This is a genomic window from Priestia sp. Y58, from assembly GCF_029522095.1.
GTDB lineage: Bacteria > Bacillota > Bacilli > Bacillales > Bacillaceae_H > Priestia > Priestia megaterium_E.
This window is the reverse complement of record NZ_JAKWFL010000007.1, coordinates 171,539-228,081: the sequence shown is the minus strand read 5'-3', so window position 1 is coordinate 228,081 and position 56,543 is coordinate 171,539. Positions and strand designations below refer to the sequence as shown.

At 37.4% G+C, this 56,543-nt stretch carries 59 protein-coding genes, 1 tRNA gene and 2 riboswitches (1 of these 62 cut by a window edge); of the genes, 20 read left to right on the top strand and 40 right to left on the bottom strand.

Going from position 1 to position 56,543, the window contains the following annotated elements; all coding sequences use genetic code 11:
- Positions 1-206 precede the first annotated feature (206 nt).
- Both MMB68_RS21095 and MMB68_RS21090 read right to left on the bottom strand, forming a co-directional pair.
- Positions 207-872 carry a hypothetical protein gene (locus MMB68_RS21095; RefSeq protein WP_277549306.1) on the bottom strand — a complete coding sequence of 222 codons (666 nt, stop codon included), beginning with the start codon at positions 870-872 and terminating at the stop codon, positions 207-209.
- Between the two features lie 244 nt (positions 873-1,116).
- A complete protein-coding gene (locus MMB68_RS21090) occupies positions 1,117-1,851 on the bottom strand; it encodes an alpha/beta hydrolase (protein WP_221785094.1) in 735 nt (244 codons plus the stop codon).
- A 278-nt stretch (positions 1,852-2,129) separates the two neighbouring features.
- Between MMB68_RS21090 and MMB68_RS27495 the strand changes: the two genes are divergently transcribed.
- A complete protein-coding gene (locus tag MMB68_RS27495) occupies positions 2,130-2,306 on the top strand; it encodes a DUF8096 family protein (RefSeq protein ID WP_481861870.1) in 177 nt (58 codons plus the stop codon).
- 433 nt (positions 2,307-2,739) lie between these two features.
- On the opposite strand, the gene MMB68_RS21085 is transcribed toward MMB68_RS27495, so the two are convergent.
- On the bottom strand, positions 2,740-3,567 hold the full coding sequence (locus tag MMB68_RS21085) for a MerR family transcriptional regulator (RefSeq protein ID WP_221785093.1): 828 nt from the start codon (positions 3,565-3,567) through the stop codon (positions 2,740-2,742).
- Positions 3,568-3,703: 136 nt separating this feature from the next.
- On the opposite strand from MMB68_RS21085, the gene norA reads away from it, so the two are divergent.
- Entirely contained in the window at positions 3,704-4,900 is a 1,197-nt protein-coding gene (norA, locus tag MMB68_RS21080; protein ID WP_221785092.1) for a multidrug efflux MFS transporter NorA, read from the top strand.
- A 1-nt stretch (position 4,901) separates the two neighbouring features.
- Positions 4,902-5,081, top strand: coding sequence for a hypothetical protein (locus MMB68_RS21075; RefSeq protein ID WP_260506828.1), 180 nt, complete (start codon positions 4,902-4,904; stop codon positions 5,079-5,081).
- A gap of 575 nt (positions 5,082-5,656) precedes the next feature.
- Here MMB68_RS21075 and MMB68_RS21070 read toward each other — a convergent pair.
- Both MMB68_RS21070 and MMB68_RS21065 read right to left on the bottom strand, forming a co-directional pair.
- Positions 5,657-6,115 carry a GNAT family N-acetyltransferase gene (locus MMB68_RS21070; RefSeq protein ID WP_221813280.1) on the bottom strand — a complete coding sequence of 153 codons (459 nt, stop codon included), beginning with the start codon at positions 6,113-6,115 and terminating at the stop codon, positions 5,657-5,659.
- Entirely contained in the window at positions 6,102-7,535 is a 1,434-nt protein-coding gene (locus MMB68_RS21065; RefSeq protein WP_221785090.1) for a class I adenylate-forming enzyme family protein, read from the bottom strand. The genes MMB68_RS21070 and MMB68_RS21065 overlap by 14 nt, the downstream gene beginning before the upstream one ends.
- Before the next feature lie 154 nt (positions 7,536-7,689).
- On the opposite strand from MMB68_RS21065, the gene MMB68_RS21060 reads away from it, so the two are divergent.
- Both MMB68_RS21060 and MMB68_RS21055 read left to right on the top strand, forming a co-directional pair.
- Positions 7,690-8,247 (top strand): biotin transporter BioY, encoded by a 558-nt coding sequence (locus MMB68_RS21060; protein ID WP_045294461.1) that lies wholly within the window; start codon positions 7,690-7,692, stop codon positions 8,245-8,247.
- Positions 8,248-8,260: 13 nt separating this feature from the next.
- Positions 8,261-9,355 (top strand): acetyl-CoA C-acyltransferase, encoded by a 1,095-nt coding sequence (locus MMB68_RS21055; protein WP_277549311.1) that lies wholly within the window; start codon positions 8,261-8,263, stop codon positions 9,353-9,355.
- Positions 9,356-9,366: 11 nt separating this feature from the next.
- Here MMB68_RS21055 and MMB68_RS21050 read toward each other — a convergent pair whose 3' ends face one another.
- The 6 genes from MMB68_RS21050 to MMB68_RS21025 all read right to left on the bottom strand — a co-directional run bounded on the left by MMB68_RS21050 (position 9,367) and on the right by MMB68_RS21025 (position 17,048).
- On the bottom strand, positions 9,367-10,023 hold the full coding sequence (locus MMB68_RS21050; RefSeq protein WP_221785088.1) for an MtnX-like HAD-IB family phosphatase: 657 nt from the start codon (positions 10,021-10,023) through the stop codon (positions 9,367-9,369).
- A gap of 17 nt (positions 10,024-10,040) precedes the next feature.
- A complete protein-coding gene (locus MMB68_RS21045) occupies positions 10,041-13,247 on the bottom strand; it encodes a DEAD/DEAH box helicase (protein ID WP_221785087.1) in 3,207 nt (1,068 codons plus the stop codon).
- A 132-nt stretch (positions 13,248-13,379) separates the two neighbouring features.
- Positions 13,380-14,597, bottom strand: a complete 1,218-nt coding sequence (locus MMB68_RS21040; protein WP_277549305.1) for an MFS transporter — start codon at positions 14,595-14,597, stop codon at positions 13,380-13,382.
- Positions 14,597-15,136 carry an NADPH-dependent FMN reductase gene (locus MMB68_RS21035; protein ID WP_277549304.1) on the bottom strand — a complete coding sequence of 180 codons (540 nt, stop codon included), beginning with the start codon at positions 15,134-15,136 and terminating at the stop codon, positions 14,597-14,599. Before MMB68_RS21035 ends, MMB68_RS21040 begins: the two co-directional genes overlap by 1 nt.
- A 139-nt stretch (positions 15,137-15,275) precedes the next feature.
- Complete coding sequence (locus MMB68_RS21030) at positions 15,276-15,914, bottom strand: response regulator (RefSeq protein ID WP_050691149.1); 639 nt, start codon at positions 15,912-15,914, stop codon at positions 15,276-15,278.
- A 15-nt stretch (positions 15,915-15,929) separates the two neighbouring features.
- On the bottom strand, positions 15,930-17,048 hold the full coding sequence (locus MMB68_RS21025) for a GAF domain-containing sensor histidine kinase (RefSeq protein WP_277447778.1): 1,119 nt from the start codon (positions 17,046-17,048) through the stop codon (positions 15,930-15,932).
- A 335-nt stretch (positions 17,049-17,383) separates the two neighbouring features.
- Between MMB68_RS21025 and MMB68_RS21020 the strand changes: the two genes are divergently transcribed.
- Both MMB68_RS21020 and MMB68_RS21015 read left to right on the top strand, forming a co-directional pair.
- On the top strand, positions 17,384-17,722 hold the full coding sequence (locus MMB68_RS21020; protein WP_050691151.1) for a hypothetical protein: 339 nt from the start codon (positions 17,384-17,386) through the stop codon (positions 17,720-17,722).
- 95 nt (positions 17,723-17,817) lie between these two features.
- Positions 17,818-18,102, top strand: a complete 285-nt coding sequence (locus MMB68_RS21015) for a hypothetical protein (RefSeq protein ID WP_028408390.1) — start codon at positions 17,818-17,820, stop codon at positions 18,100-18,102.
- Positions 18,103-18,146: 44 nt separating this feature from the next.
- On the opposite strand, the gene MMB68_RS21010 is transcribed toward MMB68_RS21015, so the two are convergent.
- Complete coding sequence (locus MMB68_RS21010; RefSeq protein WP_277447777.1) at positions 18,147-18,704, bottom strand: helix-turn-helix domain-containing protein; 558 nt, start codon at positions 18,702-18,704, stop codon at positions 18,147-18,149.
- A gap of 85 nt (positions 18,705-18,789) precedes the next feature.
- On the opposite strand from MMB68_RS21010, the gene MMB68_RS21005 reads away from it, so the two are divergent.
- Positions 18,790-19,767: a DMT family transporter gene (locus MMB68_RS21005; RefSeq protein WP_277549303.1), complete on the top strand. Its 978-nt coding sequence runs from the start codon at positions 18,790-18,792 to the stop codon at positions 19,765-19,767.
- A gap of 46 nt (positions 19,768-19,813) precedes the next feature.
- On the opposite strand, the gene MMB68_RS21000 is transcribed toward MMB68_RS21005, so the two are convergent.
- Complete coding sequence (locus MMB68_RS21000) at positions 19,814-20,602, bottom strand: DUF4240 domain-containing protein (RefSeq protein WP_221785083.1); 789 nt, start codon at positions 20,600-20,602, stop codon at positions 19,814-19,816.
- A 296-nt stretch (positions 20,603-20,898) separates the two neighbouring features.
- Here MMB68_RS21000 and MMB68_RS20995 point away from each other — a divergent pair, with 296 nt between their 5' ends.
- Complete coding sequence (locus MMB68_RS20995; protein WP_277549302.1) at positions 20,899-21,327, top strand: GNAT family N-acetyltransferase; 429 nt, start codon at positions 20,899-20,901, stop codon at positions 21,325-21,327.
- A 67-nt stretch (positions 21,328-21,394) separates the two neighbouring features.
- On the opposite strand, the gene ilvD is transcribed toward MMB68_RS20995, so the two are convergent.
- On the bottom strand, positions 21,395-23,071 hold the full coding sequence (ilvD, locus tag MMB68_RS20990) for a dihydroxy-acid dehydratase (protein ID WP_028408385.1): 1,677 nt from the start codon (positions 23,069-23,071) through the stop codon (positions 21,395-21,397).
- Positions 23,072-23,296: 225 nt separating this feature from the next.
- Between ilvD and MMB68_RS20985 the strand changes: the two genes are divergently transcribed.
- Positions 23,297-24,241, top strand: coding sequence for an alpha/beta hydrolase (locus tag MMB68_RS20985; protein WP_277447773.1), 945 nt, complete (start codon positions 23,297-23,299; stop codon positions 24,239-24,241).
- 18 nt (positions 24,242-24,259) lie between these two features.
- On the opposite strand, the gene MMB68_RS20980 is transcribed toward MMB68_RS20985, so the two are convergent.
- The 6 genes from MMB68_RS20980 to MMB68_RS20955 form a co-directional block, all read right to left on the bottom strand.
- The gene (locus MMB68_RS20980) at positions 24,260-25,186 is read right to left on the bottom strand and encodes a manganese-dependent inorganic pyrophosphatase (RefSeq protein ID WP_014459925.1); all 927 of its coding nucleotides are present in this window, start codon (positions 25,184-25,186) and stop codon (positions 24,260-24,262) included.
- 255 nt (positions 25,187-25,441) lie between these two features.
- On the bottom strand, positions 25,442-25,900 hold the full coding sequence (locus tag MMB68_RS20975) for a hypothetical protein (protein WP_014459924.1): 459 nt from the start codon (positions 25,898-25,900) through the stop codon (positions 25,442-25,444).
- A 512-nt stretch (positions 25,901-26,412) separates the two neighbouring features.
- Entirely contained in the window at positions 26,413-26,640 is a 228-nt protein-coding gene (locus MMB68_RS20970) for a hypothetical protein (RefSeq protein ID WP_014459922.1), read from the bottom strand.
- 224 nt (positions 26,641-26,864) lie between these two features.
- Positions 26,865-27,938, bottom strand: a complete 1,074-nt coding sequence (locus MMB68_RS20965; RefSeq protein ID WP_221785078.1) for a branched-chain amino acid aminotransferase — start codon at positions 27,936-27,938, stop codon at positions 26,865-26,867.
- Between the two features lie 220 nt (positions 27,939-28,158).
- The gene (locus MMB68_RS20960; RefSeq protein ID WP_221785077.1) at positions 28,159-28,644 is read right to left on the bottom strand and encodes a hypothetical protein; all 486 of its coding nucleotides are present in this window, start codon (positions 28,642-28,644) and stop codon (positions 28,159-28,161) included.
- A gap of 20 nt (positions 28,645-28,664) precedes the next feature.
- A complete protein-coding gene (locus tag MMB68_RS20955; protein WP_153252885.1) occupies positions 28,665-29,252 on the bottom strand; it encodes a lysophospholipid acyltransferase family protein in 588 nt (195 codons plus the stop codon).
- 269 nt (positions 29,253-29,521) lie between these two features.
- Between MMB68_RS20955 and MMB68_RS20950 the strand changes: the two genes are divergently transcribed.
- From MMB68_RS20950 to uraH, 3 genes are read left to right on the top strand one after another with little or no spacing between them, the layout of a single operon-like run.
- Complete coding sequence (locus tag MMB68_RS20950; protein ID WP_221785075.1) at positions 29,522-30,844, top strand: nucleobase:cation symporter-2 family protein; 1,323 nt, start codon at positions 29,522-29,524, stop codon at positions 30,842-30,844.
- An 11-nt stretch (positions 30,845-30,855) separates the two neighbouring features.
- Positions 30,856-31,383: a 2-oxo-4-hydroxy-4-carboxy-5-ureidoimidazoline decarboxylase gene (gene uraD / locus MMB68_RS20945; RefSeq protein ID WP_221780065.1), complete on the top strand. Its 528-nt coding sequence runs from the start codon at positions 30,856-30,858 to the stop codon at positions 31,381-31,383.
- A complete protein-coding gene (uraH, locus tag MMB68_RS20940; protein WP_277549301.1) occupies positions 31,380-31,736 on the top strand; it encodes a hydroxyisourate hydrolase in 357 nt (118 codons plus the stop codon). The genes uraD and uraH overlap by 4 nt, the downstream gene beginning before the upstream one ends.
- 35 nt (positions 31,737-31,771) lie before the next feature.
- Here the strand turns inward: uraH and MMB68_RS20935 are convergent, their stop codons facing one another.
- Positions 31,772-32,272, bottom strand: a complete 501-nt coding sequence (locus MMB68_RS20935) for a GNAT family N-acetyltransferase (protein ID WP_221785073.1) — start codon at positions 32,270-32,272, stop codon at positions 31,772-31,774.
- 416 nt (positions 32,273-32,688) lie between these two features.
- Between MMB68_RS20935 and MMB68_RS20930 the strand changes: the two genes are divergently transcribed.
- From MMB68_RS20930 to MMB68_RS20920, 3 genes are all read left to right on the top strand, one after another.
- Positions 32,689-33,183: a hypothetical protein gene (locus tag MMB68_RS20930; protein ID WP_221785072.1), complete on the top strand. Its 495-nt coding sequence runs from the start codon at positions 32,689-32,691 to the stop codon at positions 33,181-33,183.
- A 506-nt stretch (positions 33,184-33,689) separates the two neighbouring features.
- Positions 33,690-34,619: a PD-(D/E)XK nuclease family protein gene (locus MMB68_RS20925; RefSeq protein WP_221785071.1), complete on the top strand. Its 930-nt coding sequence runs from the start codon at positions 33,690-33,692 to the stop codon at positions 34,617-34,619.
- 156 nt (positions 34,620-34,775) lie between these two features.
- Entirely contained in the window at positions 34,776-36,056 is a 1,281-nt protein-coding gene (locus MMB68_RS20920) for an Nramp family divalent metal transporter (protein ID WP_029714919.1), read from the top strand.
- A gap of 88 nt (positions 36,057-36,144) precedes the next feature.
- On the opposite strand, the gene MMB68_RS20915 is transcribed toward MMB68_RS20920, so the two are convergent.
- From MMB68_RS20915 to MMB68_RS20905, 3 genes are all read right to left on the bottom strand, one after another.
- Complete coding sequence (locus MMB68_RS20915) at positions 36,145-36,654, bottom strand: hypothetical protein (protein ID WP_221785070.1); 510 nt, start codon at positions 36,652-36,654, stop codon at positions 36,145-36,147.
- Positions 36,655-36,961: 307 nt separating this feature from the next.
- Positions 36,962-37,585 carry a hypothetical protein gene (locus MMB68_RS20910; RefSeq protein WP_277447772.1) on the bottom strand — a complete coding sequence of 208 codons (624 nt, stop codon included), beginning with the start codon at positions 37,583-37,585 and terminating at the stop codon, positions 36,962-36,964.
- Positions 37,586-37,773: 188 nt separating this feature from the next.
- Positions 37,774-38,562, bottom strand: coding sequence for an HAD family hydrolase (locus tag MMB68_RS20905; RefSeq protein ID WP_277549300.1), 789 nt, complete (start codon positions 38,560-38,562; stop codon positions 37,774-37,776).
- 198 nt (positions 38,563-38,760) lie between these two features.
- Here MMB68_RS20905 and MMB68_RS20900 point away from each other — a divergent pair, with 198 nt between their 5' ends.
- Positions 38,761-39,213 carry a MarR family winged helix-turn-helix transcriptional regulator gene (locus MMB68_RS20900; protein WP_221785068.1) on the top strand — a complete coding sequence of 151 codons (453 nt, stop codon included), beginning with the start codon at positions 38,761-38,763 and terminating at the stop codon, positions 39,211-39,213.
- Positions 39,214-39,249: 36 nt separating this feature from the next.
- Here MMB68_RS20900 and MMB68_RS20895 read toward each other — a convergent pair whose 3' ends face one another.
- Complete coding sequence (locus MMB68_RS20895; RefSeq protein ID WP_277549299.1) at positions 39,250-39,684, bottom strand: hypothetical protein; 435 nt, start codon at positions 39,682-39,684, stop codon at positions 39,250-39,252.
- A gap of 141 nt (positions 39,685-39,825) precedes the next feature.
- Complete coding sequence (locus tag MMB68_RS20890; RefSeq protein ID WP_264409218.1) at positions 39,826-40,908, bottom strand: tyrosine-type recombinase/integrase; 1,083 nt, start codon at positions 40,906-40,908, stop codon at positions 39,826-39,828.
- A gap of 394 nt (positions 40,909-41,302) precedes the next feature.
- Between MMB68_RS20890 and MMB68_RS20885 the strand changes: the two genes are divergently transcribed.
- A tRNA-OTHER gene (locus MMB68_RS20885) sits at positions 41,303-41,386 on the top strand.
- Between the two features lie 53 nt (positions 41,387-41,439).
- Here MMB68_RS20885 and MMB68_RS20880 read toward each other — a convergent pair.
- The 7 genes from MMB68_RS20880 to thiT all read right to left on the bottom strand — a co-directional run bounded on the left by MMB68_RS20880 (position 41,440) and on the right by thiT (position 49,430).
- The gene (locus MMB68_RS20880) at positions 41,440-42,630 is read right to left on the bottom strand and encodes a TcaA NTF2-like domain-containing protein (protein WP_269870765.1); all 1,191 of its coding nucleotides are present in this window, start codon (positions 42,628-42,630) and stop codon (positions 41,440-41,442) included.
- 47 nt (positions 42,631-42,677) lie between these two features.
- A complete protein-coding gene (locus MMB68_RS20875; RefSeq protein ID WP_277549298.1) occupies positions 42,678-43,610 on the bottom strand; it encodes a TcaA NTF2-like domain-containing protein in 933 nt (310 codons plus the stop codon).
- A 140-nt stretch (positions 43,611-43,750) separates the two neighbouring features.
- Positions 43,751-45,100, bottom strand: a complete 1,350-nt coding sequence (gene eat, locus MMB68_RS20870) for an ethanolamine permease (RefSeq protein WP_221785064.1) — start codon at positions 45,098-45,100, stop codon at positions 43,751-43,753.
- 21 nt (positions 45,101-45,121) lie between these two features.
- On the bottom strand, positions 45,122-45,835 hold the full coding sequence (eutC, locus tag MMB68_RS20865) for an ethanolamine ammonia-lyase subunit EutC (RefSeq protein WP_221785063.1): 714 nt from the start codon (positions 45,833-45,835) through the stop codon (positions 45,122-45,124).
- A gap of 14 nt (positions 45,836-45,849) precedes the next feature.
- On the bottom strand, positions 45,850-47,220 hold the full coding sequence (locus tag MMB68_RS20860) for an ethanolamine ammonia-lyase subunit EutB (RefSeq protein WP_277549297.1): 1,371 nt from the start codon (positions 47,218-47,220) through the stop codon (positions 45,850-45,852).
- A gap of 26 nt (positions 47,221-47,246) precedes the next feature.
- Positions 47,247-48,665: an ethanolamine ammonia-lyase reactivating factor EutA gene (locus MMB68_RS20855; RefSeq protein WP_277549296.1), complete on the bottom strand. Its 1,419-nt coding sequence runs from the start codon at positions 48,663-48,665 to the stop codon at positions 47,247-47,249.
- Positions 48,666-48,821: 156 nt separating this feature from the next.
- Entirely contained in the window at positions 48,822-49,430 is a 609-nt protein-coding gene (gene thiT, locus MMB68_RS20850) for an energy-coupled thiamine transporter ThiT (RefSeq protein ID WP_047751853.1), read from the bottom strand.
- Positions 49,431-49,462: 32 nt separating this feature from the next.
- Positions 49,463-49,563, bottom strand: a riboswitch (TPP riboswitch).
- Positions 49,564-49,737: 174 nt separating this feature from the next.
- Positions 49,738-49,922: riboswitch (Lysine riboswitch) on the top strand.
- A 102-nt stretch (positions 49,923-50,024) separates the two neighbouring features.
- Between thiT and MMB68_RS20845 the strand changes: the two genes are divergently transcribed.
- A complete protein-coding gene (locus MMB68_RS20845) occupies positions 50,025-51,464 on the top strand; it encodes an amino acid permease (RefSeq protein WP_013057233.1) in 1,440 nt (479 codons plus the stop codon).
- Between the two features lie 36 nt (positions 51,465-51,500).
- On the opposite strand, the gene MMB68_RS20840 is transcribed toward MMB68_RS20845, so the two are convergent.
- The 5 genes from MMB68_RS20840 to MMB68_RS20820 form a co-directional block, all read right to left on the bottom strand.
- Positions 51,501-51,869, bottom strand: coding sequence for a hypothetical protein (locus tag MMB68_RS20840; protein WP_264407574.1), 369 nt, complete (start codon positions 51,867-51,869; stop codon positions 51,501-51,503).
- A 103-nt stretch (positions 51,870-51,972) separates the two neighbouring features.
- Positions 51,973-52,464, bottom strand: a complete 492-nt coding sequence (locus MMB68_RS20835) for a GNAT family N-acetyltransferase (protein ID WP_221785058.1) — start codon at positions 52,462-52,464, stop codon at positions 51,973-51,975.
- 91 nt (positions 52,465-52,555) lie between these two features.
- A complete protein-coding gene (locus MMB68_RS20830; RefSeq protein ID WP_221785057.1) occupies positions 52,556-53,143 on the bottom strand; it encodes a cysteine hydrolase family protein in 588 nt (195 codons plus the stop codon).
- A 21-nt stretch (positions 53,144-53,164) separates the two neighbouring features.
- Positions 53,165-53,473, bottom strand: a complete 309-nt coding sequence (locus tag MMB68_RS20825; protein WP_013057236.1) for a cupin domain-containing protein — start codon at positions 53,471-53,473, stop codon at positions 53,165-53,167.
- Entirely contained in the window at positions 53,448-54,215 is a 768-nt protein-coding gene (locus MMB68_RS20820; protein ID WP_264407575.1) for a YqcI/YcgG family protein, read from the bottom strand. Before MMB68_RS20820 ends, MMB68_RS20825 begins: the two co-directional genes overlap by 26 nt.
- Positions 54,216-54,367: 152 nt before the next feature.
- On the opposite strand from MMB68_RS20820, the gene MMB68_RS20815 reads away from it, so the two are divergent.
- Positions 54,368-55,009 carry a LysE family transporter gene (locus MMB68_RS20815; protein WP_221785055.1) on the top strand — a complete coding sequence of 214 codons (642 nt, stop codon included), beginning with the start codon at positions 54,368-54,370 and terminating at the stop codon, positions 55,007-55,009.
- Here the strand turns inward: MMB68_RS20815 and MMB68_RS20810 are convergent.
- Positions 54,995-55,816, bottom strand: coding sequence for an alpha/beta fold hydrolase (locus MMB68_RS20810; RefSeq protein ID WP_221785054.1), 822 nt, complete (start codon positions 55,814-55,816; stop codon positions 54,995-54,997). The genes MMB68_RS20815 and MMB68_RS20810 overlap by 15 nt on opposite strands.
- Before the next feature lie 212 nt (positions 55,817-56,028).
- Positions 56,029-56,543, bottom strand: the end of a protein-coding gene (parC, locus tag MMB68_RS20805) for a DNA topoisomerase IV subunit A (protein ID WP_221785053.1). It continues 1,912 nt past the right edge of the window; 515 of the gene's 2,427 nt are visible here — the last part of the coding sequence; its start codon lies beyond the right edge, outside the window — the gene reads right to left on this strand; the stop codon is at positions 56,029-56,031.

The window sequence follows — 56,543 nt, the reverse complement described above, 5'->3', positions numbered from 1 at the left end:
GAAAATAACGATGTAACACTGATATGAATATATTGTATTATCATTCACCCATTTTCTAATGCAGTAGGATTTCTTTTTTATTTTTCGATTGGACAGGTAAGCTCCCAACAGTACCTACACAGTATCTAAAGAATTGTTACTCTGTTACCTAAGCAGTATAAAGATTTTGTTACGTGGAGTATCTTATAAGAATAAAAGGCATTGGTTTAATCTTTATCATGTATTGAAAAAGTAACATAACGCTGAGTTAAAAATAAAGAACAAATAAAGAATAGCTCAAAGATGTTTATTATAGCTGTACTTGGAAGGTTAATGGGTATAGCACTTCCTACAACCATAAGAGCTACTCCAATCATCATTATACTCCATCGTGTTTTGCGGTAGAGAGAAACTCCAACAACAAGTAAAATGAATGCCATGATAATAACCATCAAAGGTGCGCCAGAGGCTCCTACAAAAGTATATCGAATAATGCCATACTCGCGTAGTATCTCCGGATTTTTATTAATCGTTTGTATAATCTCATAACTAATAAGAGCAAGTGTACTCATTAGGAAGATAATTTTGAATATAAATTTGTTAGCCCATTGAAGGCTAGATTGTTTAGCTACTCCATAAGCAAAAAGTAAAAGAGTAGGCGTGAATAAAGCATGGAACCAAAAGCGAAACATACTAAGAAGAAGGAGTACATTACCTTCCCCAATAAATGATCCCAGAGAAATAATGATATTATCGTAAATCAAACCAACTATTACAAGAGGTAGAAATACCATATAAAAGGATACATTTCTTTTTTTAATAAGCTTTATGTTTAAAATCAGCAACGTTAAATAGCAAATACTAAACAGAAAATAGAGTATTGTATCAATCACTTTTTTCCCCCTTAATTATTTAAACGAACACTTAGAGCTCAGTCTCATAATTTATTTTGATGTCATATTCAACCATTGATTTTATTCATCGAGTAATCGGCAACTCTTCCACTCATCGCGCGTACTATTTTTCACTTTTACCTTTTGAATTGGAATGTTTTTTGCTCTTAAGGCTTTGATTAAAAGATCTATTGAACTCATAAAAGTCACCCTTCAACAAAATTTTCTTATAAAAAACCGTTAATTAGTTAATATTTTCTTTTAGCCATGTTGAAGTAACACTAACCATTTCGTCCTGTTGTTTCTTTACAGATATAGATGGTTTAGAGTCACCCTTCTGTGCTCCATAAATGCCAAATTGACCATGGTTACCACCTTTTATTTCATGCATGGTTGTTTTTTGGGATAATAAGTGCTTTGTATCTTCAATTTTTTCTACAGTTGATAAACCATCTTTTTCACCATAAATTGAAAGTATAGGAAGGTTCTTATTTGAGAAATCAGTTCCTTCATCTGGATAAGAACCTAAAAAGAACACACCATCAATTTCTTTAGGGTGATTATAAGCAAACTTAGATGCAGTAACTCCTCCTAATGAATGACCACCTACGACCCATTTTTGGATAGAGGGGTGGGTATTTATTATCTCCTGTGCTTTGTTAGAGTCAAATAATGCAAAGTTAAAGTTCACATTAGGTATAGCCACTAAATAACCTTGCTTTGCTAATTGTTTACCGAAGTAGCTGTACGCTTCCGGTTCTACTTTTGCCCCAGGATACAAAATAATTCCCACTTGATTATTATTTTTTGAGTTGAAAATAACCCAATCTTTTTCATACTTAATGTCCTTTTTATTCATGAGTGTATAAAGCTTTTGAGATGGTTCATACGTTTGTTGTGACCATGTAAAGAAACCAAGAAAACTTACCATGATTATTGCAACGAGACCAATGAAAAAATAAGTCACTTTTTTATTCATAGATGTATCCCCTTTCTTACTCCGCTGAATTTTTACAATTGATTATCTTTGTTATTAATGTCTTTCTATCGACTTAGTTAAGTATAACTTAACCCTTTATAGAGGCTAATTAGCATTCTTTAATTAATTATATATACTGGAAGGTTAATTAATCAACTAGTTTAATCATGGAAATATATTGAATTAAAATGAGGGAAGATGAAAATTTTAGCAAAATCCTTTTATCCGGATGTACTTGTGTTAGTCTAATAAAAGCCAAATAGAAAAGAGTGATTAACTTGGAAGAAATAAAGGAGCAAGAAATCGATTTTGATAAAGTTTATGACTATGCTGAATTTCCGGATAAGGTTAGTGGCCGGTGCGATAACTGCAACTCAGCTTGCTTCAAAAGCTCTGTAAAAAGTGGCGTTTTCTTACGAGAATGTCACGATTATGGAATGAAAAAGAGTATTTAGGTGGTCTTTAGACTATAAAAGAAAGCAGGACTTGAATCGCAGTTGTATTTATTTGTTGCATGATTTTGGTAGGGTTTTTTATTATTTATGCGGGATGGAAACGTCCATATGATGAAAGATGAAATTAGTTCGCCTCTTGACATATGGATACTTGAACTCGTCTTTGTTATCATTGAAAAACTATTTAAGATTTCAGCAGAAAAACGTATGCGGGTCTCATTCATGGTTTTTGGGACTGTTTGGTCCCTGCTATTCCTTGTAATATTAATTACATACGCATATTAGAATAAAAAAGAAGTTAAGGGGTAACTTCTTTTTTATTTTGAAGGAAGAATGGAGTCCATTCTTCCTTTTTCTATGAGGGATTTTTTGTACTATTTCATAGAAAGTAGCCCTTTTGTGCAACTATAAGTACAAGATTAAAAAATAAATTTTACTGTTCCTTTAAATTTTCCTTCACCTGTATGCTAATTTTAGTAAGGTATTCTTCTTCGTTAATAGTTTTCATTGAATCGTACAAGTACTCTTCATACGCGTCACCTACAATAGAATAGCCTTCTGTCTTAATAAAATTAGTTAGATAGAGGTAGGAAGACACAATATTTTTATAAGGTCCTTGATGATAATAAATGGCATAAAGACCTTCTGGCCTGGATTGTCTTGTATCCAACTCACTATAAGAAAATAAATAATCAACCCTGTCAAACCTCTCTTGAATTAGGGTATCTTTTGTTAGTAAAGATCCAATAGGAACGGGAACTTGCAAACCTATCTGTTTTCCAAAATGATTATATTGCTGTGACCATTCTTCTACAGTATTCATGCCCTCATTTGAAGTTTCATTACTTAGAAGAATGTACTTTTTCTCAGTTTTTTGGACATAAACTTTTTCAAATTCGACACCTTTTAGTTCCTCTTCCGTTGAAATAATCTGCTTAAAGAAACGTTGAATTTGAAGCAGTTTTTCAATTTCTTTTTCTACTATAACGGTTTGCTGATTTGCCATTTGAATAAATTTATGGGTGTTTTGGGAACTAAGGTATTCTTTTAACTCTTCAATTGACACACCCATTTTCCGAAGAGACTGGAGTGTAGAGAATGATTTGATTTGATCATAGGTATAATAGCGATAACCATTTGAAAGTTTACCTGCAGGTTTGAAAAGATTAATTTTATCATAATAAAATAATGTATCTTTTTTCACTCCCACGTAGCTAGCAAATTCCCCTGTAGTTAAAGTTTTAGTATTTTTTCTCTCCAAGTTAAAAACTCCTCTTGACTATAGACTAACTCCATACTTCATACTATCATAAGCAAACGCTTTATCATATGGCACGGAAAGTACGTCGAGCTATATAAGTTTTTGCATAGCAAATTATATAAACGGAGGTTTACATATGAGTAAGACAAGAAGAAGTACGCTGTATCTCTTACTTATAAACATATTTATTGTTTTCTTAGGAATTGGCTTAGTAATACCTGTATTACCGAGCATTATGAATGAATTAAGCATTAGTGGTACAACAGTTGGCTACTTAACAGCAGTATTTGCCTTAACACAATTAATTATTTCACCATTTGCAGGGAAAGCAGCTGATAAATTCGGTCGTAAAATCATGATAGTAATAGGGTTATTTATTTTCAGTGTATCAGAATTATTATTTGGAATGGGGAAAACAATTGAGTTATTATTCATATCGCGGATTTTAGGTGGTGTCAGTGGCGCTTGTATTATGCCTGCTGTGACAGCTTTTATTGCAGATATAACAACATTGGAAACACGTCCAAAGATGCTAGGATATATGTCGGCAGCTATTACCACTGGGCTAATTATCGGGCCAGGCGTCGGTGGCTTCTTAGCTGAGATTGGCACGCGAGTACCCTTTTACTCAGCTTCAGTTCTTGGATTTGTTGCTGCAATCTTATCTGTTATGCTTTTAAAAGAACCAGTGTCTTCTCAAGAGGAAGTAGAAGTTGAGCGACTAATAGAGAAGAAGCGTGGCTTGAAAAAGATATTCATGCCTATGTTCTTTATTGCTTTTGTAGTCATTTTTGTATCGACATTTGGGTTAACAGCATTTGAGTCATTCTTTAGTTTATACGTTGATCATAAGTTCGCGTTTAGTCCATTGGACATTGCTATTTCAATCACAGGCGGTGCCATTATAGGTGCAATATTTCAGGTTGTATTATTCGAACCGTTAGTAAAGCATCTGGGTGAAATTAATATGGTTCGTTGGTCATTGGTATTATCTGCGATTTTAGTTTTTACAATGACATTAGTGAGCTCGTACTGGACGGTTATGATAGTCACCTTTACCGTATTTATAGGTGCGGATCTCATTCGCCCAGCCGTAACAATGTACTTATCACGCATCGCGGGCAACGAACAAGGTTTTGTTGGAGGAATGAACTCTTTTTTCACTTCCCTAGCCAACGTATTTAGCCCCATCTTAGGTGGCATTTTATTTGATATTAATATTAATTATCCCTACTATTTCAGTACGGTTGTCATTATCATTGGTTTAGCCATCACTATACTATGGAAAAAACCTAAAACTGAAGAGTTAAACCTATCTAAAAAGAGTAACTAAGATGCTCCATTATAGATATGAAGCCATTCACCCTCATATTGAAAAAATAGAGCTCCCAGTCTGCATTGGTCAAGATATCTATGGAAACCCCGTGTCATGGGATTTTGCCAATTTAGAAACCCTATTGATATCGGGCGAAATTGGAGCCGGAAAAAGTTCTATGTTAACTAAACAAGTATAGAAATATATAGCTATAAGACAGAACAACCTACTGCTCCTGTACAGTAGATTGTTCTGTTGGACAATATGGTTTTAGTAGCAGATACCTCACAGCGTCTTGGGTAGTTTGCACAATTTAAAATTTCGAATACTAAAGAGCGTATTGCTTTTATAGTTTACATAAGATAAATTAACGGCATCCACCACAAAAAAAGAACCCTTGTCGCAGAACGGGAGTCAGTCCCCCCGGTTCCACCGAGGGTTCTTTTTACGGAGTATGCAGCTTTTTATACACCCTTGATTTCTTAATGTTTTTTTAAGTGCATTAGCAAAATATATGAATAAAGTAATTTTCGACCTACATTTAAAGTTACTTATATATAAGGAATTGTTACAATTTCATAGGCAACGAACGCATTGAAGACATAAATTTCTATGGCAATCAGTTAGGTTACTTCAAGTCGCGTCAAATAGAAGGCTTACGTTGTCTTCAACAGGAGCATAAGGCTCCGATAATAATAAATTAGTTACTATATTTTTTTCTTTCGAACGTTTAATGCACAGTAAAAAATCCGCGGATAAACCCACGGATTTTTTTTACAATTCTTTTTCTAAGCAGTTCACTTGATTATGATGCAGCGGCTTAGTGGCATACTGTGTAAAACCAAGGCGCTCCCAAAACAGCTTGGCTCTAGGGTTTTGAGACAGAACGCCAAGGCGAAGAACGGAAACTCCTTCTTCTTTTAGCTTGTCTTCAAATGCTAGATACGCCTGCGTTCCGAAACTAAAATTGTGATAAGCGCTATGAATGATAAAAGCTCCGATCCATGGATGGTCATCGTTAGGATTCTGTTTCATGTAATCGATAACCCCTACGTATGTATCGTCGGCTTTTATAAAGTAACTGTCCGTTTTTTCATTCATATATTCTTTAAAAAGCTCTTCTTCACTCCGCTCTTTTTTGCCGTTCTCTAACACATTATAGGCTTCGTTTGAATTAATAACCTCTGAAACAATATACATGGTGTCAGCTGTAATGGGTTCAAATGAAATCATATGTCTTCCCTTCTTTCTCTGTAAAGTAGCTGTATATCGTTGCTTTGTCAATTTTACCATTTTTCATTCGCGGAAAGGACTTTAAAATTCTCCATACGCGCGGGATTTTATAAGCAGATACTCGTTTTGTCAGCGCTTGTCTCACATCAGAAAGAGAAATGTTCTCTAAAACAATTGCTGCACCTACGACTTCTGAACGTTCAGTATCTACTACGCTAAAAACGGCTGCTTCGCTAACGCCCGGTATTTGTAAAAGCAACTCTTCGATTTCTTCAGCATACACTAAGCTCCCGCTGCTTTTAATCACGTTTTTGTCTCTTCCTACTATGGTAATGCTTCCGTCTTGAAGCTGAACCGCAATATCGTGCGACGTAACATATCCATTAAAAAATGAGCGGTTCGTTTCTTCGCTGTCATTAACAAACCCTTCAAATGCTTGAGATGTTTTCACAAACAGTGTTCCTTTGTTTCCTTTTTCTACTTCTTTTCCACGTTCGTTCAGGATTAAAACGTCTACACTGTTAACAGGATAGCCTACCGTATTAGGCATCGTTTCAGCTGTATGTGGTGAAAGCACCGTAACAAATCCCATTTCGGAAGATCCGTAATATTCATAAAGAGAGGCAACAGGAAACGCTTGTGAAAATTTCTTTCGAACGGAAGGCGATAATTTATTGCCTACTGAAATCACGGTCTTTGGCATAAGTCGTTTCTCTTTCGGTCTGCTTTGTACGTAACGAAGCAAAGGAGAAATTAATGCTGGTGTAACAGACATGCAGCTAGCTTCCTTCTTAAAAACAGCAGAAGGTGTAAACGCTTCTAAAATAACAGCGTGCATGCCGCTGCAAAGCGCATGTAAAACTGGGTAAAGCTGCGCGGAATACGAGATATGTAAAGGAACAAGCACTTTGTCGTGTTGCTTTAAAGAAAATATGTCTGACCATTCTTGAAACGATGAAGACCAAGAATGATGCGATTTTACAAACCCTTTAGGCCTTCCTGTTGACCCGGAGGTAAATCCAAATAAAAATAGATCGGACAGTGCATTCCCTTGCCTTACGGGCAGCAGAGGTCTTTCTTTTGTTATGTTAGTTAAAGAAGAAGTTTCCCATAGCCAATTCGGAGATTGAATCGAAAAATAAGTATCGATTTCAGCGTCTGTTAACTCATTGTGTAAAAGCATCACCACTCCGCCGGCTTTTAAAATCGCTAAAAACGACACAATAGCTTCTACATTGTTTGGCATGCTTAACGCAACGAGCTCTCCTTCTTTCATCCCTTTTTCTTGCAGCTGTTTTTCAGCTTTGCATACACAATCCCACATTTGACTGTAGCTTAGCTTACTAATAGAATCCGATAGTGCCAGTCCATCAGGCGTTTGTTGGCACTGATTAAAAATTAGTTCTTCAATTCGTTTCATTACTTCGTAAACTCCCTTTTTATTTTACTTTTAGTGTACCGTAAATGTAGATTTGAGAAAAGAAAAATGTAAACTTATAAAAATATAAAGTTGACTAATTTAAGTTTAATAAGATAAGATAATCATGTTTTATCATACATAAAGGAGGTTTACGATGAAAACAAAAGATATGACATACGTTGCTTTATTTACGGCTGTAATGGGAGCGCTAGGGCTTGTTCCTCCTATTTTCCTATCATTTACTCCCGTTCCTATTACTCTTCAAACGATGGGAGTTATGCTGGCAGGAGGTATTCTTGGGGCTAGGTTAGGCGCATTAAGCCAATTTATTTTTTTATGTTTAGTAGCTGTAGGAGTCCCTTTGCTTTCTGGAGGGCGCGGTGGTATGAGCGTATTTTTTAGTCCAAGTGCTGGCTATTTAATCAGCTATATATTTGCAGCTTTCTTTATAGGATGGACACTATCCAAGTTGAAAAACCTTACGTTTACAAAGGTATTCATAACAAATGTCCTGTTTGGAATTTTGCTAGTTTACGCTTTTGGCATTCCTGTACAAGCGATGCTGCTTCACATACCGTTCTGGAAATCTCTTCAATTAAGTTTAGTCTATATTCCCGGTGACTGCATAAAAGCAATCATAGCAGCTTATTTAATTACAAAAGTCCGAAAAGTAGTAACCGTAACTGGTCGTTCCAATACGGCTTCTATGTAAGGAAGTGATGACTATCTACCAGGCAGCAGTTGTAAAAGCGAAGCGTACAGTGATTGGAAAAGAAAACGGCGCACTTAAAAACTTTCACGTTCAAGAGCTAGCAGCTCCTTTATTAAAACACCTTAGCGCTGGAATTGAACATGAAATTGATGACGTTATTTTAGGGAATGTTGTAGGTCCAGGAGGAAACGTAGCTAGGCTATCCGCTTTAGAAGCAGACCTCCCTTTTTCTATCCCGGGAATGACCATTGATCGTCAGTGCGGAGCTGGCTTAGAAGCGATTCGAATGGCCAGCTATTTAATAAAAGCAGGCGCTGGAACGTGTTATTTAGCTGGAGGCGTTGAAAGTACAAGTACTTCTCCTTTTGAAAAAAGAGCACGTTTTTCTCCTGATAAAATTGGTGACCCTGACATGGGGATCGCAGCAGAAAACGTAGCTCAGCGATACAATATATCTAAAGATCAGCAGGACAGATATGCTCTTTTAAGTCATGAAAGAAGCTGGGAGGCTTTTGAGAAAGAATTATTTGAAGAAGAAACGCTTCCTCTTCCAAACGTGATGCACGACGAAGCATTTATGAAAAAACGAAACCTAACAAAACTGCTGCAAAAAGCCAGCCCCGTCTTTTTAAAAAATGAAGGCACCGTCACCGCAGCCAACAGCTGTGGAATTAACGACGGAGCCTGCATTGCGCTTGTGATGGAAGAGCAAAAAGCACGCGCTTTAGGCTTTCAGCCCGTTTTGCGTTTTATTGACGCTGATATTTCAGGAGTGTCACCTCTTTACCCTGCTATTGCGCCCGTTTCTGCGATTAAAAATGTCTTGAAGCGAAATTCTCTTACGGTAGATGATATTGACTTATTTGAAATCAATGAAGCCTTTGCCGTTAAAGTTGTTGCTTGTATGCAAGAACTGGGGATATCAGAAGAAAAAGTAAATATTCGCGGAGGAGCGTTGACGCTAGGACACCCTTACGGAGCATCGGGAGCTATTTTAGCTACGCGTCTTTTTTATGAAAGCAAGCGCCGTGACGTGCGATATGTCATAGCGTCTTTAGGAAGCGGAGGCGGAATAGGAACAGCGGTATTATTTGAAGTAATCAAATAATACCGCTGTTTTTATCTTTTTCTTATCACGTTGTGTTGTATTAAATATTGCTCAATATCTTTAAATGTCTCAACCGGAACAAATGAAACGTTTTGTTCGCGCAGTAAATCTTGCAAAGAATCTTTTGCAAATGTGACGTCTGCATATTTTGCCGGATGCGAATCCGGCTCGCTGTCCCCAGCAAAATAAATCGTTTCGTATGTCTCTTTTAGTTCTTTAATAACAGCCGATTTATCAATGCCGTAGCGTTCTGAATGCCATCTGTGAGCAGGGTCTAGATGCAAGTGAACGTTGTTTTGATGGAAATAGCCTTCATTCGAATAAACTTCCACTTTTTCAACACCGTATTTATCTAAAATCGGTTTAATATAGTACGTTGTTCCAGCGCTTAAAATATAAAAATCTCCGTCGTTTTCCTGAACAGCTTTAATAAAAGCGGGCACGTATTCATCAATTGGAATATTCGCTACTTCTTCTAAAATTTTCGGTTCTTCTTGGTGAATGGATTGAAAAACAGTAGATAAAAAATCAATATCTTTCATTTCTCCTGCTTTCCATCGGTGGAAAAGTTCTTCACCTTCTGGAAAATACTTTTCAATCACAATCCGGTAAAAATCTTTTTTTGAAATTGTTCCATCAAAATCTGATACAAACGCCCATTTTTTCATTCCTTACACGTCCTTTGCTACATACTAAGCAGTTCTCGAAGCTCTTCTTCTGTCAAGCTAGAAAGCATTGTTTCTCCCGGCTGAATAACCTGTTCGATGAGTTCTTTTTTCTTTTGCTGCAAGCCGTAAATTTTTTCTTCGATGGTTCCTTGAGAAATAAGCTTGATGACCTGCACCACATTTTTTTGTCCAATGCGGTGTGCACGTCCTGCCGCTTGTTCTTCAATCGCCGGGTTCCACCATAAGTCATATAAAATAACCGTATCGGCTCCCGTTAAATTTAAACCCGTGCCTCCGGCTTTTAATGAAATTAAGAAAATGTCTTGTTCTCCATTATTAAACCGATCCGCCATTTCCACTCGTTCTTTTGATGGCGTTTGACCGTCTAAATAAAAGTATGAGAGATTTTCTTTTTGAAGCTCTTCTCGAATAATGTGAAGCATGCTTGTAAACTGAGAAAAGATTAACAAACGTTTTCCATTGGCAACCGCATTTCTTGTAATCTCAAGCAGCTGCTCTAATTTGCTTGAATCCCCTTCGTAATTTTCAACGAATAAAGACGGATGACAGCAAATCTGGCGAAGTCTTGTTAATCCCGCCAAGATCTTCATTCGGTTTTTGTTAAAATCTTCACCGGCTAAAGATGATTTTAATTGCTCTAAATAGCCTACATATAACTCTTTTTGTTCTTTAGTCAGCTCAGATAAATGAGTTGTTTCAATTTTATCAGGCAGTTCTTTTAACACATCCTTTTTTACTCGTCGCAGTAAAAATGGTCTTACAATTCGGCCGACCTGCTCCGATGACATGTTTTTAAACTGGCGAAGCCCTGGAAATAAGCCAGGAAGAATGGTCTGGAAAATTGACCAAAGCTCATCAAGTGAGTTTTCAATAGGCGTACCGCTAAGCGCAAAACGTTTTTTAGCTGAAATAGTCCTAACAGCTACTGCTGTCTTCGTTGTATGATTTTTAATACTTTGAGCCTCATCTAGAATTAAAGCATGAAAATGAAGATGCTGATACAAATCGATATCTTGACGCAGCGTTGGGTAAGATGTAATCCATACGTCAGCTGTGCGTTTTAGCTTCTCCTCACGCTCGCTCGGCGTTCCTGTAATGGTTTGAACCGTTAAATTCGGTGCGAATTTCTCCAATTCGTTGCGCCAGTTATAAATCAAGGAAGCCGGCACAACAATTAAAAAGGCACTGCTGTCTTCATCAAGCTCTTTTTCAGATAAGATATAGGCAATGCTTTGAAGCGTTTTTCCAAGCCCCATATCATCAGCCAGTACGCCTCCTAAAGAGTAGTGAGACAGAGATTTAAACCACTTAAATCCATTACGCTGATAATCACGCAGGGATGCCTGTAAGGATTCCGGTACTTCCCAATCCATCTCCTCTGGAGATTTGAGCTGTGTAAGTAATGTTTTAAATGCTGAGCCAAACTTAGCCGCTGATTTATCACCTGCACTCATAATTTCTTCCACTTGCATTCCTCTGTATAAAGGTACTTGCAATGAGTTATCCTTTAAATCTTTTTCCGTTACGTTCAGCTCACGAAACAGATTTTGAATATGTTCAAAGCCCTCATTTTCAAGAGGGATAAACGCACCGTTATCTAGACGATGATAGCTTTTCTTTTCTAAAACAGATTTTAAAACATCTTGAACGGTCTGATGATCAATGCCTCCTAAGTCAAAATTGATCTCTAATAACCCATTACTGTTTTTGATGTCAACCGTTGTTACCGGATCCGAAAAATCCGTATAGGCATAGTCTTTCATCTCATCCGTAATATACACATCTGCTATTTCATCAAGCTTTGGAACAATATGAAACAAAAATTCATATAGAGAGTATTCGTCTTGATTTAAATACAGCTGGTTTTTATAAATGTTTAAAGGAGCTGTTTCAATTAAGTCCATGACGCGATCTTCTTTTTCTAAATCTCGTATTAAGATTTTATCGTACTTTTCAGGTTGAGGTGAAAATGGATTAATTGAAATCTCTCCGTAATTGTACCGAAGCGTCACAAACAGCTGTTCATCCTCACGGTCAATAAATACTTTTGCTTTTAGTTCAGGTGCAATAATCTGATGAGATACTTCCTTTGCGATATCTACTTTCCCCACTTTTTTTAGTCCTGGAACGACGTGAGATAAAAAATTGCCCATCTGCTCTTCTGCTATAGGTACGACTGGCTTTAAAGGCGCCGTTTTTCGAAGTCCTTCAAGAAGCATTCGCTGATCTTGAGATAGCTCATAAAACGTCCCGTTTAAAAATAACCATCCATATCGATCAAAAAATGAAGCTTGATGAAGTTCCGTAAAGTCTAGCTCAAATCCAGCTGCCGAATGCTTATTTATTTGAAATGAAAAAGGAGCTGAGCTTTCAGCAAAGATAATATTTTCATATGAGTGCCCGTCATGAATAAATGTAAAGTTCCGATCTTTAAGCAATTGAAATAACTTTTTGGCTATGATGGAGGGAATGATTAGTTCTCTGTTATTTGCAGACGAACGATACATGGAATAAGAATTTTTATAAAATGATTCATTTGTCATAATATCCATCAGCAGCTCAATGATTTTTCTATCTTCTTCTATAAAAAAATGTTCCGCCGGGTCATATTCGAAGCGCTTGGTAAATTCATGAGTTTGGAATTCTTTAACGTCTGTTAAAAATTCTTGAATGTTTTTTACTACATACGTCCGGTCGACGCCCACTTTCATTTCAAGCGCTACGTACATTCCTTCTGAACGTAAAAATTCTTCTGAGTAAGACTTGCAAATAAATTCTACTTTCAACGGATCTTTATCGGCATATTTTCTATGGTCACTTATGGTTTGCTGATAGCTCGAAAATAAGTCGATAAAATGATTTACATTTTCGTATTCTTTGCTTTGGCGAAAAGGCTTTGTTTTAATTGGCTGGGGCTTTGCGCGCTCATCGCAAATGGTTAATAAAACAGCTACTTCGTGTTTGCATTCTGAAAACTCGTGATAAGCAGGACAATCGCAGAAAGAATAAAAAGAATTTCCTTTTTGTTCAACCATTACCGTATACATTTCTGCACCTCGAACAGATGCTGTCCACGTAGTGGTCTGTTCATTGTATTCCAAATCAAGCACACGCCCCTGCTTGTAATACGTGTGTCCTCTATAGTACGTTCTGCTTGAGTACGAATCTTTTAATTGTTCTTTGTTTAATGTTTTATTTATCATCGCTTCACAATCTTCCAATCGCATAACAGTCAATGCTGTTGCTGTTTAATTTCTATTCAGAACAAATAATGTCCAACGTCATAAACGTTGAACATTATTTGTCAATTCTTCTATTATAACATGCAACAGACATTATAAAACACTCTTAAGCAGTGCAGACTGTTTTCGCTGTTTTCTTTTGTAGAGTATCCAGCCCGCTCCAGCCGATGATAATAAAAGCAGACTCAGCCCTAAAAAAGCCAGTCCTATACGATCGTTAGCCGTAACGTACGTAAAGAAGAAAATCAGTAAAATCCGAATTCCTAACGTAATAAAGCGAAAACAGCTGTCGACTCTTCCCACGATGATATTTGGTATTTTTTGCATCATAAACGTATTTCGAGCTACTCTTGTACCTGCATTTGCAAAAGCAAGAAGAAACACAATAGAAAAATAAATGGGCAAAAGCTTCATAAAGAAGATGATAGATATTCCGAGTGCAAAAAGGCTTATATTCAGCATAATCGCTAGCTCTGTGCCTGTTCTTTTCATAATAGATACGATAAATACCCCTGCCGTTAACGCCCCGAAACCATACACAGCACTTTCAATCCCATATGCTGCTGGACTTGCGTTTAATTCTTGAGTCAGATAAATAGGAAATAAATAGTTCGTCATCATCACAGCGATGAAAGGCATAAAAGAAAGCAGTAAAAAAAGAGAGACCGAGCGATTTTTTTTTATAAATGTTAAACCTTCTTTCATAGCAGTGCGTTTCTTGTCGCTTCGTTCCCTGCTTTGTTTATATGGAATACTCAATAGACAAAGGAATGCAGCTATATACGTAGCTGCATCGACTGTTAAAATCCATTGAAGCGACCAACGAGTAATGACTAGACTCGCCAAAGCTCCTGCAAGCATACTCGATAGCTGACCTTGTATTTCCATGATACTGTTTAATAAGTGAAACGCATCTTTTGAAAAAACTTCTTGATTTAACGCAAAAATCGTTGGATAAAAAAACGTGTAGTAAAGGTTTCCGGTTCCGTACAAAATGACGAAGTGAATCGTTGAATAATCTGTAACAAAACCGACGATTACAAATAACATGACCGTGATAAAACCTATCAATTCTACGGTTAGCAGCATTTTCTTTCGTGACATTCGATCAATAAGAACACCTATATACGGAGTAGCCACAAAGCTAATCACCGTCATAATCAGCATAATCGTGCCAAATAATCTATTTCCATCTGGAGATGCAACTAACAGTAAAGGAATGGCAAGCATCGTAATACCGGAACCAATAGAGGACAAAATATTAGCAGCAACTACGGCTTGAAAGCGACGGTCTTTATAAAGCGCCTTCATCAAACATTTTGCTTAGCTTCTAAAATTTGCTTAGACACTTGTGTATACAGAGTCAGCTCATTAACTAATTCATGAATTCCGTCAGCTGCATTTTTTCGTAAAGTCCCTTTTTCCACGATGTCTGCAGGGTCTAATACCAACTGCTTAGATAGGACATTCGCATACAAAGCGCGTGTAACGGTTCTAAGGTTATTTAAAGCATTAATGCCTCCTTTTCCTCCTCCTGATACTGCTAAAAGTGCTACGGGCTTATGCGCAAAATACGCACTGTTTAAGAAGTCCAACGCGTTTTTTAACGCTCCGCTCATAGCTCCGTGGTACTCGGGCGTCGCAAGCAAAATACCATCTGCTTTTTCTATTTTTTTAATCAGCTCTTGTACTTCTTCTGTTTCATACTGATGAGGTTCACCTGTGAATATAGGAAGCGATAATTGGCTTAAATCTAGAAAAGAACTTTGATAGTTTTTGTGAAGCTTTCTCGTCACTTGTGTTGTTCGGCCTGTTTCTCTAGGACTTCCATTGATAATAAGTATGTTCATGCTTATCTACTCCTCTGTCGTTTGGTTATATGTATAGTATAGGGATGTTTGAACTTTTTTTCGTCATGCTATTGATAGAAAGAAAGCTACCAATATAGACGGAGAAGCACAGAGAAAAACCTACAACTAAAGTCGTAGGCTAGGAAATGCCGTGCTGCACAGCATATAGAGCAGCTTGTGTGCGGTCTTGAACACCGAGTTTTGATAAAATATTAGATACATGTGTTTTTACTGTTTTTTCTGTAATATGTAAGGACGCACCAATTTCTTTGTTGCTTTTACCTTTTGCAATTTCTTTTAATACGTCTTTTTCTCGTTTCGTTAAGTGGTCAATAAAATTGACTTTCTTTTCGCTGCTTTTGGTTAACCGTGTTAGCAAGTGTGTGGTGACTTTTGGATGAAGCTGATTTTCTCCGTTCATTAGCTTTCGAATAGCTGCTACAAGTTCATCTGGATCACTTTCTTTTAGCTGATAGCCTGAAGCTCCAGCTTCTAGTGCCGGTATCACATGGTCTTGATCCGAAAAGCTTGTTAAAATCATGACTTGTATATGCGGTGCTTGTTTTTTTAATTCTTTTGTTGCTTCAATTCCATCGAGAACCGGCATCGATAAATCCATTAAAACAATATGGGGCTCTAGGGATGTCGCTAACTTTAAAGCTTCCTCTCCGTTAGAAGCTTCTCCTACAATTTCTAAGTCGGGCTGCGTTTGTAAGAAAAAGACTAGTCCTTTTCGGACGACATGGTGATCATCTGCGATTAAAATCTTTATTTTCATGTGCGCTCCTTTCCGTTATGAAAGAGGAATAGATACTTCCACAACCGTTCCGTTTCCTATGCTGCTTGTAACAGATAGTTTTCCATTTAATCTTTTTATTCGCTCGTGCATAGTTTTTAGCCCAAGCGTCGGCAATTCTGCTGAATCACTATACATAAACCCATTGCCGCTATCTCGGACTTTCATGATCACTTGTTCTTTGCTTATATTTACGTTTAGATGTACCTCTGCCGTACCCGCATGCTTTCGGCAATTATTAAAAGCTTCTTGTCCGACTCTCCACAGTGTCTCTTCAATCACAGCAGGCAAAACGGACACTCCTTTAATTTGTTCTTTTACGTTAAGACCTAGCATTTGACCATAGCTTTTTAACGCGCTGACAATGCCGTTTTCTAATCCTTGGGGACGAAGCTGCCAAATTAATGCTTTCATTTCTACTTGAGCATGCTGAGCGGTTTCTTGGATTAAGGAAAAAGTCTCTTTTAACTGCACATCTTTCGCTAAGCTGCTTCCGGCTTTGGCTGTGACATTAATCGAAAACAACAGCTGATTAACAGAATCGTGAAGATCTTTGGCCAGTCTGTTTCTTTCTTCAATAAGTTTTACTTCCTGCTGAGATTGAGTCAGCTTAATCCGCTTGATAGCCGTGCCAATTTGAAGAGCGACAGATCCTAATAAATCAAGCTCTCGCTGTTCAAAATGAATTTTATGAGGGGCAGCTACATTTAATAATCCAAAGCGCTCATCCCCCGCTTGTAAAGGAACCGTTGCGTGATGAGTAATGTCGTGTGTATCTCCCCACTCATGAATGACGGAATCTTCAAGTCTCTTGCACTCCATAATATTAGACGCTTTTTGAAGCCGGCCATCCATATACCGATCAACACACCAGCAGCTTCCGTTACACATAGGCTGAGCGGTTTTATTTAGTAAAGCCGGCGGCAAATGCTGAGCGGCAATCATCTCATGTTTTCCATTTTCGTCAATAAAAAAGATCCATCCTGTTTGTAAATCTGTTATTTGCAGCAGTTTTAAAAGAGCATCGTGAAGCATTGTATGTAAGTTAGTGCCTTCATTTAAAATCTCGGCAATGTCTTTTAAAATCTTAAGCTCTGAAATATGATCTTTTTCCATAGCCTCTCTCCTATATGATGTATTTTCCATTTTTTATTTTATCACAATTAAAGACGATTCCGGCTCATAGGACGTTATTTTTAAGGTGTTTCCGCTTAGGTATGTAAGAGTTTTTGACATCAATAATAAAAATCACAAAAAGTATGTCAGGTAGTTTAACAATTAGCTAGAGTCTTTACGTAAAACGAACTATACTACAGATAATTCACGTAAGAAAAGAAAAAACGAAAGGAAATGAGAAGAAAAAATATTAAAATTAATGCATTGAAAACGCTTCCAAATATGAAGACATAGTGCTATTATATAATTATTAACAGAATAGGGATGTGAGAAAGATGAATAAATTATTTTTAGAAGAGTTACGATACATTATCTTGTGTGAAGTGCCTATGACAAAGTACCGAGTAGAGCAGCTTCAAGACAAATTTGATCAAAGCCCATACTTAATTAATGAACTTTATCAACTCCTATTCGAAAAGCGTCACATTTTAGCTTTCGTTGATGATATTGAATCATCCCTGTATGACTATATTGTGAATAAAGAAATGATGGATGCTAAAACGTATTATGGAGCTATTACACACGTAGCAAATCTTTTCGGCGAAACGCCTACATATATAAAATGCAAAATAAAAAAATATAGAGAGTCTTCGATTTCAAGTATCAGTGCCTAAAAGTTGCGCACAGCTGATTCAAATAAAAAGCAAAAAAGAAATCCTAGCACAAGGGTTTCTTTTTTGTACCACTAACATATAGGGAGGAAAATAAGATGAAGACATTTTTTATCACAAATCGCTATTCGTTTCTTGAAACGCAAGTAAATGAATATATGCAATCGTTACTGGTAAAAACGCCTGAACAAGTTATTTTATATTTCGAAAGACAAATTCGAAAGTATAAAGTGTATTTACAGAAAAAACATCATTACCCAGAGTGTATGGTTCAATCTATCCACCGTTTGATTGAAGAATATTCATTAAGTATCATTAAAGTAAAAAAATATATTAGCTATCAAAACAAGCTGATGAATAAACAGCTATTAGAGCCGCAGTAAAACGAATCATTTTTTATGGTTCGTTTTACTGCGGCTCTGCCGCTTTATTGCGCATATTTTACCAGTAGATGCAGCACAGCGGGACGTTCTTCGAGATTTTTGTATGAGTGTGTGTGACTTCCTTCAAATTTGACCGAATCAAATTGTTTTAACTCGTATACCTCTTCTTCGATCTTTATTTCAACTCTTCCTTCCATTACCGTTGCTACTTCAATTAATCCTTTGTGATGCGGTTCGGGACAGTATGTAGCGAGAGGAGAAAGAAATGCTCGGTACATTTCAATCGTCGAATCCATTTGGTTTTGAAATATAAATTCGATTTTCCAAGCTTCATCTGGTCCTTTGAGAGAAAAACCTTCTCCGCACTTAGATAGAGATACTGAAGGTTCCACTGATACTAATTTGGTTAAAGGAATATTTAAACCTGTGGTTATTTTCCACATCACCCCTAAAGTAGGATTGGTCTCTCCTCTTTCAATTTTTCCTAATGTGAGTTTGCTGACTCCTGTCTTTTCAGCCAGTTCATCCAGCGTCAAATGATTTTGCATCCTGATTTTCCGTAATTCACTGCCTACTTTTTTAATCATCTCTTTCGTATGCATTTCTTCCTTCCTTTCTGATATATATTATGATAAACTTTTTTGAGTAATTAACATATTATAATATATTTAATAAGGAGGGTAAACAATGAAAGCAATAATATGGGGACTATTATCTTCCATGTTCTTTTCCGCTACGTTTATCGTCAACCGAGCAATGAATATATCTGGAACAAGTTGGGCATGGACTGCATCCCTCCGCTTTTTATTCGCTATTCCTATTTTACTAATTTTAGTGCTGCTGCAAAAGAAATTTACGACTCTGTGGAAAGAAATGAAAAAACATCCGTGGGCTTGGCTTGGCTGGGGTACACTTGCAGGAGTAGGCTTTTATTCTCTCTTAAGTTTTTCCTCACTTTTCGGACCATCATGGCTAGTGGCAGGAACGTGGCAAGTGACCATTCTAGCAGGAGCCCTTCTTTCCCCTTTGTTTTTTATAAAAGTTCAAACTGCAGAAGGATATAAAAAAGCAAGAGGGAAAATTCCGCTAAAAACACTTAGCGTTTCAGCGTTTATTTTAGTAGGCGTGATTCTTATGCAGGTAAAAGAAGCAGAAAATATTACGGCTATGCAGTTTATTCTAGGGTTTCTACCTGTTGTTGTCGCTGCATTTTTATACCCGCTTGGAAACCGAAAAATGATGGAAATATGCAGCGGAAAGCTCGATACGTTCCAACGTGTGTTAGGAATGGCGTTAGGAAGCATTCCGCTAAGCATTATTTACGCAATATACGGCTTCTTTACTACAAGTATTCCGAGTGCTCCCCAATTTTCTCAAGCCTTTCTCTTGGCAATGAGTTCAGGTGTAATTGCTACGATGACGTTCTTTTACGCAACAGACTTGGCAAAAGAAAACTTAGGTTTGCTTGGAGCGGTTGAAGCAACTCAATCAGGCAGCATGATTTTTACCGTTCTTGGCGAAGTGTTTTTATTAAATGGCCGTATGCCAACAGGGAGCGCGTTAGCGGGTATGACGATAATTGTAATCGGAATGATCATAAATAGTATGCTAAACAAAAAAACAAAACTATCTCAGACCCCCCCGTCCCGTACTCTATCAAAATAAAAAAAGAGGAGATGAAAATCTGTTTAAAGGTTTCCATCTCCTCTTTTTAATATTCGAGATGATTGTTCCAATAGCGGCTCCAAAGCACAGGGAATCGCATCTGTAAACCATCCTCATCATCTTCATCCCAATCAAGATCCAAATCTTGCTCATCGTACCACACTGGGTCAAACTGGTCATATTTATCATAATAATAGTCGTTATCTAAACCTGTCTTTTCTTCGTAAGCTTCACACGCTACAGAAAGTAATTCTTCTAATTGAGGAGCATAGCCTTCTGCTTCTAGTGGTTTAAGTACAGAAATCATCGTCTCAGGAGATTCAATCGCTTTATAATATATGTCTTTTCCCTGATATAAAAGCCACGCTCTAAAATAATCAAAACAATCATCTGAACAACCGCCCATTACAATATAAGCTGCTGCCCACAATGAAGAAGTATAGGATTGATCAAAATGCTGATTTAATAGCTGATCAAAGCGAAAAATGTCCTTTTCAGAACGCTTCGCTAGCGTGGAGCGGAGCCATTCCATTTGCTCATCGACATCTAATTTTGTCTTCGCCTTTTTTATCAGTTCCCAAAAGAGAGCCTCTGACATCGTGCTGTCTTTCATTACTTGCATCGAACAAGTTAAAGGCTTATATCCTTTCTTCAATTTTGCACGAATCAGCTTTTCAGCTTCTGCTTCACAAGCTTCTGCGGAAGCAAACTCTTTCACTTGCATGCGACCGGCTGTATCAACTTTTCCAAAGTGAATGACTAACTTGCTGTCTCTTCTTTCAACTTTCCAAAATTTATTCGATTGCTCATCTTTATACACTAAGGTTATTTGCATGATACATTCCCCTTTTTCATCCCACTACTATTGTGAATAGTTCTCTTTTTACAATTTATGTAGATTCACAGCGCTTCATAATCCATTTTCTTTGCTTTTTTAACATGTTTCAGTTGATCTTACTATTGCTGAAGTCGTTTAAACAGTGAGTAATGACCACAAATTTGTGTAAAATGTTTATTGGTTGCTTTTTGTTGCATTTACAACATTTTATTTTTCCTTTATACTCTTTTTATATCACGTATTTTTATTATACAAAAAAAGAAGCCTAAATTCGTAGAAAAGGAAGGATTTTAATGAAAATTAAGCATGTTACAACAAAAGAGCAGCTTGAAGAAGTATTCCATATACGTAAAACAGTGTTTGTTGAAGAACAAGGAGTGCCGTTAGAAGACGAATTTGATGAACATGAGGAAACGGCAAAACATATGTTAATTTATTATAACAATGAACCAGCTGCTTCTGGCAGATTCCGCATAGTAGACGATTACGCCAAAATAGAGCGAATATGCGTATTAAAGCAATTTAGAAAATACGGGCTCGGAAAAGAAGTGGTGACCAGCTTAGAAGAAGCAGCGAAAAGAGAAAGATTAACTCAAGCTAAGCTTCACGGTCAAGTTCAGGCTGAACCTTTTTATCATAAGTTAGGCTATAAGACTGTTTCTGATGTCTTTATGGAAGACGGTATTCCACACGTTATTATGAAAAAAGAATTTTCGTGTTAAAAAGGCTTCTTTGCACAGTTACTTTAGTAAAGAAAAAGGCTCTCAGCAGAGAGCCTTTTTTGTGCTATTAGATTTTCATAATTCCGCCTGTGCTAGCAGAAGTTACAAGTTTAGAATATCTTGCAAGATAGCCTTTTTTCACTTTTGGCTCAAAGCCTTTCCAGTTTGCTTTTCGTTCTGCCCAAACATCTGGAGAAACTTGAACATTCATCGAACGATCTTCAATGTCAATCACGATATGGTCGCCATCTTCTACAAATGCTAGCGGTCCGCCTTCAGCAGCTTCTGGAGATGCGTGACCAATTGATAATCCACGTGAAGCGCCAGAGAAGCGTCCATCTGTTAATAGTGCTACTTTTGCACCTAGTCCCATTCCCATAATTTGAGAAGTTGGAGCTAACATTTCAGGCATTCCCGGTCCGCCTTTTGGTCCTTCATAACGAATAACTACGACATGTCCTTCTTTTACTTTTCCGTTAGCAATACCATGCAGCGCCTCGTCTTGAGACTCAAATACAATTGCTGGTCCTTCGTGGCGAGTAATGCCGTCTTGAACACCGCCTGTTTTAATGATCGCGCCGTCTGGAGCTAAGTTACCAAACAATACAGCAAGTCCGCCTTTTTCTGTGAACGGCTTATCGATTGGATGAATAACGTTATAATCTTTTACATCGCATCCTGCAATGTTTTCGCCTAGCGTTTTTCCAGTAACCGTCATCGTATCTAAATGAAGAGCTCCTTCTTTTTTAGATAGCTCGTTTAAAGCAGCCGATACGCCTCCTGCTTCATGTAAGTCTTCAATAAATACGTCAGAAGCCGGAGCCAGTTTTGCCAAATGAGGCACGCGTTCTGCTACTTCATTAATACGCTCTAATGGGTACTCAATTTCAGCTTCATTCGCAAGAGCTAGCGTATGAAGAACTGTATTTGTAGAACCACCTAACGCCATGTCCAAAGCAAACGCGTTGTCGATTGCTTTTTCTGTTACGATATCACGTGGTTTTAAATCTAATTTAATTAATTCCATGAGCTGTTTAGCTGATTTCTTAACGAATTCTCTACGTTCAGGAGCAACTGCTAAAATTGTACCGTTTCCAGGTAAAGCAAGTCCTAACGCTTCAGCTAAGCAGTTCATTGAGTTCGCTGTAAACATTCCTGAACAAGATCCGCATGTCGGACAGCCGAATTGTTCTAATTCAAGTAATCCTTTATCATCAAGTTTACCAGCTTGATGAGCTCCTACGCCTTCAAATACTGAAGAAAGAGAAATCTTACGACCGTCGCTCGTTACGCCAGCCTTCATTGGTCCGCCGCTAACAAAAACTGTCGGAATATTCAGACGTAATGAAGCCATTAACATCCCAGGCGTGATTTTATCACAGTTTGGAATACATACCATTCCATCAAACCAGTGAGCAGATACTACCGTTTCAACTGAGTCAGCAATGATTTCACGACTTGGTAATGAATAACGCATACCGATATGTCCCATCGCAATACCGTCATCTACACCGATAGTGTTCATTTCAAAAGGTACGCCACCAGCTTCGCGAATCGCATCTTTTACGATTTTACCAAACTCTTGTAAGTGAACATGACCTGGTACAATATCAATATATGAATTGACAACCGCAATAAACGGTTTGCCGAAATCCTCTTCTTTTACACCAGCTGCACGCAGTAGGCTGCGGTGCGGTGCTCTGTCGAATCCTTTTTTGATCATGTTACTTCTTAATTCTGCCACAATAATTCCCTCCGTATTCATCTAACCTATTAAAAACTGAATCTTTTTAAATTGTTTAATAATTTTTAATATAAATACTAATTTAACAAATCACATAAAGGTTTGTAAAGGTTTATGACAAAATAATCATTTTTTATTTTAAAATAGTAAAATCACCCGCATAAATTAGTATAATATATACATATATCCCTTATTTTACAGGGAAGCAGAAGGTGGATGCTGAGCATGAAACAATCCTTTTACTACAGAGGTCATCAGGAAAAAGAAATATTTGCACAAAAATGGGATGTTGAAAACAATTCTGCAAAAGGTGTTGTCCAAATAGCCCATGGGATGGCCGAACATATTGGACGCTACGAATACTTTGCTAATGTATTAACTCAACATGGCTACATCGTATATGGAAATGATCACCGCGGTCACGGTCAAACAGCTTTAAAAGATGAAGAAAAGCGTTTTTTTGCTGAAGAAAATGGTTTTGACACCGTAGTTTACGACATGATTGCTCTGACTAGGCACATTTCAACGGAACACTCCAACCTACCAATCTTTCTTTTCAGTCACAGCATGGGATCTTTTCTAACGAGAAGATATATTCAATTGAATACGGATCATATTCATGGAGTTATTTTAGAAGGTACAGGAACGGTTCATACGCTAGCTAGAACTGGAGGTATACTTATAGCTAACCTACAGATGAAAGTAAAAGGAAAACGGTCACCAAGTCCTCTTCTTGATAAACTATCTTTCGGGGAATATAATAAGGCGTTTGAACCTGCTCGCACGTCGTTTGACTGGTTTACCCGAGATCATGAAGTGATTGATGCCTACATAAATGATTCGAACTGCGGAGGAGTTTTCACAGCGGGATTTTTCTATGACTTATTAACAGGAATTAAACAAATCTCTAACTTAGCTAATATAAAACTAGTACCATCAAACCTGCCTGTTTATTTAATATCTGGAGAACATGATCCAGTAGGCAGCTATACAAAAGGTGTACTCAAAGTATATAACGACTTTAAAAAAGCCGGATTGCAGGACGTAAGCTACCGTTTTTTTAAAGAGTGCCGTCATGAGTTGCTTAATGAACTAAATAAAGATGAAGTGATAGAAGATATACTAAATTGGCTTGACGTGCAAATGAACAAAAAAACGGTTCGTGTTTAGACACGAACCGTTTTTTTATTAAGCAAATACAGATGTTAATACAGGCACTACTTGTTTTTTACGTGATACAACGCCTTCTAAGACAGCTGTATTGTTTTCAAGCGTTACGTTGTATGCTTCTTCTACTTTCGAAGCAGCAGAACCTAATGCTAATGCAGTAGAGTTGCTGTTTAAAATATCTGTAACAACTAAAAGGAATAATTGTAATCCTTTTTCTTCGATTGTTTTAGTAATCGCTTCTTCCAATTCAACTTTGCGCACTAAAACGTCGTTTACGTCAATTGCATTCACTTGTGCAATTTCTACTTTGCTTGTACCCATGCTGAATTCTTTAGCATCTAATGAAATTAATTGTGAAGCTGTTTTATCGCCTAAGTCAGCTCCAGCTTTCAACATTGCTAATCCGTACTCTTCTGCATCTACGCCTGCAATTTCCGCTAATTCTTTAGCAGCTGCAACGTCTTGGTCTGTGCAAGTTGGTGATTTGAATAATAAAGAATCAGAAATGATAGCTGATAGCATAAGACCTGCGATGTTAGGTTCGATTTCTACGCCGTTTTCTTTATACATCTTGTTTAAGATCGTTGCCGTACATCCAACTGGCTCTGCACGATAGTATAAAGGATCTGCTGTTTCAAAGTTAGCAATACGGTGATGATCAATTACTTCAAGCACACGAACTTGATCAATATCGTTTGCACTTTGCTGGCGTTCGTTGTGGTCCACTAAAATAACTTCATTTGTTTCTTTAGATACTTCATCAACGAAACGTGGTAGTTCAGCGTTGAACTTTTCAAGAGCAAATTGCGTTTCACCGTTAATATCACCTAATCGAATTGGTTCAGCGTCTACACCTAATTTATTCTTTAAATCAGCGTATGCAATTGCAGAACAGATTGTATCTGTGTCAGGATTTTTATGTCCAAAAATTAACGTCTTTGCCATCTTAAATCTCTCTCCTTCTTACATATGTAAATAGCATTTTTGCGTAAATTTAGTTAATTCGTTCACGCAACATTGCCATTTTAACATAAACTTTTACATTATTTTAATTTTTTTGCGAAAAATGATGTTCATCCGCAGATATTTTGCCATTTTGTATCTTTTTCATAGTAAAAACACCTCTATTTCCGATATAAATAGAAGGTTTTATACGTTCATTATATAAAAGTTAGCGATAAAACACAACCTGTCTCTCTATCACTTGATAGATAACTTAAACGCAGTATCTTGCCACTTTTGATAAAGAAAAAGTAGAACAGCAATAACCATCATTAGTACAAATAATAAAAAATGATTCATTTCCTTCAGTGTATAAATGTCTAGTTTTTCAAAGATAGGACTCATGACAAATGCCTGAAATAAATCGAAAGCTGCATTGATAATCATAAACATCCAAAAGCCAGGATAGGTAAAATAAAAAATAAAAAGCGTGCCTATTATAAATATGCCAAAAGGAAAAGGCGTCATATTAACAAAGAAAAAAAGAGTTTTATTCACTTCCCACCAGTTAAAGCGATCTGCAATTTGAAAAACCATCGTTAACAATACCACTCCGAATAGTGATACAGCCATATACCGCTTTACTCGCTCTTTATCAACTGCAAAAAGCAATAGCCAAGGACCGATAAAAAACACCCACATTACAATTTGCGCCATGAACATTCCGCCTTTCATTTTAAAAAAAGAGAATATACATTATTCTGTCCTTATTTATGTAAAACAACCAAAAAAAGCACCCCATATGAAGGGGTGCTTTTTTTGGTTATCGTCGCGGTGTAAAGTTGAAATATTCATTTACTTTAGCTCCTAGCTCTTCAAGAAACTGCTGAGCAGTCATTTCCTCTACCAAGCAAGCTGAGATTTTTTGTGAACATTGTTGTAATATACATCTCTTGACCAATATGTTTTTGATCGGTATGTATAATTAAAGTGAATGAATAGTTCACTCCCGTCTGGACACTGCAACAATACGCAGTAATGTGGATTACGACGATTTTTATCTAAACTCATTTCTTTGATCTGCGCTAACATTATTCACCTCTAAAGCCATTACTTAATCATTTAAAGGTAAATGCCACACCACGCTATGTCCTAGCTCTGCCATCAACTAGAAAATCATATATTTTCTAAAATTCTACACGATATAGGACAAAAGAGGAAGAGATAATTTATTGGTGGACGTGTAAAGTTTCATATAAATCTTTTAGCTGCTCAGGGTATTGAGACCTTACGTAATAACCCGTAGGACGGTGCTCGATTAAATGAGAAGCAAATAAATAGCCAATGAGCACGTGCATTTGTTCATCTGAGGTTTCTTGGTTTAATTCTCTTTCCAGTCGTTCAGCTAAGTGTGAAGCCAGCTGTTTAATTTTTTCATCATGTGATAAAAAAAGCATTTTGTTCTCCCCCTTATAACGAATAAGTAATGCTGTGAATTTCAATAAAGACAAAGTATTGCTTTTATAAGGATAATTATATTTTATTTTACAATAAAAGTATATAAATAGTTCTAAATATTCAAAAAATAACTTGTTTCTTTTGGACTATTCGGCAACAAACAAAAAAAGAAGCGGGAGCTGTTCCGCTTCTTTTGCGTAAAAAGATATTCGATTACCGAAATTTATTCTACTTCCACTGCCCAGCCGAATGGATCTTCCACTGTACCATTTTGAATACCTGTTAGAGTGTCATACAGTTTTTGTGACACTTCTCCCGTGTTTCCACCGTTGAGGACCATTTTCTCGTTATTCCAAAATAGTTCGCCAATTGGAGAAATAACTGCAGCTGTACCTGTTCCAAATGCCTCTTCTAGTTTGCCTTCGGAATAAGCTTGCTTAATTTCTTCCATAGAAATACGGCGCTCAGTTACAGGCATATCCCAGTGTTTTAACAGCTCAATGATAGATTTACGCGTAATTCCTTCCAAAATACTTCCGTTCACAGATGGCGTTACTACTTCTCCATCGATTTTGAAAAAAATATTCATGCTTCCTACTTCTTCAATGTACTTGCGTTCAACGCCGTCTAACCACAGTACTTGTGAATACCCTTTTGAGTCAGAAAGCTGCTGAGCTTTTAAGCTTGAAGCATAGTTTCCGCCTGTTTTAGCTGTTCCTGTCCCTCCGGCTACAGCACGAACAAATTCGCTTTCAACCGCAATTTTTACAGGAGCAATCCCTTCTTTGTAATATGAACCAACTGGAGAAAGAATAATGATAAATTGATAGCGGCTAGATGGCGCTACTCCTAAGTAAGGCTCTGTTGCGATGACAAACGGGCGAATGTATAGTGATGTACCTTCAGCAGTAGGAATCCATTCGCGGTCAATTTTAATCAGCTGCTTTAACGCTTCTAGCGCTAAGTCTTCATCAACATGAGGAATACAAAGACGATCGTTTGATTTATTTAAACGTTTGAAGTTCTCATCTGGTCTAAATAGTAATACTTGCTCTTTTTTTGTTACATATGCTTTTAGTCCTTCAAAAACAGACTGCCCGTAATGAAAGATCATAGATGCCGGATCTAATGTGATAGGTTGATAAGGTACAATACGAGCATCGTGCCATCCTTGGCCTTCTGTATAATCCATAATGAACATATGGTCCGTAAAGACTTTCCCGAATTGCAATTGATCAGATTGCGGCTTTTCTTTTTTTGTTTGACTTAGTGTTACATCGATTGAATAAGTTGTCATAGTTGTTTCTCCTTGCTCTTTATATTTACGGGTTTTTCGCTTAAACCTCTATATAAGTTACATTGTACAACTTTAGGGAAGCGTGTCACAATAGTTAGAGACGAAAAATTCTAAAAATTTTATAAAAATTATAAAGAAATAGCACCTAATCGAATTAAGTGCTGAACTGAGAAGGTTTTCTTTCTTAAAAAAACTATTTCTACATTTTATTTACAACCATTTATAAACCAATTTTCACTCGAAGCTTTTCATCTTGTATTGAAAATTGTTTGATTTTCCCTACTGGAATGACCCTTACTTTATCAATTTCATTGAGATTGATATGAATTTGTTTTTCTTCATACGTAGTAACAGGCGGCTTATGAAAAATTCGATAGTTGATCCAATTTTGATTAAGAGGTTTCATTTCATGGATTTTGAATAAAAGCGTACGTTCTTTTGCTTCAAGAGGTTCTAGCACAATGGAAAATGGAATTCTCACCAGAAATTTTTTAATAATTCCATTCACGTGAATATAGGAGTCTTGAAATGAAATAGAAAATTGCTGAATTTGATCTTGCTTTGTCATTTGCTTTTGAAAAATTCGCATGAGCATAGAAGCGGATATAGGAACGGTTACACCGCTTTCAGCCATCTTTTCTTTCATTTTTGCCTGCACATCATCACTAATCACATTGTTTAGCTTTCTCTGTACCCAATCCTTCATGATGCACCTCCGCTATGAAGTTATTTTTCTGTTTCCTCTAACGCACGAATCGAAGCTGTTAAATGATTGGACACGTCCGCGAGCCGATTTTTTGTAAGTTTCCCTTCAGCAAGATAGATGGGCTTCCCAAAGGAAATGACAATGGGATCCTTTGAAAATATCTCTTTTACATTTGCGGGTCCTTTGTAAACTGCGGGTACAATAGGAACCTTTGCCATACTTGCTATAGTGACTGCTCCTCTTTTTAAGGGAACGTCTTCCTCTGTTCGCGTGCCGCTAGGGAAAATCCCGACGATATGTCCTTCTTTTGCTAATTTAATAGGTGTTTTAATGCTGCTGGGTCCCGGGTTGTTACGATCTACTGGGAATGCGTTAAGTTTTTTTAATACATTACTAGTGAGTATATGATTAAAAAGCTCCTTTTTTGCCATAAAATGAATTTGGTGAGGCAAAATAGCCGCACCAAGCGCTACAACGTCTACCCATCCTTTATGCGAACAAGCGATCACAAAACCTGTGTCTGTTGGTAAAGACTCTTTATTCCTTATGTAAAGCTTACCTCTTCTTTTTAATAAAAATTTACATGCGTGAGCCGCAAGATTATACATAAACATTTCCTCTTCCCTCTATTATTTGAAAATATATACAAAATTATATCACTTGATATTAATATCTGGTACTAAAAAATAAATGTAACATCTTTTTACACGATAGCTTACCTACTTCTCTATATATTGTAAAAAAGTAGATATTGAAACCTCTGTTTTTGGTCAACTTGACTAATGACATCCCTTAAAAAACATTTTACTATTAATGTATCATTCTAAATGTAATATTTATTAACATTACATGTGATATAATTAAAGGAGGTTTTTAGGTGAATAACCAAAATCGACCGTTTCGACTAGCTTCATTAGGATTACAGCACGTACTCGCTATGTATGCAGGTGCCATTCTCGTTCCGCTGATGGTAGGACGCGCATTAAATTTAAATGCACATGACTTAGCCTATCTCGTAGCCATTGATTTACTGACCTGCGGACTAGCTACGCTGCTGCAGGCTTGGACGAACAGGTGGTTTGGGATTGGCCTTCCTGTTGTACTTGGAAGCTCATTTGTAGCGGTGACTCCTATGATTGCAATTGGAACTCAATATGGAATTAGTGCCGTTTACGGAGCGATTATTGCCGGTGGTATTTTCATCGTACTGGCAGCAAGTTTTTTAGGGAAGATTATTAAATTTTTCCCTCCCGTTGTCACCGGAACGGTTGTGACGATGATTGGTTTATCGCTTGTACCATCCGCTGTCCGAAATATGGCAGGAGGAGTGGGAAGCAAAGATTTTGGTTCTCTTTCTAATCTTCTTCTTTCTTTTGGTGTTCTAGCGCTTATTTTAATTTTAAATCGATTTTTCAGCGGTTTTCTTCGTTCTCTTTCTGTGTTGATTGGAATTGTAGTTGGAACAATAGCCGCTGTATTAATGGGAAAAGTTGATTTTACTAATTTTAATGAAGCTTCTTGGCTGCACATTCCCACTCCTTTTTATTTTGGGATGCCTACTTTTGAAATCGGCCCTATTTTAACAATGATTCTCGTATGCTTGGTCATTATCATTGAGTCTACAGGCGTATTTTTAGCGTTAGGAAAGCTGTGTGATCGGGAATTAACGGAAAAAGATTTTACAAAAGGCTACCGTGCAGAAGGAATCGCCATTGTCCTTGGAGGACTATTTAATGCTTTCCCTTACAATACATTCGCTCAGAATGTAGGACTGGTTCAATTATCGAAAGTAAAAACAAAAAATGTAGTGGTAGTAGCCGGCTTCATTCTCGTATTACTGGGGCTTGTTCCGAAAATAGCTGCTTTTACAACCATTATTCCCACCCCTGTTTTAGGAGGAGCAATGGTCGTGTTGTTCGGTTTAGTTATTTCATCAGGCATCAAAATGCTAAGTGCTGTCGATTTGGCCAAACAAGAAAATTTGCTGATTATTGCGTGCTCTCTTTCACTTGGCCTTGGTGTAACGGTGGTACCTGATTTATTCGCTCAGCTCCCAAGTGCTTTGCGCGTAATTGTAAGTGATGGAGTTATTACGGGAAGCTTGGCTGCCATTTTATTAAATCTCTTTTTTAACGCATCAATTGAACGAAAAGTACCTTCTGTCTCTTTAGAGAAGACAGATTATTCGGAAATAAAATAAAGAGGTGTAGTATGAATAACGTATCTGTGCAGTATGTAAATCAGCTTAGCAAGAAGCATTTTGTCTCATTAGTTGGTGATATATTTGAACATTCACCTTGGGTTGCAGAAGAGGCTTATTTTAAAGGCCCTTTCTCTTCCGTTGAACAACTTCATGGCATGATGAAAGAAATTGTAGCGCAAGCATCTGTAGAAAAACAGCTAAAGCTGCTGCAAGCTCATCCAAATCTAGGTGAAAATATTGCTATGACATCTGCTTCTACTGAAGAACAAACCAAAGCAGGCTTACAAAACTTAACACAAGATGAGTATGAACAGTTTTCTTTTCTTAATGGAAGGTATATGGAGAAGTTTCCTTTTCCTTTTATTTTGGCAGTACGAGGTAAACAAAAAGAAGATATTTACGAGGCAATGCAAAGTCGTTTACTAAATACCGAGCAAATAGAGTTTGATACAGCGTTAGAAGAAGTATATAAAATTGCTTTCTTTCGCTTAACTGATAAAATTACTGAAGATAAGGAGACAAAGAAACGAGCATGACTAAAATTACAACGCATATTTTAGATCTTACCCACGGATGTCCGGCTGCTTTTGTCAAAGTTGATTTTTATCATATTCAGCCGGAAAGTAAACGAATAAAAATTTCACACGGTACTACAAATGAAGACGGGAGGTTAATAACTCCGCTCTTCTCTTCTGAAGCGTTTGAGTCAGGAGATTATGAACTTTTGTTTCACATTGGGGAATATTATAAAAAACAAGAGGTCCAAACAACAAATCCCCCCTTTTTAAATCAGGTTTCTGTTCGAGTCGGATTGTCTTCTGAACAAGAACATTATCACGTCCCTTTGCTTGTGTCACCGTGGGGATACCAAATTTATAGAGGAAGTTAAAAAAAGAAACGGCGTCTTTAAACGTCGTTTCTTTTTTAGTTGAGCAATTTAGACATATAGTATTCATCAATAAACAAACCGCCAATTCGCAGTGAATGTTTTTTTGTTCCTTCAATTTCGAATCCTACTTTATCATATAAAGAAAGAGCCTTTTCATGCTGTATAGCGACTGTCAGTTCAAGACGATGAATATGGTGTTCTCTCGCCCATTCTTCAAGTGCACCGATTAAAGTCGTCCCAATCCCTTGATTTTGAAAAGTCTTTCGAATACCTAATGTCAAAGAAGCGATGTGAGCGTTTCGGTTAGCTTCGCCCCCTGTTGCAGCTATATATCCCACAAGCATCTCGCTTTCTTCTGCTACAATAATCGTAGAGTTTGGCTGTTGCTTAAAGATTTCGATGTTTTTCTCCTGCTGATCTGTACTCAGCTTTCGCTCTCCGCTTTCGAACAGCATAAACTTACTTTCTTCTTCAATTTGTTTAAGCAAATCTACAAAGTTTGCAGCATCATGTAATTCTAGTTCTCTAATTTCCATGCTGATCCCCCTTTTTCTATGTCCCTTTTGTTTGTATATGTATTGGTTCACCTTTATGAAATATAGCTTTACAGTTTCTTACGAAAAATACGACTTTTTAAGAAGTGGAAGTAGAACAAAAAACCTACTAATCTCCCTTTTTTTGAAATGCTTTTTTCCTCTGTATAATTTTAAATCACTTATCAACTTCTGTAAATTTTTTAGATTCCCTCTTTTAATTTCCATTTATCTTCCTTTTATATGAGTTTAATTTTGATCTAAGGAGACCTTTTATAGAAAACACATGACTATTATCCTGTTTTTTGTGAAGAAAGAAAGCAATAAATGTAATTTTATTTATAATCGTTTAGAATATAAAAAGTGGAAATTTTATGTACCTATTCTCCTTAATTATTAGTCTGTGAAAGGAAATTATTATGAAAGTACAACCCGCAAAATGTGGTGTATATGTCTTAAGCGGTCTAGGAGCTGTTATGGTGTTCTTCTTACTTTTACTTAAGAACAGTGCTTTCTTTCTAGAGGAAGAATACGATCAAAACAAACCTGAAGCTGCGCTTGCGGTCAACGAACATACCTATCACCTTCACAAAGGTTCTATTAACTGGTCAAACGGCCGTTCAACAACAAAAAAAGAAATAAATATATATGATTTATATACATACATATCGCAGCAAAAAAGCATACCATTGAAGCAGCAGCAATCAGTTAAGCTCCATTTTTCGAATTTAGACGGTGCTTATATTCGTAGTGTGAGTGTGCATATATGGAGAGATAACGGTGAAAAAACCAAGCTGTTTGTCAAAAATAATGAATTTAAGGTTCCTACAAATCAAGGTTTGTACGTTGTTGATATCGCGATTAACTCTACAAGAGGAACCATGCAATATGCGGCAAATGTGCAAATACAGTAAGTTTTTATATATTTACGTTTGGTCTAGAAAATCGGATAAGAAAACTCTTGTTGCAAGTAGGAAACGATCTGTGGAATAAAAAAGAAGTATTAAAAATATAGTGAAAGCATTCAAATAACAGCCCTTAACTTTTTCAGAAAATAATCCCATAAAAAAAGAGAGCGATAGCGCTCTCCTTTTTTATAAAATGAAAAAGACGTCCACGCAGGACGTCTTTGATGCGTTTGTGGCGGGGACCGTGTGACCACATTCACACGTTTAGCTCGAAAGCATGTCCTTCGACTTACACAAATTAGCTCATCGCTTTATTAATATAACATCCGCCACAGAAAAAAGCAATCAATTTTTAAATAGTTTTTTTCTATTTATACATATTTCGCGAGAATCCACAAAATAATATGCATGCGTAGCTATTCACTCTCTACATTTTTAGTCTATTTTAACTCAAGTACGAATATACTAATAGACCAACCTATGCGCAGTTTTTGAAAAAGGATGTGAATAGCTTGTTTCAAATCACTGATTTCCCTGAATTTTCATGGTCGTACTCCAGGCATAAAATGGTCACACAATGCAAACGAAAGTATGCATATCATTATTATGTCTCACATAACGGATGGCTTGACAGCGCTTCTGCTCAGTCTCAGAGCGCTTATCGTCTAAAAAAGGTTTCCACTTTATCTATGTACGCCGGACAAGCCGTTCGTCAGGTGATTACAGAGGCCATTTCTGACTATACCTCTACACAGATTGTCCCGGATGAACAGAACTTAACGGAGAAAGCGCAGCAGCTACTAAATAACGCACTGCGTGATTCTACTGACTATGGAGAGCTTTGGTATCATAAGCCTGCTCAGTATAAGATGCTTTTAGAATTCTACGAAAACGGCTATATTTCTAAAAAAGATCTTAAAGACATGCAAAAACGGGTACACATTTGTGTACATCACTTTTTACAAAGTAAATCGTTTGGCGACATCGTATCTTCACCTTTTTTAGAAGTGGAGCCTCATCAGTCGTTTCGTTCTATAAATGTGTATGATCATAAAGTATATGCGCCTTTTCATTCTCTTTTAAAAAATCCAGTCACAGACGAATTTACGATTGTTGATTGGAAAACAAGTAAACAAACAAAAGACGATTTGTTTCAACTGGCGATATACGCCCTCTACGTGTTAGCCGAATATAATATTTCTGTTGATCAGATAAAAGTCCGAAACGAATACTTGCTTTCAGGCAGTGCGCGTACCTATCAGCTTACTCTTCATGAAATTGAAGCTGTTCTTCAGCAAGTTGATACAAGTATTGATTATATGAAAACTTTTTTGGAAGACTCAGAGGTAAATCAGCCTCTTCCGCTTGAGCATTTCCCTCAAGCAGATACGCCTTCCTCCTGTCATGGCTGTGCATTCAAAGAATTATGCCAAACGGGGTAAAAAACAGCTAAAGATGATTTATATTTTTTGCTAAACTTTTTTATTGTCAAAAGAACCTTTGCTAGCATATAATTTGCATTAAGGAAACATTTTATACTTCATATAAAAAAATTAGCTTGGGCTATTTATTGTTCATCAAAGAAAGGAGCACTAGACATGAAAGATCAAAACGGCAGTAAAGCATTATCAGCTATGCAGCTAAGTGCTCAAGACGTATTGTCGGGTAAAACAAAAGGAATTAAGCGATTGTTACCTTTCTTAGGGCCTGCCTTTATCGCAGCGGTTGCTTATATTGACCCGGGTAATTTTGCTACTAACATCGCAGCAGGCTCTCAATACGGATACATGTTGCTTTGGGTTGTATTAATTTCTAACTTAATGGCTGTCTTAATTCAATCGTTATCAGCTAAATTAGGTATTGCAACAGGCTTGAATCTACCCGAGATAGCACAGGAACACTTCCCGTCTTTCGTTTCTTTTGGTCTTTGGATACAAGGGGAATTGGTCATTATGGCGACGGATTTAGCAGAATTTATTGGGGCTGCTCTTGGCATTTATTTATTATTTCATATTCCTTTGTTCCCAGCTGCACTCATCGCAGCGGTAGGTTCTTTTGCTATTTTAGAGTTACAAAGACGAGGTGTTCGACTGCTAGAAGCAGCGATTGCGGCGATGGTTTTTATTGTGGTATTAGCTTTTGGGACTCAAATGTTTCTTGCGCATCCAGACGGCGCAAGTGTTGTCCACGGCTTATTTGTCCCTCAGTTTCACGGGACAGACAGCGTGCTGTTAGCTTCCGGGATTTTAGGTGCTACAGTTATGCCACACGCGATTTATTTGCACTCAGCTCTTACGCAGCGCCGCGTGGTAGGAACTACAGAATCAGAGAAAAAAGCGATTTTCCGCTTTGAATTTATCGATATTGTGATTGCCATGATTATCGCTGGTGCAATTAATGCAAGCATGCTGATTGTCGCAGCCGCTCTATTCTTCAAAAACGGACTAAACGTGCAAGATTTGGACGTGGCTTTTACACAATTTGAACATTTAATTGGTCCCTTTGCAGCTATTGCGTTCGGTGTTGGATTATTATCTTCAGGCCTTTCCAGTTCTTCGGTCGGAACGATGTCTGGAGATGTCATCATGCAAGGGTTTATTAAACGCAGAATCCCTTTATATCTTCGCCGTTTCATTACAATTATTCCGCCGCTTTTGATTATCGGACTTGGCGTAAATCCAACAAGTGCACTAGTTGTCAGTCAAGTTATTTTATCGTTCGGAATTGCATTTGCGCTTGTACCTCTTATCATGTTCACAAGTAATAAAAAAATCATGGGCGGATTGGTTAATCATAAAGCTACAACGGCTGTAGCTTGGGTGATAGCTGCATTAGTCATTTGTTTAAATATCTTTTTGATTTACCAAACGTTCGCGTAGTAAATCAAACCTTCAAGAAAAAACAAAAAAGAGACCCTGAAAAGTTAGATATAGTCTAACAACTGGGTCTCTTTTTTATTATTTTTTATTAAACGATAGTAAAAATGAAGTAGACGAGAGTTCCAATAATGGCCGACAGTACTAAGCAACCCAGTGGATATAAATAAGAATAGTTTTCTTTACGGATTGAAAGTATACGATCAACAACAAAAATAAGAACAATTCCTATCATTCCGAATTCAAACATTAAAAATCCAAAAATGGCATGGAATATGAAGGATAGGACAAAATCAATTTTTTTACTACGGTCTTTTACAAAAGCACTGACTAATAAATCAACGATAACCGTGCCTAACGTCCCCATTATTAAAAAGAAGGGTGTAAAAAATAAAAGGTATAAAGGAAATAAATCAATGAAATGCGGACTGGTTTTTTTAATAGAAAAATTGGGAATTGACTCTTTTATACCTGGCATAAAACAAAAAAGTAAAGTAAAAAGAAACGCAGCTATAATAGCGGCTGATAGCTTTCTATTTAAATGCATGTTTATTTTTTTATTACTAAATTCAGTAGTTGTTTTTGTATGTTTATGATTCATATGTCTTTAACGTGATGTACGCACCTTTTCCTTTCTCATAACTTTTTTATTTATATTTTATGTCTATCTTTTGTTACCAGCAGTTACAATGATACACGTTCTTTTTGAACTTGACTACACTAACGCGCTTTATGTCTATTCTCTTTTTCTTTTTGTGTCTATCGTTTACTCCGCTTCCCTTGTATATTCCTTCTTTTTATTCAGGGGTTGCAGTATAGTTAACGCTTTCTATGAGAAACAAGATGATGTTACAAAAAACCCCCTCTTTTTCGATAAAACAAAAGACGGGCGTTTTTTCTGTATGTAATTAATAATTCTGTTTGGCTTCTTCAAACTTAAACACATCCGCTCGTTCTGATTGCTGTGTAATTAACAGGTTATACGTATGGTTGGCCTTTTTTGGAATTTTAAATGCAACATCGAGGTTAAGTGGTTCATCGTCAGATAGTGACGGTAATGAAAAAGCTGTCCACAGGGTGTGCGGGGTTTCTGTCGATAAATTTCCTCCATCAGACGGTTCGTAGGTTTGATAAGTTGCTGTGTCTTGTAATGTAAACGTCGTGTCGTTTAATACTACAGTCGAATGTTCATTAGGTGTTCGCTGAAACTGAACGGATACGACAATGTACTGGGTGTTTACTTGTTTAGCTCCTTTAACAGGATAAGATTGCGCATCCGTTGTGGACACATAATATTGACCGTGTTTTGATCGTTCTCCAAATGCTAATCGATCATCGGTTTCATCTTCTTGAGCTACCCGACTTACAGGAGCCATCGTTTCATCTGTTGCTGAAATGGTATCTGTTCCCGGGGCATGTTTAGGTTGAGGTTTTTTGTAAGTGACGTGCGTATCGCCTTGTTTGTCTTCACAAGCGGCGAGACTTGTGAACAAAACAGCCGCTACAAGGCTTCTGGTAACTATTTTCTTCATGTTATTCCTCCAATGACTAGTCTATATACTATGCTACATGGTATTTATCTGTTAATAAAGGATAAGATTGGTACAATGTGAATGAAGTCAGTGAGATTTGGAACGGATATAGGACCTGCAAAGACTGCTGTGCTTATTTTTACAACAAAAAAAAGAGACGATTTACGCCTCTTTTTTGTTTGTTCATATTATGAATTTAGTTCATCTAAAATTGAATGCAGTTCACTTAAATGGGTAATTTCATAAGTAGGAATGACTTCATTTCGCTCTTTATCGTGACGATTAATCCATACAGATTTCATTCCAACGCGAGAAGAACCCAGTATATCTGTCATTAAATTATCTCCAACCATAATCGCTTCATCTTTCTTTAAATCCATAAGTGATAAAGCATGGTCGAAAATAGATGGATCAGGCTTACCGCGGCCAAATGCACCTGAAATCACAATCTCATCAAAATATGGAACTAGTTCTGATGTAATATCTAATTTAGTATTTTGTAAGTCAGGTGAACCGTTTGTTAACAGCAGCAGCTTGTACTTTCCTTTTAATTGATCAAGCACTTCAAACGTTTCTTCGTATACAAACGGTGTTTTGCGGCGCTCTAACGGAAAACGTTCAGCTAATTCCGCTCCAAAAGCATCGCCGTGAATTCCTAGGGCACGAAGGCCTCGAGTCCAAGCTTCTTTGCGATAAGTAGGAACAATATCTTTCATTTTGCGGAATTCATCATGATCGTCTAAAAAATTTCCCCATAACCCTTCAAATGGATTAATACCAATCATTTGCGTAAATTCATAGGTTTCATACGAAGCGTATAATTCTCTTGCTTCCTTACGCACCGCTTCTTCTAGTTCTTCAGGTTTTAGATTATATTTTTCACTTGCATATGTACATGTTGCAACGAATGCTTCTTTTACGCTTTTTTGATCCCAAAGTAGCGTGTCATCTAAGTCGAAAAATACCGCTTTAATCATGGATGTGTGTACCCCCTACTGTTTTTGAAAAAGTTTAACTATTCTTACACTAGATTACAAGGATACACACAATAAGTCTAGTGTATTTGCGATTTATTCTGTAAATTTATTTTTATCAAGCGTCCTCTTTACAAACAAATTTACAGAAATAAAAACAGCTGATATAATCACAGCATGTATGTATGCAGGAGGTTTTATATGGAATCGTTAGAAGAAATGTTCGGCATTCCCACCGTTCGTACAAGTAAGCGCTTAAGCAGAGTAGTTGCCGCACGCTTGCGTCCTTTTGGGATTACGCCAGAACAGTGGACCGTTTTAAAACGCGTATCAGAAGCTGAATATAGTACGCAGAAACAATTAGCTGAACGAGCGGATAAAGATCAAGCGACGCTGACTAAAATTTTAGATTTACTAGAAAAGCAAAATTGGATTCAACGTATCAGAAATCCAGAAGATCGCCGCTCGTTTTTTATTCAAATAACAGAAGACGGCCTGCGTTTAAAAGCAGAAGTAACGCCTGCTGTAGAACAGGTATTTTTCGAATTAACGTCCGGATTAAACGAGCAGCAGGTTAAAATTTACACCGAGACTTTACAAAAACTTGAACACCGCGCCGAACAATTGCTTCAAGACGCAGAAGACCTGCGTTAAATACCCAAAACCCCACAGCTAACATTCTGCGGGGTTTTACACGTAGTTGGCGATGCATAGTACTTCTTTGATTTTTGAAATCACTTGTTTGGTTTCATCTGTTAAAGAGGTGAATTTAAACGCGATGGATTCTGCATTTGGATTAATGAAGGGTTCTTTGTTCGTGTCTTTGCGGTAGTCTTCAATTTGTTCTAAACAATATTTTAAAATAAACGACAAGTTCGCACGTCGAAATCTCAAACTGACGGTAGAAGGCCACCTTTTTTGAAACTGATTGCTTCCCTCATACTGAATCGCTCCAATGTAGCGCTCTCCGGTTAAAAAAGATTCCTTGCTTCGGTATAGCTGAACGGTTTGGGCTGTTCCGCTCCAGTCAATATAAATACCTGCTGTTTCACAAACTTCGTATATGTAATGAAAAAGCTCCGTTACTTCTCCGAAATGGTAGTGAAGCGGATGTTTAGCCGTCATAGGTAGCTCCCTCCTTTATCGACTTTCTACCATTATATTGTAGGAAAAGTAACTTATTCATTTATACAACTTATTTCATACGCATAAGCAGTAAAAATGAAAAAATATGTTTTTTAGTTTACATAAAAATATTATAAGTAATTAGCGATAACCCGATTTTCGAAACGCGTCGTATATTGTATCCTCTTGAAGTTTTTCAAGATAAACGTTCGTTGTAGCAATAGAAGAATGCCCTACTACTTGTTTCACAACCGCAAGCGGAACGTCATTAGCTAAACTATTTGTAATAAAGGTATGACGAAACCAATGAGGAGAAATAGACGCGTTTCCTTTTACTTTATAAACAGCTGATTTAATCGTTCGATACAATGTTGTATAGGACAGTCGCTTCTTTTCCCCGGTACGATAGTACTCTTTAATGGAATAAAAAAGCGGTTCGGTGTCAAAAGGACTTAGTTCAGTGCTTTCATTTAACGCTTGCCGGTAAGCGTTAAGCGTTTCTTTCACATCGTCAAACACAGGAATCGTTCGTTCTTTTTTTCCTTTACCAATCACATCTACAACCAAATTTCCTCGGCGGTCTTCGCGGAAGCTTCCCCAATTTAAACTCAGCAGTTCACTTGAACGCATTCCACTCATATACAAAAGCATTCCCATTAAGCGGTTGCGCGCTTTGAATTCCTTTTCATGTTGGCGAATGCGCACGACGGATTCTAACGCATTTACAATTACCTGTGCTTCGCGATCGGTTAGCTCTCGATACTCGGTGCGATTTTGTTTTTCTTTATCACTGTAGTGTCCTTTTGCAATAGATGGCTTTTCAATCCACGTCGTATACAGCGAAGGATAAAAATGAGTAGCGTGTCCAAACTCTAGCATTCTTCTAAAAAATTCTAGCTTTCTTGCAGCAGTTCGATTTGCATATTGATTCATCATTTCTTCATTAAATAATTTGACTTCCATAAATCCAATCGATTTTAATGTAATCTCTCGTTCATAGAAAAAAGACAGAATCGTTTTCATGTCTTGATTGTAAGATCTGATCGTATGAGGAGAAAGTGATTTTTTGATAATACGCATTGAAAAAAAGAGCTGAATAAATTCTTCATCTGAAACGTGCTTTAAATTCAAGTTGTTATCTTCATCTAACAGCTCTGCCTCTTCCCACTGCTCTTTTAGCTGGCGAAACGAATTTTTCGCAGGCGACAATTCAAATTCTTCCATTTTACCCCTCCTAATTATAAAAAACGAAGATATACTTTTTAAACGAACCAGGATTCGATATAACAAATTTTTATCAATCCACGACAAATGCCATTAAAAGTTTTTAAAAACCTCTCAAAACTCAATTTAAAAAGCCGGTTTTTAAAGATTCCAACATATATATCCATTATATGTAAAATTTATTCTATTTTCTGCTTATTTTTCTACTTTATCATATAAACGCTTGATAAGAAAGAGTTATCTTGCGTTAGTCAAGTAAAGGGTTTTAAAGAGAATAAGCTTTGTTTAGCAATGAGAAACTAACGTTGCAAGAAGTTAGTTTGCTTGTAAAGAAAAATCAATGAATCGTAAGCCGATGAATAACAAAAGCAAAAGAAACAAATACTTCTATTGTGAACTTGTAGCTCAATAGCAGAGCAGCCAGTCGTATTGTCCTATACAGCTGTGCATCTTGCGGGTTCGAATCCCGCCAAGTTCTTTTCTAGAATTTCTTTCTGTAACAAAAAACATCACGCAGAGCGTGATGTTTTTTTAAAGTGATTCAATTTTAGTCAGGTGCAGCTGTTTATTGCTGTAGGAAACGGTATAGGTTCGATAATACTCTTTTTCCTGACTTTGACCGTTCGTTGTAATTGAAATGACTTCTTTCGTTTGGATTGTATAGACCGCTTCGCCCTCTTCTTCACTCATAGATTCAACATCTAATACCGAATAATCAACGAGTTCTTCTCGAATATCTCTTTCATACAGCATCTTCACAAGCTGCTTTTGATCATTCCATAAAACACTGTCCTGTTCGATATAAGGCTGTACGTGTTCAAATTTATTTGTGTTAATGGACTTTGTTAAATCTCTTAAGTAATGTTCAATAAAAATATCCGCTGTTTCTTGATCAACTTTTTGGATATTTTTTAAATTAAAATCTTTTTCTTCCTTCTTCTCTTTTTCTTTTTCATCTTCTTTAAAATCGTCGATTCGCTGAGAGCTGTTTTTGCTGATGGCATACGTTTTATTATTCTCTTTGAAGACCAAGATTTCTTCCTTTTCGCCTTTTTCATTTGTACGGGTTGTTTCACCTTGGTATGAAATGTCACTAGAAGGATTAACCGATTTCACGTATTCGACATATTCATCGGCCGTAATGTTCAGGTATTTTTGATGATAGGTGACTTCATCCCATTCGTTTAACTTCCAGTGCTTATTAACGTATTTAAAATTCATGTAAATGGTCAGTCCGCCGCTTCCTTCTTTACTAATTGGCTCAATAGCGGAGACCGAAAATTGCCCAGCATGATTGTTAATAAGTTCAAATCGAATCAGATGAGTTACATCAGGAAAAAAGCTCATATTGCATTCTTTACAGTAATAATTAGTAGAAATACTTTTTAGCTTTGTTGCAATTAAAGACGATGTCGCGTATGGCGTTAGCGCTTTTTTTAGCGTTTCATAATCAGCAGGGTTAGATTCATTTTCCCATTCGTACTCTTCGCCTAATTCTTTATAGGTACTTGAAATTTTGTTCATCGTCTCAACCGCAGTTTTTTCGGCTTTTTTTTCTGATACAAGATCAGGCTTGATAGATGACTTGGCTTGATCTTTTGGGATCACTTCATCTGAGGAAGGTTCGGTTGGTTTGGATAACTTAACTGTTTCTTTTTCTTCACAGGCTGTCAAAACCATTAGCAGCAGTAGAACGAATGCAATCGTCCATTTTTTATACATAAGGTGTCCTCCTCAAGGCCGAATTTAGTCTGTTTTTAAAATGATCTTTAATTCTCAAACGTATCGAGCACGTAATCACCGCTTGGAATTCCCCACTTTGCCTTTTTATTTTGATCTGTTTTAGCAAGTAATGAAATGGAATTTTCTTTGAGCGTAATGACAATTGTTCCTTTATTTCCTTGTCCATCATTTTCATATTCAATGGCTGCTTGGTTATTTTCAAAGCGAATATTTTTTTGTTCAACGGTTGACACGCGGATTTTGCTAGGTGGCTGGTACGAGTTTATTTTAATCGTTGCTTCCGAATTGGATGTAGCAAGAAATTGAATGATAGGAGATCCGTTATCATTGCCAGTGGTCCATTTTCCATCGTAGTCGTGTAAGTCTGTTGTTTGTGTAGTGGGAGTTTCAGTGCTTTCATTTGGTTTAGATGAAAAGTCAAATGGTTCTACACTCGATAACTTTAACGTATCGTTTTGATAAACGGCTGTATAAAGGCGGTCACAAATTTTAGTATAAGGTTCTTTACCCGGCTGCTTTAATAAGCTTTCCTCGTGGGTTTGTATTTTGAACACATGGTTAGGTTCTTCATACCAGTTGACAATATGAAACGTTTGCTTCTTCTGCTCGATACCTTGGCGTGTGAAATTTTCAACAAGAAGTTTCTGCTCTTTATAAAAAGAACTGTCCGCTTTCAAAAAAGCTTTTAGATCATCAAAGGAGTTTTGATCAACTGCTTTTCCAAACGCTGAAAAGTAATCAGTCATCCAGGCTGTAATAAATTTTCCGCTCATTGCTTCTTTATTTAAATCAATCGATTGAATGCTTTCCACTTGTGTTTTTGGTTCGTTTAGTACTTTTTTTGCATCTTTTTCTACTATCATTGTATTTCCGTCTTTTATTGTCTCTTCTTGCTGACAGGCTGATAACAGAATAGATGAAACAACCGTGATAATGATTGTATTACGTTTGTTCATCATAATTGCCCCTTCTTTGTCTAATATAAATGTATGTATAATCTTCCAACAAACAGACCTAGTATATCATTCTACAAAAAAACGCTCAACCCTTTAATTTCACAAGAAAAACGGCTTGCCTTTACAGCGAGCCGTTTTTCTTCTTATTTAATAGACGCTTCTTGATATGAATTGGCTGCTTCTTTTTTAAGCTGTCTAGAACCATAAAAGACATAGTAAATAATTGAAAGAAGGAAAATTCCAAGAATCACATACATTAAAGGTAGAGAAACACCAAACAGCATTAAATTTGTTGTAAGAACACTGTATTTTATAATGCTGTATAAGCATAGAATCCCTAATACTAAGGCAACGCTTGGCACTACCGGGTATTTCACTTTAAAAGGACGGGATAGATTAGGTTCTTTTTTGCGTAAAATAAAAAGAGAAACTAAACTGATGCAGTACATCATCATTGCTCCGAACACGGATAAGATAATAAGTGCATTGGCAAACGTTGCAGATCCTGCACAAATCACGCCAATTGCTCCCGGAATCAACAAACCGCCGACAGGAACTCCTTTTTTATTCGTTTTAGCAAGAAATTTAGGGAAGTAACCATCTCGTGCAAGTGCATAGGTTTGTCTTGAAAATCCCATGATGATTCCATTTAAACTAGCAATCAATCCGAATAATCCAATAATAGCAACCACGGTTGAAATGCCGTTTCCGTATACAGAAGACAGTGCCTGCGGAAGTGGATAATCGGCTAGTTTCCCGCTTCCTCCGCCAAGTCCTGCTGTTACAAATAGTGTAAACAAGGTTGCGGTTGCTAGAGTAATAATCGCTCCAATAAACCCTTTAGGGATATTTTTCTTAGGATTTTCCACTTCTTCTGCTGCCATCGCTCCGCCTTCTATTGCCAGATAAAACCAAACAGCAAATGGAATAGCTGCTAATACCCCCGTTGGACCATTAATAAATGAGTGGTCATTAAAAATATTCGATGTTTGTACATGAGGCAAACCAGCTACATAAAAAATAGATAAACCAATTAGTGCAACAATGGTAGCTGTAAGCTCAATCACCGCTACTTCTTTTACCCCGATTAAATTTAATAAAACAAAGAAAATAAAAGCGCCTACCGTTGCATATACAGGGTTAACGGCTGGAATAAGGAAGTGTAGGTATGCTCCTGTTGAGACCGCAATAGCAGGAGGAGCAAAAATAAATTCAAGCAAGCATGCAATTCCTGCGATATATCCCCCAAAAGGTCCAAGTGCTCTTCTTGCATAAGCTGAAGGCCCACCGGCTTGTGGGATAGACGTTGAAAGCTCTGCATAACTGAACATAAACGTTGTGTAAAACACGGTTACAATTAAGGTTGCAATTGCAAGTCCGATAATCCCGCCTTGTTCAAACCCGTAATTCCACCCAAAGTATTGTCCTGAAATAACCATGCCTACTGAAATAGCCCATAAATGAATAGGTTTTAATTGTTTTTGTAACGCCATATCTTCTCCTCCTTTTGATGTTTAGACAATAAGATGTACACCACTTGTTTGCTGCTTGATCATTTTGTCAATCATGGTACCGATATGCGCGGCTGCCTCAATAGGGGGCGTTCCTCTTTTATGAATATTAGAAATAACCATACGGTCAGACTCCTTTTTACCTTTTCTAGGTTCATAACACATGTAAGCACTCATTGATTCAGCACTGACCAGCCCAGGTCGCTCTCCAATCAATAGCACAAGTGCTTTTGGCTTTATGATCTCGCCAATTTCATCCATACACGCAACTCGTCCCCCTTTTACAAAAAATGAAGTTCCGATACGAAGTCCATATGACTGCAAGGAGTCAATTAAAGCTGGATACACGTCGCTTATGTTTTCTTCGATCGCCTTGGCGCTCAGTCCATCCGAGACTACTACTTGTACATCAGGCTGCTGTACGCAGTTTTTAAAAATTTCTTTCTTAGCGTTATCTGCTAATAACCTTCCTTGATCCGGCCGTTTTAAATAATGTTCTTTTGACTCCACTCGTGTATTCACAGAGAAAAGGTCAAACTCGGCTAAGGTATGTTCTGAAACTGCTCCATATACAGAGTCTACGGCTGCAGCATGATCCGTGCGAAAAGATAAAACGTCTTTTGTTAGCGGCCTTGTTCCTGTACGGCCGACACCTATGCGGGCAGGGGTAAATTGTTTAAGTGTTTCTAGCGGATCTCGATTTGACATTGGTATCATAGTAAGCACCTTCCTTAAATCAAATTCATAAAAATAGTTGGATCTCCAGCTCTTGATGTAAAGCGTCCGTTTTCCATAATACGCTGTTCTTCAAGCCACTTTTGAAATAACGGCGTTGGGGTACGGCCAAGTACATTACGTACTGTTGCGATGTCATGATAACTAAGAGACTGGTAGTTTAGCATGCAGTCATCAGCCATGGGCACTCCTATGACAAAGTTCACTCCAGCTGTTCCCAGAAGCATACTTAAATTATCCATGTCATTTTGATCAGCATCCATGTGGTTGGTGTAACATACGTCTACTCCCATAGGCAGGCCGTGCATTTTGCCCATAAAATGATCTTCTAACCCAGCTCGTAGAACTTGTTTGCTGTTATATAAATATTCAGGTCCAATAAATCCAACAACCGTATTAACTAAGAAAGGCTTATAGTGACGAGCTAAGCCGTAACATCTAGCTTCAAGCGTTACTTGATCAATATTATAGTGAGCTTCCGATGACAGTTCAGAACCTTGTCCTGTTTCGAAATACCAGCGGTTCGGACCTTTTGCCGTCCCTTTTTCATGAATTAGCGCTGTCGCTTCATCAAGCATAGACAGTGAAATTCCAAATGAATCATTACCGGCTTCTGTGCCTGCCAAACTTTGAAAAATCAAGTCAGCAGATGCTCCTTTTTCAATTGCTCTCATCTGACTCGTCACATGTGACAACACACAGTTTTGAGTCGGGATTGCCCATTCATTGATTATATTTTTTGTTTCATTCAAAAGCGCGTAGATATTATCCGTTGTGTCAATAACAGGGTTAATTCCGATAACCGCATCTCCAATTCCATAGCTTAACGCTTCATATAGAGATGCTCTCATTCCCTTTAAGTTATCTGAAGGATGATTAGGCTGGGCTCGAGAAGCCAATACTCCTTTTTGGCCGATAGTCGTTTGACAAGTAGTTTGCACTTCTATCTTGGCAGCTCCTTGAATTAAATCTAAATTGGACATGATTTTAGTAGCTGCCGCAATCATTTCGCTGCTTAATCCTTTGCTAAGTGCAAGAAGGTCTTCTCCGCTATGCTGATCGGATAAAATGTATTCTCTTAAATCTCCTACTGTCCAATTTTTAATAATGTCGTAAACCGATGAATCAATCTGACTTTCGATTAATGCCGAGACGTTGTCTTCATCTGCGCTGAGCAGCGGGTAATTTCGAATATCAGCAAGTGTGATATCCGCTAGAACTTGCTTTGCTGCCATTCGTTCTTTCATTGATTCAGCGCTAACTCCCGCTAGCTGATCTCCAGAACGCTCTTCGTTTGCTTTGGCCATAATTTCTTTTAAGCTATAAAATGAAAATGTTTCTCCTAACAATCGTGTAGTTTTAAACATCTTTTCCTCCTTAGATATTTAATAGATTATGATGAAAAAGCGAGCGTTTTAACGGAAACGGAGATCGCCTCTCCAGCTACTGGTAACCCTAGATCAATGTAATCTCCGTGTGTAAAATCAATTTGATCTAAACAAATAATTTCTAACTCTTTGCTCTGTTTAGCTAATGCTTGTCCTAAGGCTTTTGCAATATCTTGTTCGCATAGAACAACGAGGCACTTAGCTCCCTTAAAACAAGCAATAAATTCAGCGCTTATTACTTTTGCTAATTCTTGAAGCATCTTATAGCTGCAGTAAGGAAAATGAGATAAAGCAATAGCAGCGGGGGGATCTTCTGCACTGAAAATAGTTGAAGCCTGCATACATGACGCCCGAGCTCTTTCTTGAAACAGCTGCGGATTCCACGTCTCTTCTTGCTGAACGGGTATCTCTATAATCGGAATATTTTTTAGCGGCAGCCGCTTCGACCCAATGTATACGGTTGATCCGCTAACTTCTGTATTTTGCATACCAGCACCAATTACAGTAGCGCGCGTTGTCTCAGCGGCTTGAGATACTTGGATGGATTGAAAATGATATGCTAGAAGCGGACCAATGTCTCCGTGTATGGCCACTTCTTTCACGGTTTTTGGCATTTGCTTCTCCATCATTGCTCCTACTCCTCCTGAAATCATAATTGTTTCTGGTTGGATAGAAGATCTTGTATGAGGAGAAACGAGCAGCGAAGAGGTTTGAATTAGTGCTCTTACATAATTCACGGTTTCTTCAGCTAGTAATTGACAGATAGACGAGAGTTTTTCAAATGTTGCTTTTTCACCTTCTCGCAGTGTTAAAGAATTATTTTTTAAAAATTCAGTTAAATAAGGTGAAACGTAGGTAACAAAGCCGTCTGAATTCAGCCGAATTAATCTTCCACCTACATGCAGCGTAAACGTTTCGATCACTTTTCCGTTTTGACATAAAGCGATGTTAGCGGTGCCTCCTCCTACATCAATATTGGCAATTACTGCATTTGTTTCAGCGGAATGTTGGATTGCTCCTGATCCTTTTGCCGCCAATATTCCTTCCAAGTCAGCACCGGCTGTTGCAACAACAAAATCTCCAGCATGTTCGGCTAGATAGTGAACGATAGTTTCTGCATTTTGCTTTCTAGCAGTTTCTCCTGTGATGATCACAGCGCCCGCCTCCACTTGATCTAAGGAGATTTCTGCATTTTTGTACTCTTGTTCTAGTAGTACCGTTAATCGTTGAACATCGATTTCAACCTCGTTTAACATAGGTGTGGTATAGATAGAACTTGCATACGTTACGCGACGATCAATAATTTGACAGCCTGGCAGCGTAAACTGATTTTGTTGATTTGCTATTAACAGCTTGCTTACAATCAGTTTTGTTGTGCTTGTTCCAATATCTAAACCTATGCTCGTGATCCATTTCTGTAGCATGCTATCAATCCTTTATCTCGTTTGAATATGTTGACTATCATAAAACAGTTTTTTGAATATTTCACTAACTATGTTATCAAACCTGACACACTTTTGTGTAAACAAAGGTGACAAATGACAAAAAAGACTAAATCTTGGTAGATTTAGTCTTTTTTCTTATGATGAATGTGATTTAGTTACAATCATTCTTGATGCCGATGGAATTAACAATGAAAGAATGACTAAGCAGGCTATTAGTGACCCTACCATTGAAATACCGTTCATTGAAAAAGAATACCACAGAGCGGACATACCTTTTGGTGCGTACGATCCCCAGAAAATAATACCAGCAATAAAGTGCCAGAAATAACGTGCGAAGCTTCCGATAATAAGGGATAAAACAATCAAAACAAAAGCTTTTGATCTGTTATTGGTAGCTAAATTTGTTTTAATAGATTGTGAAAAAATACCTCCAAAACCTATAAAAGCAAAAGCCACAATATATTCAATAAATGTTTGTAGCGCTGTTAAAATATAAGCCGTTCCTGTCGCTAACTGCAAAAGCCCCCATAATAGACCAGATAGAGCCCCGCCTTTTACTCCCCAGCGAAAGCACATAATAAAAATGGGCACCATGGAGAACGAAATACTTACAGCCGTTGCAATCTTAATGGAAGGCAAAAGGTCAAGTAGAAGTGCCAATGCTGCAAAAATAGCTATTTCAATTTTAGCCTGTAAAGGTAATGCTTTATTCACGTTTCTCACTCCTGTTTTTGAATCATTCATATCAAACGGTTTACACAGGAGTAAGCAAATATATGCTACTATTCCCACATTCCTACGCTAGCGTTAACTAACAGGTTCTAAGGGTCTGAACATTTCGTTCACTCTCAGCACGGCGGCTCCCCCTGTGGTACGTTTGGATATTTATGTAGTATAAAGACAATGTTTATTATACCATATGTAACAAAATAGATTCGAGAGATTTCAAAGATGTTTCTATTTTCTGAATCTATTTTTTATAATGACAATCGTTTTAGTATTTGTTATACTTCTTTTATGTCAATTGAATATAAAAAACCCTCATCCTAATCGATGAGGTAGAGGTCGCAGTTTTTAATAGTAAAGTAACGGAAATGCAGAGAACATTGAGGATGTTGCTTGAAAGGAAAAATTGCCGAAGTTTAGATCACTTCTCGGTTGATTTAAGCTGGGGCTGTCTCCGAACAGGAACAGAACTGTCACATCATGCGAGTGATGTGAAGAGCTATCTTCACGGAAGGTTGACGCGGTTTTCAGATTTAAAAGCGCGCACATATACTGCGGGCTTTTTTTATGTTATCCCGTCTCTTTCCGTACATTCGAAAGGAGTATTTATCTATGCAAGAGCAGCAAGAATTAAAACGTGGGTTGAAATCTCGCCACTTAACGATGATTTCATTAGGAGGAGCCATTGGAACCGGCTTATTCCTAGCAAGTGGTGGAGCAATTCACACAGCAGGACCTGGGGGAGCGCTTTTAGCTTACGCTATCATTGGCGTCATGGTTTACTTTTTGATGACCAGCCTAGCAGAGCTCGCAGCTTATATGCCTGAAGCTGGTTCATTTAGTACGTATGCGTCTCGTTTTGTAGATCCATCCTTTGGTTTCGCTCTCGGCTGGAACTACTGGTATAACTGGGCTATTACGATTGCAGCTGAATTATCCGCTGGAGCCCTTATTATGAAATTTTGGTTCCCAAACTCTTCTTCTATTTTATGGAGTGCCCTGTTTTTATTAATTATGTTTGGGCTTAACTACCTTTCTGTAAAAGGATTTGGTGAATCTGAATTTTGGTTTTCGTTAATTAAAGTAGTAACGGTTATCATCTTTTTAGTTATTGGTATTATGATGATTTTTGGTATCTTTAACAATGAAGCACCAGGTTTTAAAAACTTCACGCTTGGTGATGGACCGATTCACGGTGGATTCTTTACTGTACTAGGTATTTTTATGGCTGCTGGTTTTTCATTCCAAGGAACAGAGTTGCTTGGAGTCGCGGCTGGAGAAAGTGAAGATCCCGAAAAAACGGTTCCTCGCGCAGTTAAACAAGTCTTCTGGCGCATCTTGTTATTTTATATTTTAGCTATTTTTGTTATTGGAATGCTTATTCCATACACAGCGGATTCATTAGCAAGTGATGATGTGCGGGTAAGTCCGTTTACTCTAATATTCGAACGAGCAGGTCTGGCGTTTGCGGCATCGGCTATCAATGCCGTTATTTTAACAGCTGTTTTATCTGCTGGTAACTCAGGTATGTATGCTTCTACGCGTATGCTGTGGAACTTAGCGAAAGATGGAAAAGCACCAAGGTTCTTAGCAAAAGTGAATAAACGAGGCGTTCCAGTTAATGCCTTAATCGCAACGGCACTTGTCGGTACACTTGCATTTGGTGCTTCATTTTTTGGAGACGGTGCGGTATACACATGGTTACTTAACGCTTCTGGTATGTCTGGTTTTATTGCTTGGTTAGGAATTGCAATCAGCCACTATCGTTTTAGAAGAGCATTTGTTGCCCAAGGTCATGATTTGAGTGAACTTCCATATCATGCAAAACTTTTCCCGTTTGGTCCTATCTTTGCCTTTATTTTATGTGCTGTTGTTATTTTAGGTCAAAACTATTCGGCGTTTATGGGTGATTCGATTGACTGGTACGGTGTACTTGTTTCTTATATCGGACTTCCTTTATTCTTAATTGTTTGGTTAGGATACAAATGGACGAAAAAGTCAAAGCTTATTCCGTTAAAAGAATGCCAAGTAACAGTGAAAAAATACGAATAAAAAAAGCTCTCTATTCAAAAGAATAGAGAGCTTTTTTTATGTGATCTGATCAGCAAAATGTAGAGATATATAGGCGGGCTGTTTTTTCATAACAAGCATATAACCTTTGAGGGGACGATTGCAGTAATCAGCAGCTTCTATATAATAAATATGCTGAATTAACCTGCTTAAATGGGTTACAAAAGATGGAAGTTGATGAGTAGGAATGCTTTGGATGTAGTCTATGATTTCTTGCTTAGTTTGAAGGCCCGAACGAGTACATTGTAACAGATGAAAAAGCGGATCTGCTGTTATAGTAGATAGTTCAGAATTGTGTTTGATTCTATTCAGCTGGATATGCAGTTCTTTTTTGGACCATCTTTTTGGAATAGCTCTTATATGCTGATATTGAAAATGTGTATTCATGATAGCTAACACCTTTCGTATTAAAATAATAAAATGACTTATTATTTTAATAACCTTTACACATGAAACTAAAACGTTACAATGTGTAAAGGTGTCATACATCTTATAAAATAAGCTGATAAAAAAGCACATCTTGCCACTGATCGAATTTCCAGCCTACTTCTTTAAATTCTCCGCAAAATGTAAAATTAAATTGCTCATGCATTTTGATACTGATATCATTCCCTTTTGTAATCCCTGAAATGACAACGTGATGGTTGAGTTCTTTAGCCAATTCCAAAATTCGCTTCATAAGCTGTTTTCCAATGCCATACCCCTGCTGATTTTTATCAATATAAATCGATAGCTCTACCGTTTGAATGTACGCTTCTTTATCTCGATAAGAAGAAAGCGAAGCATAGCCCGCTACTACCCCATCTTTTTCCGCAACAATAAGCGGAAAAAGTTCATTGCTAATATGATTATTAAACCAGCCCCTTCTTTGTTCTACCGTTACAGGCGTTAAGTCAAAAGTAGCAGCACTTTTTTGAACGGACTGATTATAAATTTCAACAAGCATAGGTAAATCTTCTTCTTTAGCATAACGAATGATCATATGTACAAACTCCTTATAGTATAGAATTATCTTTATTTTACTTCTTTTAATAAACATAATCTACATAAAAAAACCGATGTGCACATGCACATCAGTTATGATTTTGAGCATATTGAAAGGTTTGAAGAACTTGAAGTGTCTCTTTTGTAGAAACGACCGTTGCAAATTCCTCATGCAAAGAAGACAGTGCGAATGTATGTACATCTTCTGCAGGAAGCCTTGTCTTTCCATCGTAGGACATACAATCAAAGCAAGCTGTTGCATCGTTTACAACGTACGTCCTGTACCCTAGATTTCCAGCCATGCGGGCAGTCGTAGAGACGCAGTGATTAGTAGTTAGTCCTATTAAGATAAGCGTATCATAGCCATTTGCTTTTAAATAACTGTCTAGCTCTGTTCCAATGAAGCAGCTGTTCACGTGTTTGCGAATTAAGTATTCATCTTCTTGTGGACCAAATCCTTCCTTGAATTGAAACCCCTTCGAACTTGGGTGTAAAGGAGAATCTGGATTTTCCGAAGCATGCTGTACGTGAATGACAGGATAATTTTGGCGCCTCCATGCTTGCAGTAGCGTCAGCATATGTTTTTCTGCCTCTAGATTATTTCTTTCCCCCCACTGTGGTGAATAAAATCCTTCTTGCACATCGATAAGCAGCAGCACTGGCCGGGAACGTAGCATAAGCATCATCTTCTTTCGTCTTTATTTTAAAATGGAAATAACGTATGTGCACCCATCAGGACCGGCTTTTGAAGAATGAACCGTTTGTTTCGGTAAATGTATGCGATCTCCTGCCTGACATAGAACCGTATCACGTTCAACTGTAAAGTAAATAGATCCTTCAAGTATATGAAGAATTTCATCAGTTGGATGCGTATGAGATGGATGCGTTTGAAAAGCAATATCGTGCTGTACTTCAACGTATCCAGTATACGCCGGAAGCAGTTCTTTAATTACTTCTTCAAACTTTCCGCCAACTCCTTTTTTAATAGAGGCTTTTTTTACGTCCATGCTGCTCACTCCTTTTTAATTTAAACGGACACTGTCCGATAGTATAGTTGTTATCATCGTGCAAAAAATATTGCTTCCACTCTCGGTTTTCCTGCTGTCCATACCATCCTAATTCAGGATGAGCTGATACGTCATCATATGTTTTCAACCGATCACGGACGACCTTTTGTACGTGCTTCCCTATTTTTGAATCTCCTGTCATCCCTTCAAACACCCATCGAGGCTGAAATGTAATCATAAATCCTCTGCTTTTACGACTTTTACGTAAAGAATGAGCAGGCGTATTACAGACGACAAAAATAGGTTCTCCGTGAAAGCAAAATTCCCATAATGCATCTTTTGGATCTTTTGGAATGTCTTGCGGCCATTTCTTTTGATCAATTTGATGAAGAAACGTCAGCGTATCCCAAAACATCGTTTCGTACTCTTCCATTGAACGTTCTTTATGTTCAGGCTTAAAGAATAACACAAAAGATGTATAGCGACCTATGGTCTTGAACGTATCTATGTATTCTCTAAGTGCCGACGCTGTATTCCTAATATCTTGGTAGTTATAAGGAGTAGTCACAAATGAAAAACGCAGTAAATCTTTTTTAAAGCCTTCTACCCCTAATATACAAGGAAATGGATTTTCTTCTGATAATATATCGCTTTGGAAATATTGAAAAGCATCTTTTCCCCAGAACGGGACATGCGTTGACTCTAAAATCTCATTAGCTCGAAAAAGCATTTTTGATGCCATTAAAACCCTCCTTATGGAACTCAACGTTACATGTGTATTAAAAAAAAGAAAGTTTATGAGTATTTTTAACTAAATCCCGCTTCTAAATTATAAAACTCTAATCTATATATATATAAGCTACTGTTGGACAAGTTAGAAAGGAGGCTGTGTTTTTGGAGTGGTTTTTGATTGCTATAAAACAAATAATTCTAGGTGTTAGTCTCGCAGCACCGGTAGGTCCAATCAATATAGAGATGATTAAAAGAGGTCTGACAAAAGGATTTTGGGCTTCTTGGCTAGTTGGTTTAGGGGGCATGACGGCCGATATCTTATTTATGCTTCTCATTTTAATAGGGTTAACGCCTTTTGTTCAAATGCAGGCTGTTACGGTTGTCCTGTATGCAACGGGTTTTGTCATGCTCACATTTGTTGGCTTTCAAAGTATGAAGCAAGCTGTCTCTCGTTCCTTTTCAGTAGATGTAAATAACCCTTCTGTTAAAAAAGATAAGTCGTTTTTTACAGGTTTTTTTATTGCTCTTATGAACCCTTTAAATATTGTGTTTTGGTTTGGTGTATTCGGGTCAAGCTTAAGCGAAAGCCTCCAAAGTCAAACGTGGTTATCTGTCTTTTTTCACAGTTTCTTTATTATCTTTGGCATCCTTCTTTGGAATTTAAATATTGCGAGCAGCATTCATTTTACAAGAAAATTTATCACGCCTAAGCTTTTTCGCCTCATTACGTTAGGTGCTGGTTTTCTACTTTTTTTATTTGGCTGCCAATTCGGTTTTAAATGTGTATCCTTACTTATCGGCTGAGCTTTTATTGATGAGTTCAATAAGGGTGTCATTTACTTTCTCACGTTCATCATAAAAAAGACCGTGTCCACTATTTTCAAATGAAAGAAGTGTAGAAAATGAAATATGACGATTCATAACTTTTGCAAGATCAAATGGACAAATTTGATCTTTTTTTCCGTGTAATATATATGTCTCAGCGAAAATTTGACTCAAATCTTCCCGCAAGTCTTCGTCTCGTAAAGACACCGCAGTTTTAATCGTTCCATGGCCAGATGCCTCTAAACCTAAATCTTGAAACCATCCTCTAAAAGCTGCGCTGGTAGGCTGATTAAAAAATTTTTTCCCAAAGTCTTCAAGCATGTTAGGACGATCTCTATACGTATTTTGAATAATTGTATTTACTTCTTCAGCTGGAAGTCCATATGGAAAATCAGTTTTTTGAATAAAGCTTGGAGCCGCTGCCCCTAATAAAATTAACTTCTTCACGCCATACCCTAAGTGTCTACTCATATATCGTATGGCAATGGCTCCCCCCATAGAAAAGCCTACGAGCGTATAATTTTTAAGTCCCAGTCTTTCTACTAACATGCGAATATCATCCGCTAATTGATTATAAGAATAGCCCGTGAAAGGCGCATCTGATTTTCCGAATCCTCGAAGATCAGGAGCGATACATCGAATACCTCGGGCCGGCAATGTTGTAAATTGATATTCGTACATTTTAGCGTTAACAGGCCATCCATGAAGGAAAAGAACGGCTTCCCCTTTTCCAATGTCCCGAACAAAAAGTTTAGTCTTAGGAGTTACGTGAATAAAATAGTTCATGTATAACACCTCCTAGTTGTTCTTTTATATATATGTTTAGGACAATTGGAACATTCAAAAGTTTCTTAGATGCTTGTGTAGGAGGTGTATTATGTTTATTTGGGATGAGGAGTAGGGTAATTCTTTTATATTGTTTATTTAGAACATAGTTTAATTTAAAAATATTGAACAAAAAAAGTAGTAAAGCTTTAAAAACTTTACTACTTTTTTTGTTATTTTTCTTCCAGCCACACATCAACTAAATTGCCAGCTTCGCTTTGGTCCAATACGAACGAACCGTTGCTGTATCGGTCGCTAGCTCGCATTGTAGACGGATCAACCTGCTCGATTTGACCTTTAGATGATTCCACTATCATATAATGTTCTTTAGAGATTGCTTTTACTTTTGCAATTTGATGCGGATTAGATTTTAGTTCTCGGACCATCACTAGCCCTCGTTTTGCTCGTGATGATTCTTCAAACTCAGTAATTTTTGTCTTTTTCACAGCTCCTCGCTGCGTGGCGATAAATAATTCAGTTGATAGAGCTTCATCTTCATCGAAGATAACGCCGCTTACAACATAATCATCGTCTTTTAAGTTAATTCCTTTCACACCAGAAGCGCGAGTTCCTACAATATTGATTTCTTCTTCCCGGAAACGCAGTCCGTAGCCAGAGCGAGTGGCAATAAACACTTGTTTTTTACCATCCGTTTGATATACATCGACTACTTCATCATCACCTTTTA

What these genes read in the sequence shown, in the direction of transcription:
- MMB68_RS21090 (WP_221785094.1), bottom strand. Translation starts at nt 1,851, where the DNA reads ATGAATAAAAAAGTGACTTATTTTTTCATTGGTCTCGTTGCAATAATC.
- norA (WP_221785092.1), top strand. Translation starts at nt 3,704, where the DNA reads ATGAGTAAGACAAGAAGAAGTACGCTGTATCTCTTACTTATAAACATA.
- MMB68_RS21075 (WP_260506828.1), top strand. Translation starts at nt 4,902, where the DNA reads ATGCTCCATTATAGATATGAAGCCATTCACCCTCATATTGAAAAAATA.
- MMB68_RS21070 (WP_221813280.1), bottom strand. Translation starts at nt 6,115, where the DNA reads ATGATTTCATTTGAACCCATTACAGCTGACACCATGTATATTGTTTCA.
- MMB68_RS21065 (WP_221785090.1), bottom strand. Translation starts at nt 7,535, where the DNA reads ATGAAACGAATTGAAGAACTAATTTTTAATCAGTGCCAACAAACGCCT.
- MMB68_RS21060 (WP_045294461.1), top strand. Translation starts at nt 7,690, where the DNA reads ATGAAAACAAAAGATATGACATACGTTGCTTTATTTACGGCTGTAATG.
- MMB68_RS21050 (WP_221785088.1), bottom strand. Translation starts at nt 10,023, where the DNA reads ATGAAAAAATGGGCGTTTGTATCAGATTTTGATGGAACAATTTCAAAA.
- MMB68_RS21045 (WP_221785087.1), bottom strand. Translation starts at nt 13,247, where the DNA reads ATGATAAATAAAACATTAAACAAAGAACAATTAAAAGATTCGTACTCA.
- MMB68_RS21040 (WP_277549305.1), bottom strand. Translation starts at nt 14,597, where the DNA reads ATGAAGGCGCTTTATAAAGACCGTCGCTTTCAAGCCGTAGTTGCTGCT.
- MMB68_RS21035 (WP_277549304.1), bottom strand. Translation starts at nt 15,136, where the DNA reads ATGAACATACTTATTATCAATGGAAGTCCTAGAGAAACAGGCCGAACA.
- MMB68_RS21030 (WP_050691149.1), bottom strand. Translation starts at nt 15,914, where the DNA reads ATGAAAATAAAGATTTTAATCGCAGATGATCACCATGTCGTCCGAAAA.
- MMB68_RS21025 (WP_277447778.1), bottom strand. Translation starts at nt 17,048, where the DNA reads ATGGAAAAAGATCATATTTCAGAGCTTAAGATTTTAAAAGACATTGCC.
- MMB68_RS21020 (WP_050691151.1), top strand. Translation starts at nt 17,384, where the DNA reads ATGAATAAATTATTTTTAGAAGAGTTACGATACATTATCTTGTGTGAA.
- MMB68_RS21015 (WP_028408390.1), top strand. Translation starts at nt 17,818, where the DNA reads ATGAAGACATTTTTTATCACAAATCGCTATTCGTTTCTTGAAACGCAA.
- MMB68_RS21010 (WP_277447777.1), bottom strand. Translation starts at nt 18,704, where the DNA reads ATGCATACGAAAGAGATGATTAAAAAAGTAGGCAGTGAATTACGGAAA.
- MMB68_RS21005 (WP_277549303.1), top strand. Translation starts at nt 18,790, where the DNA reads ATGAAAGCAATAATATGGGGACTATTATCTTCCATGTTCTTTTCCGCT.
- MMB68_RS21000 (WP_221785083.1), bottom strand. Translation starts at nt 20,602, where the DNA reads ATGCAAATAACCTTAGTGTATAAAGATGAGCAATCGAATAAATTTTGG.
- MMB68_RS20995 (WP_277549302.1), top strand. Translation starts at nt 20,899, where the DNA reads ATGAAAATTAAGCATGTTACAACAAAAGAGCAGCTTGAAGAAGTATTC.
- MMB68_RS20985 (WP_277447773.1), top strand. Translation starts at nt 23,297, where the DNA reads ATGAAACAATCCTTTTACTACAGAGGTCATCAGGAAAAAGAAATATTT.
- MMB68_RS20980 (WP_014459925.1), bottom strand. Translation starts at nt 25,186, where the DNA reads ATGGCAAAGACGTTAATTTTTGGACATAAAAATCCTGACACAGATACA.
- MMB68_RS20975 (WP_014459924.1), bottom strand. Translation starts at nt 25,900, where the DNA reads ATGGCGCAAATTGTAATGTGGGTGTTTTTTATCGGTCCTTGGCTATTG.
- MMB68_RS20970 (WP_014459922.1), bottom strand. Translation starts at nt 26,640, where the DNA reads ATGCTTTTTTTATCACATGATGAAAAAATTAAACAGCTGGCTTCACAC.
- MMB68_RS20965 (WP_221785078.1), bottom strand. Translation starts at nt 27,938, where the DNA reads ATGACAACTTATTCAATCGATGTAACACTAAGTCAAACAAAAAAAGAA.
- MMB68_RS20960 (WP_221785077.1), bottom strand. Translation starts at nt 28,644, where the DNA reads ATGAAGGATTGGGTACAGAGAAAGCTAAACAATGTGATTAGTGATGAT.
- MMB68_RS20955 (WP_153252885.1), bottom strand. Translation starts at nt 29,252, where the DNA reads ATGTATAATCTTGCGGCTCACGCATGTAAATTTTTATTAAAAAGAAGA.
- uraD (WP_221780065.1), top strand. Translation starts at nt 30,856, where the DNA reads ATGAATAACGTATCTGTGCAGTATGTAAATCAGCTTAGCAAGAAGCAT.
- uraH (WP_277549301.1), top strand. Translation starts at nt 31,380, where the DNA reads ATGACTAAAATTACAACGCATATTTTAGATCTTACCCACGGATGTCCG.
- MMB68_RS20935 (WP_221785073.1), bottom strand. Translation starts at nt 32,272, where the DNA reads ATGGAAATTAGAGAACTAGAATTACATGATGCTGCAAACTTTGTAGAT.
- MMB68_RS20930 (WP_221785072.1), top strand. Translation starts at nt 32,689, where the DNA reads ATGAAAGTACAACCCGCAAAATGTGGTGTATATGTCTTAAGCGGTCTA.
- MMB68_RS20920 (WP_029714919.1), top strand. Translation starts at nt 34,776, where the DNA reads ATGAAAGATCAAAACGGCAGTAAAGCATTATCAGCTATGCAGCTAAGT.
- MMB68_RS20915 (WP_221785070.1), bottom strand. Translation starts at nt 36,654, where the DNA reads ATGAATCATAAACATACAAAAACAACTACTGAATTTAGTAATAAAAAA.
- MMB68_RS20910 (WP_277447772.1), bottom strand. Translation starts at nt 37,585, where the DNA reads ATGAAGAAAATAGTTACCAGAAGCCTTGTAGCGGCTGTTTTGTTCACA.
- MMB68_RS20905 (WP_277549300.1), bottom strand. Translation starts at nt 38,562, where the DNA reads ATGATTAAAGCGGTATTTTTCGACTTAGATGACACGCTACTTTGGGAT.
- MMB68_RS20900 (WP_221785068.1), top strand. Translation starts at nt 38,761, where the DNA reads ATGGAATCGTTAGAAGAAATGTTCGGCATTCCCACCGTTCGTACAAGT.
- MMB68_RS20895 (WP_277549299.1), bottom strand. Translation starts at nt 39,684, where the DNA reads ATGACGGCTAAACATCCGCTTCACTACCATTTCGGAGAAGTAACGGAG.
- MMB68_RS20890 (WP_264409218.1), bottom strand. Translation starts at nt 40,908, where the DNA reads ATGGAAGAATTTGAATTGTCGCCTGCGAAAAATTCGTTTCGCCAGCTA.
- MMB68_RS20880 (WP_269870765.1), bottom strand. Translation starts at nt 42,630, where the DNA reads ATGTATAAAAAATGGACGATTGCATTCGTTCTACTGCTGCTAATGGTT.
- MMB68_RS20875 (WP_277549298.1), bottom strand. Translation starts at nt 43,610, where the DNA reads ATGATGAACAAACGTAATACAATCATTATCACGGTTGTTTCATCTATT.
- eat (WP_221785064.1), bottom strand. Translation starts at nt 45,100, where the DNA reads ATGGCGTTACAAAAACAATTAAAACCTATTCATTTATGGGCTATTTCA.
- eutC (WP_221785063.1), bottom strand. Translation starts at nt 45,835, where the DNA reads ATGATACCAATGTCAAATCGAGATCCGCTAGAAACACTTAAACAATTT.
- MMB68_RS20860 (WP_277549297.1), bottom strand. Translation starts at nt 47,220, where the DNA reads ATGTTTAAAACTACACGATTGTTAGGAGAAACATTTTCATTTTATAGC.
- MMB68_RS20855 (WP_277549296.1), bottom strand. Translation starts at nt 48,665, where the DNA reads ATGCTACAGAAATGGATCACGAGCATAGGTTTAGATATTGGAACAAGC.
- thiT (WP_047751853.1), bottom strand. Translation starts at nt 49,430, where the DNA reads ATGAATGATTCAAAAACAGGAGTGAGAAACGTGAATAAAGCATTACCT.
- MMB68_RS20845 (WP_013057233.1), top strand. Translation starts at nt 50,025, where the DNA reads ATGCAAGAGCAGCAAGAATTAAAACGTGGGTTGAAATCTCGCCACTTA.
- MMB68_RS20840 (WP_264407574.1), bottom strand. Translation starts at nt 51,869, where the DNA reads ATGAATACACATTTTCAATATCAGCATATAAGAGCTATTCCAAAAAGA.
- MMB68_RS20835 (WP_221785058.1), bottom strand. Translation starts at nt 52,464, where the DNA reads ATGATCATTCGTTATGCTAAAGAAGAAGATTTACCTATGCTTGTTGAA.
- MMB68_RS20830 (WP_221785057.1), bottom strand. Translation starts at nt 53,143, where the DNA reads ATGCTACGTTCCCGGCCAGTGCTGCTGCTTATCGATGTGCAAGAAGGA.
- MMB68_RS20825 (WP_013057236.1), bottom strand. Translation starts at nt 53,473, where the DNA reads ATGGACGTAAAAAAAGCCTCTATTAAAAAAGGAGTTGGCGGAAAGTTT.
- MMB68_RS20820 (WP_264407575.1), bottom strand. Translation starts at nt 54,215, where the DNA reads ATGGCATCAAAAATGCTTTTTCGAGCTAATGAGATTTTAGAGTCAACG.
- MMB68_RS20810 (WP_221785054.1), bottom strand. Translation starts at nt 55,816, where the DNA reads ATGAACTATTTTATTCACGTAACTCCTAAGACTAAACTTTTTGTTCGG.